The organism is Agrobacterium sp. fls2-241-TYG-188a (genome assembly GCF_030209845.1).
On record NZ_JARVRD010000009.1, the window covers coordinates 115344 to 172067 of the forward strand.

General features: G+C 58.7%; 59 protein-coding genes (2 of these 59 running past the window's edge). 34 read left to right on the top strand and 25 right to left on the bottom strand.

Going from position 1 to position 56724, the window contains the following annotated elements:
• From QRN85_RS22345 to trmB, 11 genes are all read left to right on the top strand, one after another.
• Positions 1-256 carry the 3' portion of a GNAT family N-acetyltransferase gene (locus tag QRN85_RS22345; RefSeq protein ID WP_062587394.1) on the top strand. The gene continues 239 nt to the left of window position 1, outside the view, so only the last 256 of its 495 coding nucleotides appear in the window; its start codon lies off the left edge, out of view; the stop codon is at positions 254-256.
• 62 nt (positions 257-318) lie between these two features.
• Positions 319-747: a Fur family transcriptional regulator gene (locus QRN85_RS22350; protein ID WP_062587395.1), complete on the top strand. Its 429-nt coding sequence runs from the start codon at positions 319-321 to the stop codon at positions 745-747.
• Positions 748-776: 29 nt separating this feature from the next.
• Positions 777-1577 carry a lyso-ornithine lipid O-acyltransferase gene (olsA, locus tag QRN85_RS22355; protein WP_284760154.1) on the top strand — a complete coding sequence of 267 codons (801 nt, stop codon included), beginning with the start codon at positions 777-779 and terminating at the stop codon, positions 1575-1577.
• Between the two features lie 50 nt (positions 1578-1627).
• Positions 1628-3028 carry a tRNA (N6-isopentenyl adenosine(37)-C2)-methylthiotransferase MiaB gene (gene miaB, locus QRN85_RS22360; protein ID WP_284760155.1) on the top strand — a complete coding sequence of 467 codons (1401 nt, stop codon included), beginning with the start codon at positions 1628-1630 and terminating at the stop codon, positions 3026-3028.
• A gap of 40 nt (positions 3029-3068) precedes the next feature.
• Positions 3069-4124: a PhoH family protein gene (locus QRN85_RS22365; RefSeq protein ID WP_062587398.1), complete on the top strand. Its 1056-nt coding sequence runs from the start codon at positions 3069-3071 to the stop codon at positions 4122-4124.
• Between the two features lie 7 nt (positions 4125-4131).
• A complete protein-coding gene (gene ybeY / locus QRN85_RS22370; protein WP_112963289.1) occupies positions 4132-4638 on the top strand; it encodes an rRNA maturation RNase YbeY in 507 nt (168 codons plus the stop codon).
• A gap of 17 nt (positions 4639-4655) precedes the next feature.
• The gene (locus QRN85_RS22375) at positions 4656-5792 is read left to right on the top strand and encodes a hemolysin family protein (protein WP_284760157.1); all 1137 of its coding nucleotides are present in this window, start codon (positions 4656-4658) and stop codon (positions 5790-5792) included.
• Positions 5793-5977: 185 nt separating this feature from the next.
• The gene (gene lnt / locus QRN85_RS22380; protein WP_284760158.1) at positions 5978-7567 is read left to right on the top strand and encodes an apolipoprotein N-acyltransferase; all 1590 of its coding nucleotides are present in this window, start codon (positions 5978-5980) and stop codon (positions 7565-7567) included.
• Positions 7568-7712: 145 nt separating this feature from the next.
• Entirely contained in the window at positions 7713-8132 is a 420-nt protein-coding gene (locus QRN85_RS22385) for a helix-turn-helix domain-containing protein (protein ID WP_062587407.1), read from the top strand.
• 173 nt (positions 8133-8305) lie between these two features.
• Positions 8306-9571 carry a methionine adenosyltransferase gene (gene metK / locus QRN85_RS22390; RefSeq protein ID WP_062587409.1) on the top strand — a complete coding sequence of 422 codons (1266 nt, stop codon included), beginning with the start codon at positions 8306-8308 and terminating at the stop codon, positions 9569-9571.
• Between the two features lie 206 nt (positions 9572-9777).
• The gene (trmB, locus tag QRN85_RS22395) at positions 9778-10476 is read left to right on the top strand and encodes a tRNA (guanosine(46)-N7)-methyltransferase TrmB (RefSeq protein ID WP_284760159.1); all 699 of its coding nucleotides are present in this window, start codon (positions 9778-9780) and stop codon (positions 10474-10476) included.
• Between the two features lie 3 nt (positions 10477-10479).
• Here trmB and QRN85_RS22400 read toward each other — a convergent pair whose 3' ends face one another.
• Together QRN85_RS22400 and QRN85_RS22405 are read right to left on the bottom strand one after the other, a co-directional pair.
• Positions 10480-11379 carry a ribokinase gene (locus QRN85_RS22400; RefSeq protein ID WP_113098490.1) on the bottom strand — a complete coding sequence of 300 codons (900 nt, stop codon included), beginning with the start codon at positions 11377-11379 and terminating at the stop codon, positions 10480-10482.
• Positions 11380-11440: 61 nt separating this feature from the next.
• Positions 11441-12640 carry a DNA recombination protein RmuC gene (locus QRN85_RS22405; protein ID WP_062587415.1) on the bottom strand — a complete coding sequence of 400 codons (1200 nt, stop codon included), beginning with the start codon at positions 12638-12640 and terminating at the stop codon, positions 11441-11443.
• Positions 12641-12787: 147 nt separating this feature from the next.
• Here QRN85_RS22405 and def point away from each other — a divergent pair, with 147 nt between their 5' ends.
• The 3 genes from def to truA are packed head-to-tail and all read left to right on the top strand — an operon-like array spanning position 12788 to position 15087.
• Positions 12788-13300: a peptide deformylase gene (gene def / locus QRN85_RS22410; protein ID WP_112963295.1), complete on the top strand. Its 513-nt coding sequence runs from the start codon at positions 12788-12790 to the stop codon at positions 13298-13300.
• A gap of 48 nt (positions 13301-13348) precedes the next feature.
• Positions 13349-14284 carry a methionyl-tRNA formyltransferase gene (gene fmt, locus QRN85_RS22415; RefSeq protein ID WP_284760161.1) on the top strand — a complete coding sequence of 312 codons (936 nt, stop codon included), beginning with the start codon at positions 13349-13351 and terminating at the stop codon, positions 14282-14284.
• Positions 14284-15087, top strand: a complete 804-nt coding sequence (truA, locus tag QRN85_RS22420) for a tRNA pseudouridine(38-40) synthase TruA (protein WP_284760163.1) — start codon at positions 14284-14286, stop codon at positions 15085-15087. The genes fmt and truA overlap by 1 nt, the downstream gene beginning before the upstream one ends.
• Positions 15088-15105: 18 nt before the next feature.
• Here the strand turns inward: truA and QRN85_RS22425 are convergent, their stop codons facing one another.
• The 3 genes from QRN85_RS22425 to dapD are packed head-to-tail and all read right to left on the bottom strand — an operon-like array spanning position 15106 to position 17754.
• Positions 15106-15702: a hypothetical protein gene (locus tag QRN85_RS22425; RefSeq protein WP_062587422.1), complete on the bottom strand. Its 597-nt coding sequence runs from the start codon at positions 15700-15702 to the stop codon at positions 15106-15108.
• Positions 15689-16882: a succinyl-diaminopimelate desuccinylase gene (gene dapE / locus QRN85_RS22430; protein WP_113092036.1), complete on the bottom strand. Its 1194-nt coding sequence runs from the start codon at positions 16880-16882 to the stop codon at positions 15689-15691. The genes QRN85_RS22425 and dapE overlap by 14 nt, the downstream gene beginning before the upstream one ends.
• A 17-nt stretch (positions 16883-16899) precedes the next feature.
• Entirely contained in the window at positions 16900-17754 is an 855-nt protein-coding gene (dapD, locus tag QRN85_RS22435) for a 2,3,4,5-tetrahydropyridine-2,6-dicarboxylate N-succinyltransferase (RefSeq protein WP_284760165.1), read from the bottom strand.
• Between the two features lie 137 nt (positions 17755-17891).
• Between dapD and QRN85_RS22440 the strand changes: the two genes are divergently transcribed.
• Positions 17892-18752: an LOG family protein gene (locus tag QRN85_RS22440; RefSeq protein WP_502870828.1), complete on the top strand. Its 861-nt coding sequence runs from the start codon at positions 17892-17894 to the stop codon at positions 18750-18752.
• An 82-nt stretch (positions 18753-18834) separates the two neighbouring features.
• On the opposite strand, the gene QRN85_RS22445 is transcribed toward QRN85_RS22440, so the two are convergent.
• Positions 18835-19779: a nucleoside hydrolase gene (locus QRN85_RS22445; RefSeq protein ID WP_062587428.1), complete on the bottom strand. Its 945-nt coding sequence runs from the start codon at positions 19777-19779 to the stop codon at positions 18835-18837.
• Positions 19780-19959: 180 nt separating this feature from the next.
• Between QRN85_RS22445 and QRN85_RS22450 the strand changes: the two genes are divergently transcribed.
• On the top strand, positions 19960-20385 hold the full coding sequence (locus tag QRN85_RS22450; protein ID WP_062587430.1) for an Hsp20 family protein: 426 nt from the start codon (positions 19960-19962) through the stop codon (positions 20383-20385).
• 57 nt (positions 20386-20442) lie between these two features.
• On the top strand, positions 20443-20700 hold the full coding sequence (locus tag QRN85_RS22455) for a BQ00720 family protein (RefSeq protein ID WP_062587710.1): 258 nt from the start codon (positions 20443-20445) through the stop codon (positions 20698-20700).
• Between the two features lie 98 nt (positions 20701-20798).
• Here QRN85_RS22455 and QRN85_RS22460 read toward each other — a convergent pair whose 3' ends face one another.
• Positions 20799-21434: a trimeric intracellular cation channel family protein gene (locus QRN85_RS22460; protein WP_122069693.1), complete on the bottom strand. Its 636-nt coding sequence runs from the start codon at positions 21432-21434 to the stop codon at positions 20799-20801.
• A 135-nt stretch (positions 21435-21569) separates the two neighbouring features.
• Here QRN85_RS22460 and QRN85_RS22465 point away from each other — a divergent pair, with 135 nt between their 5' ends.
• Positions 21570-22043 (top strand): hypothetical protein, encoded by a 474-nt coding sequence (locus QRN85_RS22465; RefSeq protein WP_162726635.1) that lies wholly within the window; start codon positions 21570-21572, stop codon positions 22041-22043.
• A 13-nt stretch (positions 22044-22056) separates the two neighbouring features.
• Here QRN85_RS22465 and QRN85_RS22470 read toward each other — a convergent pair whose 3' ends face one another.
• Positions 22057-22764 carry a YoaK family protein gene (locus QRN85_RS22470; protein WP_112963301.1) on the bottom strand — a complete coding sequence of 236 codons (708 nt, stop codon included), beginning with the start codon at positions 22762-22764 and terminating at the stop codon, positions 22057-22059.
• Between the two features lie 146 nt (positions 22765-22910).
• On the opposite strand from QRN85_RS22470, the gene hutC reads away from it, so the two are divergent.
• The 5 genes from hutC to QRN85_RS22495 all read left to right on the top strand — a co-directional run bounded on the left by hutC (position 22911) and on the right by QRN85_RS22495 (position 27453).
• Positions 22911-23645, top strand: a complete 735-nt coding sequence (gene hutC, locus QRN85_RS22475) for a histidine utilization transcriptional repressor HutC (RefSeq protein ID WP_113098560.1) — start codon at positions 22911-22913, stop codon at positions 23643-23645.
• 178 nt (positions 23646-23823) lie between these two features.
• A complete protein-coding gene (exbB, locus tag QRN85_RS22480; RefSeq protein ID WP_502870823.1) occupies positions 23824-24957 on the top strand; it encodes a tonB-system energizer ExbB in 1134 nt (377 codons plus the stop codon).
• Between the two features lie 2 nt (positions 24958-24959).
• Positions 24960-25454, top strand: a complete 495-nt coding sequence (gene exbD, locus QRN85_RS22485; RefSeq protein WP_122069595.1) for a TonB system transport protein ExbD — start codon at positions 24960-24962, stop codon at positions 25452-25454.
• On the top strand, positions 25451-26377 hold the full coding sequence (locus QRN85_RS22490; RefSeq protein WP_113098486.1) for an energy transducer TonB family protein: 927 nt from the start codon (positions 25451-25453) through the stop codon (positions 26375-26377). Before exbD ends, QRN85_RS22490 begins: the two co-directional genes overlap by 4 nt.
• An 86-nt stretch (positions 26378-26463) precedes the next feature.
• On the top strand, positions 26464-27453 hold the full coding sequence (locus QRN85_RS22495; RefSeq protein ID WP_284760171.1) for an Ldh family oxidoreductase: 990 nt from the start codon (positions 26464-26466) through the stop codon (positions 27451-27453).
• On the opposite strand, the gene phnN is transcribed toward QRN85_RS22495, so the two are convergent.
• The 9 genes from phnN to mepA form a co-directional block, all read right to left on the bottom strand.
• Entirely contained in the window at positions 27450-28055 is a 606-nt protein-coding gene (gene phnN, locus QRN85_RS22500) for a phosphonate metabolism protein/1,5-bisphosphokinase (PRPP-forming) PhnN (RefSeq protein WP_062587439.1), read from the bottom strand. The two genes, QRN85_RS22495 and phnN, sit on opposite strands and share 4 nt — an antisense overlap.
• The gene (locus QRN85_RS22505; protein WP_284760172.1) at positions 28052-29188 is read right to left on the bottom strand and encodes an alpha-D-ribose 1-methylphosphonate 5-triphosphate diphosphatase; all 1137 of its coding nucleotides are present in this window, start codon (positions 29186-29188) and stop codon (positions 28052-28054) included. The genes phnN and QRN85_RS22505 overlap by 4 nt, the downstream gene beginning before the upstream one ends.
• A gap of 5 nt (positions 29189-29193) precedes the next feature.
• Entirely contained in the window at positions 29194-29883 is a 690-nt protein-coding gene (locus tag QRN85_RS22510) for a DUF1045 domain-containing protein (RefSeq protein ID WP_284760173.1), read from the bottom strand.
• Positions 29884-30321: 438 nt separating this feature from the next.
• Entirely contained in the window at positions 30322-30957 is a 636-nt protein-coding gene (locus QRN85_RS22515; protein WP_062587445.1) for a 2,3-bisphosphoglycerate-dependent phosphoglycerate mutase, read from the bottom strand.
• A gap of 23 nt (positions 30958-30980) precedes the next feature.
• Positions 30981-31811 (bottom strand): 4-hydroxy-tetrahydrodipicolinate reductase, encoded by an 831-nt coding sequence (gene dapB / locus QRN85_RS22520; protein WP_284760174.1) that lies wholly within the window; start codon positions 31809-31811, stop codon positions 30981-30983.
• Positions 31812-31830: 19 nt separating this feature from the next.
• Positions 31831-33615, bottom strand: a complete 1785-nt coding sequence (locus QRN85_RS22525) for an ABC transporter ATP-binding protein (protein WP_112963308.1) — start codon at positions 33613-33615, stop codon at positions 31831-31833.
• A 97-nt stretch (positions 33616-33712) separates the two neighbouring features.
• Positions 33713-34729, bottom strand: a complete 1017-nt coding sequence (locus QRN85_RS22530; protein ID WP_284760176.1) for a glucokinase — start codon at positions 34727-34729, stop codon at positions 33713-33715.
• A gap of 30 nt (positions 34730-34759) precedes the next feature.
• A complete protein-coding gene (locus QRN85_RS22535; protein ID WP_112963310.1) occupies positions 34760-35134 on the bottom strand; it encodes a methylglyoxal synthase in 375 nt (124 codons plus the stop codon).
• Positions 35135-35233: 99 nt separating this feature from the next.
• A complete protein-coding gene (mepA, locus tag QRN85_RS22540; protein ID WP_284760178.1) occupies positions 35234-36295 on the bottom strand; it encodes a penicillin-insensitive murein endopeptidase in 1062 nt (353 codons plus the stop codon).
• 183 nt (positions 36296-36478) lie between these two features.
• On the opposite strand from mepA, the gene QRN85_RS22545 reads away from it, so the two are divergent.
• From QRN85_RS22545 to QRN85_RS22575, 7 genes are all read left to right on the top strand, one after another.
• Positions 36479-38323 (top strand): extracellular solute-binding protein, encoded by a 1845-nt coding sequence (locus QRN85_RS22545; RefSeq protein ID WP_284760300.1) that lies wholly within the window; start codon positions 36479-36481, stop codon positions 38321-38323.
• A gap of 145 nt (positions 38324-38468) precedes the next feature.
• Positions 38469-39557 (top strand): microcin C ABC transporter permease YejB, encoded by a 1089-nt coding sequence (locus QRN85_RS22550; protein ID WP_112963312.1) that lies wholly within the window; start codon positions 38469-38471, stop codon positions 39555-39557.
• Positions 39557-40702, top strand: a complete 1146-nt coding sequence (locus tag QRN85_RS22555) for an ABC transporter permease (protein ID WP_112963313.1) — start codon at positions 39557-39559, stop codon at positions 40700-40702. Before QRN85_RS22550 ends, QRN85_RS22555 begins: the two co-directional genes overlap by 1 nt.
• On the top strand, positions 40699-42348 hold the full coding sequence (locus QRN85_RS22560; RefSeq protein WP_162734052.1) for an ABC transporter ATP-binding protein: 1650 nt from the start codon (positions 40699-40701) through the stop codon (positions 42346-42348). Before QRN85_RS22555 ends, QRN85_RS22560 begins: the two co-directional genes overlap by 4 nt.
• Before the next feature lie 34 nt (positions 42349-42382).
• Positions 42383-43630: an NAD(P)/FAD-dependent oxidoreductase gene (locus tag QRN85_RS22565; RefSeq protein ID WP_284760181.1), complete on the top strand. Its 1248-nt coding sequence runs from the start codon at positions 42383-42385 to the stop codon at positions 43628-43630.
• Between the two features lie 175 nt (positions 43631-43805).
• Positions 43806-45167 (top strand): glutamine synthetase family protein, encoded by a 1362-nt coding sequence (locus tag QRN85_RS22570; RefSeq protein WP_062587463.1) that lies wholly within the window; start codon positions 43806-43808, stop codon positions 45165-45167.
• 1 nt (position 45168) lies between these two features.
• Entirely contained in the window at positions 45169-46470 is a 1302-nt protein-coding gene (locus QRN85_RS22575) for an NAD(P)/FAD-dependent oxidoreductase (protein ID WP_284760183.1), read from the top strand.
• A gap of 18 nt (positions 46471-46488) precedes the next feature.
• On the opposite strand, the gene QRN85_RS22580 is transcribed toward QRN85_RS22575, so the two are convergent.
• From QRN85_RS22580 to rirA, 7 genes are all read right to left on the bottom strand, one after another.
• Positions 46489-46971: a gluconokinase gene (locus QRN85_RS22580; protein WP_062587724.1), complete on the bottom strand. Its 483-nt coding sequence runs from the start codon at positions 46969-46971 to the stop codon at positions 46489-46491.
• Positions 46972-47076: 105 nt separating this feature from the next.
• Complete coding sequence (locus tag QRN85_RS22585; protein ID WP_284760184.1) at positions 47077-47817, bottom strand: ABC transporter permease; 741 nt, start codon at positions 47815-47817, stop codon at positions 47077-47079.
• Positions 47814-48752 (bottom strand): ABC transporter ATP-binding protein, encoded by a 939-nt coding sequence (locus QRN85_RS22590; RefSeq protein WP_112963317.1) that lies wholly within the window; start codon positions 48750-48752, stop codon positions 47814-47816. Before QRN85_RS22590 ends, QRN85_RS22585 begins: the two co-directional genes overlap by 4 nt.
• A complete protein-coding gene (locus QRN85_RS22595) occupies positions 48749-49939 on the bottom strand; it encodes an ABC transporter permease (protein WP_284760187.1) in 1191 nt (396 codons plus the stop codon). Before QRN85_RS22595 ends, QRN85_RS22590 begins: the two co-directional genes overlap by 4 nt.
• 8 nt (positions 49940-49947) lie before the next feature.
• Entirely contained in the window at positions 49948-50859 is a 912-nt protein-coding gene (gene osmF, locus QRN85_RS22600; protein ID WP_112963318.1) for a glycine betaine ABC transporter substrate-binding protein OsmF, read from the bottom strand.
• Positions 50860-51071: 212 nt separating this feature from the next.
• On the bottom strand, positions 51072-52109 hold the full coding sequence (locus tag QRN85_RS22605; RefSeq protein ID WP_284760189.1) for an AbrB family transcriptional regulator: 1038 nt from the start codon (positions 52107-52109) through the stop codon (positions 51072-51074).
• 133 nt (positions 52110-52242) lie between these two features.
• Positions 52243-52731, bottom strand: coding sequence for an iron-responsive transcriptional regulator RirA (rirA, locus tag QRN85_RS22610; RefSeq protein ID WP_113170395.1), 489 nt, complete (start codon positions 52729-52731; stop codon positions 52243-52245).
• A 174-nt stretch (positions 52732-52905) separates the two neighbouring features.
• Here rirA and QRN85_RS22615 point away from each other — a divergent pair, with 174 nt between their 5' ends.
• Positions 52906-53955 carry a Fe(3+) ABC transporter substrate-binding protein gene (locus tag QRN85_RS22615; RefSeq protein WP_284760191.1) on the top strand — a complete coding sequence of 350 codons (1050 nt, stop codon included), beginning with the start codon at positions 52906-52908 and terminating at the stop codon, positions 53953-53955.
• A gap of 60 nt (positions 53956-54015) precedes the next feature.
• On the opposite strand, the gene irrA is transcribed toward QRN85_RS22615, so the two are convergent.
• Entirely contained in the window at positions 54016-54435 is a 420-nt protein-coding gene (gene irrA, locus QRN85_RS22620) for an iron response transcriptional regulator IrrA (protein ID WP_284760193.1), read from the bottom strand.
• 304 nt (positions 54436-54739) lie between these two features.
• Here irrA and fabA point away from each other — a divergent pair, with 304 nt between their 5' ends.
• The 3 genes from fabA to fabI form a co-directional block, all read left to right on the top strand.
• Positions 54740-55255, top strand: a complete 516-nt coding sequence (fabA, locus tag QRN85_RS22625; protein WP_062587479.1) for a 3-hydroxyacyl-[acyl-carrier-protein] dehydratase FabA — start codon at positions 54740-54742, stop codon at positions 55253-55255.
• A gap of 78 nt (positions 55256-55333) precedes the next feature.
• Positions 55334-56557, top strand: coding sequence for a beta-ketoacyl-ACP synthase I (gene fabB, locus QRN85_RS22630; RefSeq protein ID WP_062587730.1), 1224 nt, complete (start codon positions 55334-55336; stop codon positions 56555-56557).
• 6 nt (positions 56558-56563) lie between these two features.
• Positions 56564-56724, top strand: the beginning of a protein-coding gene (fabI, locus tag QRN85_RS22635; RefSeq protein ID WP_062587480.1) for an enoyl-ACP reductase FabI. The gene runs 646 nt beyond the window's last position; only the first 161 of its 807 coding nucleotides appear in the window; it begins with the start codon at positions 56564-56566; its stop codon lies beyond the right edge, outside the window.

A 56724-nucleotide genomic window follows, 5' to 3' on the forward strand; every position in this document is an offset into this window, starting at 1 on the left:
CGAGATTCTGACAATCGCGGTCGGCGAAAAATTTGCCGGGTCCGGGCTGGGCTGGCGGCTGATGCTGGCGGCCATGCGCGAGGCGGATATGCGCGGCGCCGAAACCATGTTTCTGGAGGTCGATGGTGCGAATGCCTCGGCCATACGGCTCTACCGGAAGCTTGGTTTTGAAACGGTTGCGGAGCGGCAGGCCTATTACACCGACAAGAATGGTACGAAGTCGACGGCGCTTGTCATGCGGCGTGATCTTCGTTAGTTCCTGTAGGAATGCAACGCGCCGCGGCGCCTCGAAACGGAAGCATCTGAAAGCCTGACGACGTGATTGACCTTTCAAAAACCCTGGAAGAACTATGTGCCGAGCGCGGAATGCGGATGACCGATCAGCGTCGTGTGATCGCCCGCGTGCTCCAGGAATCTGCCGATCATCCCGATGTCGAGGAGCTTTACCGCCGGTCGTCCGCCGTTGATCCGCGCATCTCGATCTCGACCGTCTACAGGACCGTCAAGCTGTTCGAAGATGCCGGGATCATCGAGAGACACGATTTCCGCGATGGCCGGTCGCGCTACGAGACGATGCCGGAAGAGCACCATGATCACCTGATCGATCTCAAGCACGGCGTGGTGATCGAGTTTCACTCCCCGGAAATCGAGGCGTTGCAGGAAAAGATTGCCCGTGAGCACGGCTTCAAGCTGGTGGACCACAGGCTTGAACTCTACGGTGTTCCCCTCAAATCGGAAGACCACTGAGTGCAAGGTGCCACGGAGCGAATGAAGCGATGACGTGGCTGCGAATCTTCTATCTGGTTGTCATTTTGGCTTTGGTCACGCTGGTGCTGCTGCCGGCGCAGTTGATCTGTCTTGCTCTCGATTTACCCCTGAGACGCCGCTTGCCGAGACTGTGGCACCGGGTTGCGTGCCACGCGCTCGGCATCAAGGTGCATGTCCACGGCTCGGTCGAGGCGGCAAAGCCGCTGCTTCTGGTGGTCAATCACGTGTCCTGGAAGGATATCATGATCCTGGGCAGCGTCGTGGATGTGGCTTTCATCGCTAAGAACGAAGTTCGCAACTGGCCCGTATTCGGCCTTCTGGCCCGTTTGCAGAAAACCGTCTTCGTTGCCCGTGAGGACAAGCGCAAGGCCGGGGCGCAGGTCAATGAGATTGCGCAACGCCTGGCAGGTGGGGAAATCATCGTTCTGTTTCCCGAAGGCACGACGTCTGACGGCAACCGCCTTCTGCCCGTCAAATCATCGCTGTTCGGCGCTGCATCGAGTGCTGCCGACCAGGTGCCCGGACAGATGGTCAATGTCCAGCCGGTCGCCATCGCCTATACCGGCATTCAGGGCATGGCCATGGGGCGCTATCACCGCAGCGTTGCGGCATGGCCCGGCACCATCGAGCTTCTTCCCTCGCTGATGGGCTTGATGCGGGCCGGTAACATCGATGTCGACCTGTGTTTCGGCGAAACGATTCCCTTCCATCGCGGCGACAATCGCAAGGCATTGAGCATGAGCGCGACGACGGCCATACGCGACATGTTGAATTTCGCTTTGCGCGGCGGGTGGCGAAAGTCTCGCTGACAACGCATTTTTCTGTTTAATATGGCTCTCAAAATCATTAGATAGCGGCCATGACCCAGGAAACGATCGGCCTTGAGGCCCCAATTTCTCTTCGCGAAGGCGCAAACAGCCGCAAGGTCTTCATCAAGACCTATGGCTGTCAGATGAATGTCTACGACTCCGTGCGCATGAGCGATGCTCTGGCAAAGGATGGTTACGTCCAGACCGAAGACATGGGCGAGGCGGATCTGGTTCTTCTCAACACCTGTCACATCCGGGAAAAGGCCGCCGAAAAAGTCTATTCCGCGCTGGGCCGCCTGCGTGACATGAAGAAATCCCGTGAAGAGCAGGGACGTGAGTTCATGATCGGCGTGGCCGGTTGCGTGGCGCAGGCCGAAGGCGAGGAAATCCTGCGCCGTGCACCGGCCGTGGATGTCGTGATCGGACCGCAGACCTATCACCGTTTGCCCGAAGCCTTGAAGCGCGTGCGCGGCGGCGAGCGCGTGATCGAAACCGAATATGCCGTTGAAGACAAGTTCGACCATTTGCCGGTTGCCGAAAAGTCAAAGCTGCGCGCGCGTGGCGTGACCGCATTTCTGACGGTGCAGGAAGGTTGCGACAAGTTCTGCACCTTCTGCGTGGTGCCTTATACACGCGGTTCGGAAGTTTCCCGACCCGTCCACCAGATTGTCGATGAAGCCAAGAAACTGGCCGATGCCGGTGTGCGCGAGATCACGCTGCTGGGCCAGAATGTCAACGCCTGGCGCGGAACCGGCGCCAATGGCGAGCAGTGGGGCCTTGCCGATCTGCTCTACCGGCTGGCCGAAATCCCCGGTCTTGCCCGCCTGCGATACACGACCAGCCATCCGCGCGATATGGATGATCGCCTGATCGGCGCCCATCGTGATCTGCGCAATCTCATGCCCTATCTTCATCTGCCGGTGCAGTCGGGCTCGGATCGCATTCTCAAAGCCATGAACCGTCGCCATACGGGCGATGAATATATTAGGCTTATCGAAAAGATTCGTGCCGTCCGCCCTGATATTGCCATGTCCGGGGACTTTATTGTCGGTTTCCCCGGTGAGACGGATCAGGATTTCGAAGATACGCTCGCAATTGTGGAAAAGGTTAATTATGCGCAGGCCTTTTCGTTCAAATATTCGACACGCCCCGGCACGCCCGGTGCAGATTTGACCGATCAGGTTCCAGAAGACGTCAAGGCCGAAAGGCTGGAGCGACTACAGGCTTTGTTGTTGAAACAACAGCATGATTTTGCCGCATCGCTGGTCGGCAGGACCATGGATATTCTGCTCGAAAAGCCAGGTAGAATGCCGGGACAGCTGATTGGAAGATCTCCTTGGCTTCAATCTGTGAATGTTAATGCAAAAGACATGAAAATCGGCGACATTATTCATGTACGAATCACCGCAACGGGTCCAAACAGCTTGTTTGCCGAGGTGGCATCGAGCTAGAGTGAGGAACCCACACTGATTAGGACGGGAGCCTGACCGCTTGAACGCACACGAATTGGTATCACCCTCATCGCGCCAGCCACGCCCAGCCGCGACCGACGCCAATCACTTCGTCCTCACGTTCGAGAATAACAGGATAGCGGGAGAGCTATTCGGTCAGTTCGATCAAAACCTGAAATTGCTGGAACAGCGACTGAACATCGATGCGCGCCCGCGCGGCAACTCCGTTGCTATCACCGGTGAGCTGGTCGCGACCAACCAGGCACGCAGGGCGCTGGATTTCCTCTATCAACGCCTGCTCAAGGGCGGAAGCGTCGAGGAGTCCGATGTCGAAGGCGCCATCCGCATGGCGGTTGCTGCCGACGACCAGCTGACGCTGCCGACCATGGAGCGCAAGGCGAAGATTTCCATGGCCCAGATTTCCACCCGAAAGAAGACGATTGCGGCGCGCACGCCGACGCAGGACGTCTATATGCGGGCGCTGGAGCAATCGGAACTCGTCTTCGGTGTCGGCCCTGCCGGTACGGGCAAGACCTATCTGGCCGTGGCGCACGCCGCACAGCTTCTGGAACGCGGTGTGGTCGATCGCATCATCCTGTCGCGCCCGGCTGTGGAAGCGGGCGAGCGTCTGGGCTTCCTGCCCGGCGACATGAAGGAAAAGGTCGATCCCTATCTGCGCCCGCTCTATGACGCGCTCTACGACATGATGCCGGGTGACAAGGTGGAGCGTGCCATTCAGGCGGGCGTCATCGAAATCGCGCCACTGGCCTTCATGCGTGGCCGCACGCTCGCCAATGCCGCCGTCATTCTCGATGAGGCCCAGAACACCACGACGATGCAGATGAAGATGTTTCTGACACGTCTGGGTGAAAACGGCCGCATGATCGTGACGGGTGACCCGAGCCAGGTGGACTTGCCACGCGGCATGAAATCGGGCCTCGTTGAGGCGCTGCAAATCCTTCCCGATGTCGAGGGCGTGTCCATCGTCCGCTTCAAGGATGTGGATGTGGTTCGTCATCCCATGGTCGCTCGCATCGTTCGTGCCTATGAAGCGCAGACGGCAGTGCCGGATGAAAGCCTGCCAAGAGGCATGTGACAGACGAATGACCGCATTGGATATTCAGGTCAGCGTTGAAGCCGACCGCTGGCCTTCAGAAGATGAATTGCTGGCATTCAGCAGCCGGGTCCTTGATCCGGCTGTCGAGTTTCTGAAAACGGAAGAGAAGCAGCCCTTTCCAAAGGTGCCGACCGAGCTGTCGCTGGTCTTCACCAATGATGAAGCCATCAGGGAAATCAACGCCGAATGGCGCGACAAGGACAAGCCGACCAATGTCCTTTCCTTCCCGGCCTATCCAATCGAGCCCGGCGACATGCCGGGCCCCATGCTGGGCGACATCGTGATCGCGCGTGAAACGGTGGAGCGTGAAGCACTTGATCTGGAGAAGAGTTTCGAGGATCATTTGACGCATCTTCTGGTGCATGGCTTTCTGCACCTCATCGGTTACGACCACATCGAAACCGATGAAGCAGAAGAAATGGAAGGGCTTGAGACTCGCATTTTGGCCAAGCTTGGTCTATCTGATCCCTATGCGGGACAGGAACCGCTTTGATTTGACAGTTTGGGACAATGAACGAACATTCTGCAAGACCGCCCGCAGAGGGCAAGGACACAGGGGAACAATCCTCATCGGAGGAGGGCAGTAGTCCCTTACGTCAGGATTATCAGGCCAAGCCGCGGGCAAGCCTCTGGTCGCGCATAGCGCGGCTGTTGAAGCCCTCTCAGGGCGAGCGTCTCAGAGAAGACATTACCGACGCCCTGATGACCGACACCGAGATCGGTGCCGCGTTCACGCCCGAAGAGCGGGCAATGCTCAACAACATACTGCGTTTCCGGGAAGTCCGGGTCGAAGACATCATGATCCCGCGCGTCGATATTGACGGGCTCGATCAGGACATGACCATTGGCGAGGCGATGATCCTGTTTGAAGAAACGGGACGTTCGCGTATGCCCGTCTATGATGAGACGCTCGACAATCCCAAGGGCATGATCCACATCCGCGATCTTCTGTCCTTTATCGGCAGGCAGGCCAGAAACAAGCGCCGTGCCGGCTCGAGAGTGTCTCCGGGTGGCGAAGCCAAGGCAGCGAAATCGCCGCGGGCGAATTTTGATCTGGCACGGGTCGATCTGGAAAAGACGCTGGCAGAAGCGGGCATCATCCGCAAAATCCTGTTTGCGCCGCCGTCCATGCTTGCCTCAACGCTTCTGAAAACGATGCAGGCGCAACGCACCCAGCTGGCGCTCGTCATTGATGAGTATGGTGGCACCGACGGTCTGGTCAGCCACGAAGATATCGTTGAAATGGTGGTTGGCGACATCGACGACGAGCATGACAAGGATGAGACGATGTTCTCGCGCCTGTCTGCGGATGTGTTGATTGCCGATGCGCGCGCCGAGTTGACCGAACTTGCAGAAGCAATCGGACCGGATTTCGACGTGCGGGAGCATATCGAGGAACTCGATACCCTTGGCGGACTGATTTTCTTTGCTCTTGGCCGTATTCCCGTCAAGGGAGAGGTCGTCAGGGCTGTGTCCGGCTTCGAATTTCATATTCTCGATGCCGATTCCAGACGCATCAAGGGTGTTCGCATCGTGCGCAACCAGTCGTCTTCCGGTGAGGACGATCAGGCTCCGGCCGATGCCGCCAGCACGGTGATGATGACGCTTGCCGCCCCGGAAAACAGAACCGACAACGCTTCGGTCTAGGGCTGGGAGCCCTGGCCCAAAGCTGCGGAATAATGTCCGCAGCTTTGAGCTCGCGGAGGTGAGGTCTGCCGGGGGCGCTGCTCGATGCGGTGGACGTTCCCTTCATTTTAAAGTAAGTCCGATCAAAGAGACAGTGTCGCCTGCTATGTCACGTGTCGGACGGTGCCTTGTAAGGTGGAGACTGCATGGAGCGGCTGGCTGGCAAAATCATGTTGAGCAATGGTTTTGGCCGCGTAGCGATTGCCGTGCTTGCCGGTGCAATCGGAGCGCTTGCGCTGCCGCCTGTCGGTTTCTTCGCCGCGATGTTCGTCTCCTTCACGCTGCTGGTCTGGTTGATCGATGGCACCACCGGTGGCCCGAACGGCGGAGGCTGGTCTCGCGGCTGGAGAACCTTCCTTATCGGCTGGCTGTTCGGTCTGGGTTATTTCGTTGCCGGTCTGTGGTGGCTGGGCAATGCCCTGCTTCTGGAGGCGGATGAATTCGCCTGGGCCCTGCCGCTCGCCATGCTGGGTCTTCCCGCCTGCCTTGCCATTTTTTACGGGCTTGCGACCATGCTTGCCAATCTCCTCTGGTCGGATGGCTGGGGCAGAATTGCAGCCCTGTCTGCGTCTTTCGGCCTGATCGAGTGGCTGCGAAGCTTCGTCCTGTCCGGCTTTCCCTGGAATGCGGTCGGTTACGGCCTGATGCCGGTTCCCCTGATGATGCAGACGTCCAATCTCGTCGGCATTTTCGGCATGTCCGTCATAGCGGTCTTCCTGTTTTCCAGCCCCGCCCTGATCGGGACGAAAAAGGGCCTCATCCCCGGGCTTGCTCTGGCTGCCCTGATGCTGGCGTTTCACCTCGGCTACGGGGCCTATTGCCTGTCGCTGCCGCCCTCCGATGCCGCTGTCGCCACGACGGTCCGGATTGTCCAGCCCAGCATCGACCAGTCGAGGAAGATGCTGAACGAGGATCGGCTGGAGATTTTCCGGGAACATCTGCGTCTATCCGCACTGCCGCCGCAGCCGGGCCAGAAACGGCCCGATCTGATCGTCTGGCCGGAAACCTCCGTGCCCTTCATTCTGAGCCAGAACCCGGATGCCCTGCAAGACATCGCCAATACGCTTGAGGACGGACAGATCCTGCTCACCGGCGCTGTTCGCATGGAAAATGCCGGTGCCGGCCAGGCGCCGCGCTACTATAATTCCGTCTACGCCATCGATAGTCAGGGCCAGATCATCGGCGCGACCGACAAGGTTCATCTTGTCCCCTTCGGCGAATATGTCCCCTTCGAAGACTTGCTGCGGCACTGGGGGATCAACAATCTCGTCAGCCTGCCGGGTGGATTTTCCGCTGCGGCAAGCCGGGAAGCGATCACCCTTCCTTCGGGCCAGTCGCTGACGTCCTTCATCTGCTACGAGATCATTTTCCCCGGCGAAGTCCCTGCCGACATCGGAAACTCGGCTGCGATTGTCAACGTGACCAATGACGGATGGTTCGGCGATACGCCCGGCCCATATCAGCATTTCCAGCAGGCGAGGCTGAGGGCAGTCGAGACCGGGATGCCTGTGATTCGCGCGGCCAATACGGGTATTTCGGCGGTCATAGACCCTGTGGGGCGAATTGTCGCAGGGTTGGACTACGGTCAAGTCGGAATAATCGATTCCACCCTGGGTGGCCACGCCGCTGGCGTTGTTACCGCAGATATGCGACAGATACACTTTTGGTTGTTGTTTTTGGTATTGCTCGTTGTATCGTTGTTTTCGCGAATGGGTTTGATGAAACGGAAGAATTGACCAAAAACCCCTAAAATTGCATAGTGAACTTGTCAGGTTGCACAACGCTCATGATATATTCTGTTGCGCAACAATCTAACAGTTCAGGATCTGCACAGGCGTGTAGTCGACAACCCGAAGAAATTGAATGTCAGGATCCCCGTAAATGACAGAAAACAAGAAGAAGCCGAACCCGATTGACATTCACGTCGGGAGCCGTATCCGCCTCCGACGCACGATGTTGGGTATGAGCCAGGAAAAGCTGGGTGAAAGCCTGGGAATCACATTCCAGCAAATCCAGAAGTACGAAAAAGGCACAAACCGGGTCGGCGCGAGCCGTCTGCAGAACATTTCCGGAATTCTGAACGTTCCCGTCTCCTTCTTCTTCGAAGACGCACCTGGCGATCAGGCCGTGGGCGCCTCTGGAATGGCAGAAGCAAGCAGCTCGAACTACGTGGTTGATTTCCTGTCATCCTCCGAAGGGCTTCAGTTGAACCGCGCCTTCGTCAAGATCAGCGACCCAAAGGTTCGTCGCCGTATCGTCGACCTCGTCAAGGCGCTGGCCGCCGAAGGCGACGCCGAGTAAGCCTCGGTTTAACGCATTGTGAACCTTGATAACGGCCCTTCGGGGCCGTTTTTTATTGCGTAAGGATGGGTTAGGAATTCTCATATAAAGATATATTTATGTCGTTGTGTCCTTGTTTTTTGCGAGCAAAATGACTAACAAACCGGTAGACACTTCTTTGAGGGGAATCCCGAATGCGCGCCAATTACCTGTTCACCAGCGAGTCTGTAGCTGAAGGTCACCCTGACAAGGTTTGTGACCGCATTTCCGACGAAATCGTCGATCTCATCTATCGTGAAGCCGCCAAGACTGGCGTTGATCCGTGGACCGTGCGCATCGCATGTGAAACGCTTGCGACAACCAACCGTGTCGTCATTGCCGGTGAAGTGCGCGTGCCCGATACGCTGTTGAAGAAGGACAAGGAAGGCAACGTCCTCAAGGACGCCGCTGGCCACCCCATGATCAACCCCGCCAAGTTCAAGGCCGCCGCCCGCAAGGCGATCAGGGATATCGGCTACGAGCAGGACGGCTTCCATTGGAAGACGGCCAAGATCGACGTGCTGTTGCACCCGCAGTCTGCCGACATTGCGCAGGGCGTGGACAATGCGTCGGACAAGCAGGGCGACGAAGGCGCTGGCGACCAGGGCATCATGTTCGGTTATGCCTGCAAGGAAACGCCTGACCTGATGCCGGCTCCGATCTATTATTCCCACCGTATTCTTCAGCTTCTCGCCACAGCCCGCAAGAGCGGCGAAGGCGAAGCGGCAAAGCTCGGACCCGATGCAAAGAGCCAGGTGACCGTGCGTTACGTCGATGGCAAGGCTTCAGAAGCCGTGTCCATCGTGCTTTCCACGCAGCATCTGGACCCAAGCTGGGACTCCAAGAAGGTGCGTTCGGTTGTTGAACCCTACATCCGCGAGGCGCTGGGCGACCTCAAGATCGCCAATGATTGCCAGTGGTACATCAACCCGACCGGCAAGTTCGTGATCGGTGGTCCCGATGGCGATGCGGGCCTGACGGGCCGCAAGATCATCGTCGACACCTATGGTGGCGCAGCCCCGCATGGCGGCGGTGCATTCTCCGGCAAGGACACGACGAAGGTCGACCGTTCCGCAGCCTATGCAGCCCGCTACATCGCCAAGAACGTCGTGGCCGCTGGCCTGGCAGAACGCTGCACGATCCAGCTGTCCTACGCTATCGGCGTTGCGCAGCCACTGTCGGTCTATGTCGATCTGCACCAGACCGGAAAGCTGAGCGAAGACGAAGTCGAAGCCGCGATCCGCAAGGTCATGGACCTGTCTCCGTCCGGCATCCGCCGTCACCTCGACCTCAACAAGCCGATCTATGCCAAGACATCCTCCTACGGCCATTTCGGTCGCAAGGCCGGTCGCGACGGTTCCTTCTCCTGGGAGAAGCTGGATCTGGTCAAGCCGCTCAAGGATGCTTTGAAGGCTGCCTGAGCATCTGGCCGATAGCCCGATTGGTATTCGCTCGGTCCATGCCGGGATGAAAATTGGAGCAGGCATGCGCGTGCACCCGGACGCGCATTGCCATCCAAGGCTTGTCAATCAGCGTCGATTGAGAGATACGGTCTGAACGTTTTGAACCCGCACGGCGCGAAAAACAAGCGCCGTGCGGGTTATCCATTTGTCTGAGAGTGTTGGAAATGACGGAAGAGCGGCGTTCACGCGCAACGGAAGCGTTTTTTGGAAGGCGTAAGGGCAAGCCGCTGCGCAACCAGCAGGTCGATACCATCGAGACCCTTCTGCCGCTTTTGAAGGTGGATCTGGCGACGCAGCCGCCCAAAAACCTCGCCGCTCTCTTTCCCGCCGATGTGAAATCCATTCGCCTCGAAATCGGCTTTGGCGGCGGCGAGCATCTGGTTCACCGCGCGTCCGAAAATCCTGATACCGGCTTTATCGGCGTCGAGCCCTTCGTCAATTCCATGGCAAAGCTTCTTGGCAGCGTGCGTGAGCGCGAGCTGATGAACATCCGCCTTTACGATGATGATGCGACGCAGCTTCTGGACTGGCTGCCGGATGCCTGCATTGACCATATCGATCTGCTCTATCCCGATCCATGGCCGAAGAAGAAGCACTGGAAGCGGCGCTTCGTCTCTGACGTCAATCTGGCCCGCTTTCACCGTGTGCTGAAACCCGGCGGCAAATTCTGCTTCGCGTCAGATATCGACACCTACATCAACTGGACGCTGCAACATTGCGCCGCCCATGGCGGTTTCGAGTGGACAGCGCAGGTGTCTGCCGACTGGACGACGCCGTTCGATACATGGCCGGGCACGCGCTATGAGAACAAGGCGAAGCGCGAGGGTCGCAGCTCCGCCTATCTCACATTCATCCGAGGCTGAGCGTCAGATTTTCGCATCCACCTCTGATGCGACCGGAATGGATGGCTGTGCGCCTTCCCGCGTGCAGGCGAGCGATCCGGCGACGGCTGCGCGGCGAAGCGCCGCCTCGAAATCGAGACCTGCATCGAGGCTGGCGGCGAGATAGCCGCAGAATGTATCGCCCGCACCAACCGTATCGACCGGCTCGATCTTCAGGCCCTTGGCCCGGACCAGCTTGCCATTGCGGATGGCGATAACGCCTTCTGCTCCCAGCGTGACGATAAGCGTCTGGCCGGTCTCGTCATGAAGGGCGGCAAGTTCCTTCTCTCGCTCACCGGACGACAGGTCGCTCTTGCCGATCAGCAGTTCGAATTCGGTTTCGTTGGCAATCACGATATCCGCCATCCGTGACAGACGCTGAGCCTGCGACGTCAGCGGTGCCGTGTTGATGATGGTCGTCACACGCTTTGCCTTGGCGGCTTTCAAGGCAGCTTCGATGGCCTGTGCCGGTATTTCAAACTGCAGCATCAGAATGTCGCCAGCCGCCATTTCAGAGACGGCACGGTCGGCATCGCTCTCCGAGACCTCGCCATTGGCCGCGGGAATGACCGAAATCATGTTCTCGCCGCCCTCACCGATGAGGATGACGGCGGTGCCGGTGGGCTCGGCGACGGTCTTGACGAGTGCGAGATCGGCCCGCGCGTCCCGCAACAATGTGAGGGCGGGTGCTGCAAAAGCATCGTCGCCGATGGCGCCCGCCATCTTCACGGTAGCGCCGGCGCGCCGCGCAGCCAGCGCCTGGTTTGCGCCCTTGCCGCCTGCGGCGGTGGAGAAGGTCTTGCCCGTCACGGTCTCACCGGGCTTCGGCAGGCGGTCGGAAATGGCAACGAGGTCCATGTTGATGGAGCCGAAAACTGTGATCATGCGGGTTGTTCCGAAATAAGGATTAAGCGAGTTGGAATGAGCGCAGACTTTGCCGAGTGGATCACTCGTCGTCAACCACTCTCAGCTTCGCCACATTGGAGCGGCCCTCGGCCAGACGGCGCAGCTGCTCGGCCTCGATATGGGCGATCTCCTTCTGGGATGGCGAAAAATCAAGGCTCTCGATTTTCACGCCGCGTGCCAGAACCTTTTCCGAAGAGGTCAGCATCATATCCACGTCCTTCTGCGCCAGCCCGAAATGGGCTTGCAGCTTGCGGGTTCGCTCATCCAGACGGCGTACATCATCCATCAAAAGCGCGACTTCGCCCTGAATGAGATGCGCCTGCTCGCGCATTCTCTGGTCTTTGAGAACGGACTGAATGACCTGTACCGACAGCATCAGCAGGGAGGGGGACACGATGACGACGCGGGAGCGGTGCGCGCGCTGCACCAGCGGCTCGAAATGCTGGTGGATGTCGGCAAAGATGGATTCCGATGGCACGAAGATGAAGGCCGTATCCTGTGTCTCGCCGGAAATCAGATATTTTTCAGCCACATCGCGGATATGCACTTCCATGTCGCGACGGAACTGCTGTGTGGCCGCACGCTTGGCCTCGGGCGCATCGTCGGCCTTCAACGCATTCCATGCCTCGAGCGGAAATTTCGCGTCGATGACGAGCGGAGGCGCGTTGTTGGGCATCCTGATGGTGCAATCGGGCCGGAAGCCGTTGGAGAGCGTTGGCTGCAACTGATAGGATCCTGATGGCAGGGCATCGGCAATCAGGGCTTCCATGCGCGCCTGCCCGAACGCGCCCCGCGTCTGCTTGTTGGAGAGAATGGCCTGCAGCCCGATCACGTCCTTGGCGAGATCCTGAATATTGCCCTGCGCGGCATCGATGACCGCGAGCCTCTCCTGCAGCTTGCTGAGGTTCTCATGCGTGGAGCGCGTCTGTTCCGTCAGCGTTGAGCCGATCCGCTGCGACATGCCATCGAGCCGCTCGTTCAACGTCTGGCTCATTTCGTTCTGGCGCGCGCTCAAGGTTTCGGTCATCGCGGCGATACGACCGTGAAGCTCAGACTGCGTTCTCAAGAGTTCGGTAATCTCGTCGCGGGATTGATCGACCGGCGGCGGTTGGCGGCGCCAGGCGAAGATTGCGGCGACAAGACAGCCCGCCACGACGATGCCGAGCAAAGCACCGACCGATATCTGGAGGTTACCGAGACTGAAAGCTGTGGTACCAAATGCGGCAAGATCAATGTTCATGAGCAAATCTAACAGATTTCCGGTGATTCGTAAGATCAAACCAAGAACATTTATCGGGCCGAAATGAGTCCTGACCTGCCTGCAAAACAGAATCTCCGGGCCTCTATTTTTTGTTTCCTAGAAAGATGAGATGGGTTATGGGAAGCCATGACCATCAAACCGCTCATTATTCTGCCTGATCCTCTGTTGCGCGAGAAATCCAAGCCTGTCGAACAGGTGGATGCCGAGATCGTGCGTCTTGCCGACGATATGCTGGAAACAATGTATGATGCGCCCGGTATTGGCCTGGCTGCCATCCAGATCGGTGTTCCCCGCCGTATGCTTGTCATCGACATTTCCCGCGAAGACGAGGAAAGAAAGCCGGTTGTCTTCATCAATCCGGAAATCCTCAAAGTCTCCGATGATGTTTCGACATATGAAGAGGGCTGTCTTTCCATTCCCGACTACTATGCCGAGGTGGAACGACCTGCCGCACTGACCGTTGAATATATCGACCGGGACGGCAAGAAGCAGACAGTGGAAGCGGACGGCCTGCTGGCCACCTGCCTCCAGCATGAGATCGACCATCTCAATGGCGTCCTGTTCATCGATCATATTTCCCGGTTGAAGCGGGATATGGTCATCAAGAAATTCACCAAAGCGGCCCGCGCAAAAATCTAGGTCTCCGGCTGAAGGTTGGACGTGCGGCCGGCAGGGCAGGGGACGAACATGTCATTGCGCATCATTTTCATGGGCACACCGGAATTCTCCGTTCCCACCCTGCGCGCGCTTGTCGATGCGGGTCATGATATTGCCGCTGTCTATACGCAGCCACCAAGGCCCGGCGGACGTCGCGGACTGGATCTGCAGAAATCCCCCGTTCATCAGGCTGCCGAATTGCTCGGCCTTCCTGTTCTGACGCCCCCTAATTTCAAGGCTGAAGAGGACAGGGCGGAATTCAAGGCATTCAACGCGGATGTCGCGGTGGTTGTCGCCTATGGGCTGCTGCTGCCCGAAGCGATTTTGAGCGGAACGCGCCTTGGCTGTTACAACGGCCATGCATCACTCCTGCCGCGCTGGCGCGGCGCTGCTCCCATTCAACGCGCCATCATGGCAGGCGATACCGAAACCGGCATGATGGTGATGCAGATGGAAAAGGGGCTGGATACCGGCCCCGTTGCGCTGACCGCGCATGTCGCCATCGAGCCGAACATGACGGCTGGCGAATTGCATGACAGCCTGATGCTGGCAGGTGCGCGGCTGATGCGTGAAGCCATGCTGAAACTGGAAGATGGCGATCTGCCGCTGACACCCCAGGCGGAAGACGGCGTTCTCTACGCTGCCAAGATCGACAAGGCCGAAACGCGCATCCAGTTTTCCCGGTCAAGCCAGGATGTGCACAATCATATTCGTGGCCTCTCGCCCTTTCCGGGCGCTTGGTTCGAGATGGAGATTGGCGGCAAGCCGGAGCGGGTCAAAGTTCTGGCAACGGAGATAGCGAGCGGCATGGGTGAGGCCGGTTCCGTGCTGGATGATGCCCTCACCATCGCTTGCGCAAGCGGGGCGGTGCGGCTTCTGCGGCTGCAAAAGGCAGGCGGCAAGCCGATGCTGGCTGCAGATTTCCTGCGCGGCACGCCCGTCTCCGTCGGAACGAGGCTCGGCTGATGCCACGCTTTCGCATGACTGTCGAATATGATGGCTCGCCCTATTTCGGCTGGCAGAGGCAGAGCAATGGGCCATCGGTTCAGGGTGCGCTCGAAGCTGCCGTTTTGTCGCTGACGAAGGAAAGCGTCAGCTTTCGCGGTGCGGGCCGTACCGATTCCGGTGTCCATGCGAAAGGGCAGGTCACGCATGTCGATCTGTCGCGGGATTGGGAACCCTACAAGCTGCGCAATGCGCTGAATGCCCATCTTGCCATGGCGGGTGAGGCCATATCGGTTCTGGATGTCGACGCCGTCACGGAGGATTTCGACGCGCGTTTTTCCGCCTTGCGCCGTCACTATCTCTACCGGATCATCTGCCGCAAATCACGGCTGGCGCTGGAACACAAGCGGGCCTGGTGGGTATCGAAAGACCTCGATCATATCAGAATGCATGAGGCGGCCCAGGTGCTTGTCGGGCGGCATGATTTCACCACCTTCCGTTCCGTGCATTGCCAGGCCAACAGCCCCGTGAGGACGCTCGACCGTCTGGATGTGACCCGCGATGGCAACCTGATCGAGATACGCGCGACGGCGCAAAGCTTCCTGCACAACCAGATCCGGTCCTTTGCCGGCACGCTGAAGCTTGCGGGTGAGGGAGCGATGAGTGTCGATGACGTCGCAGCAGCGCTGGAAGCCCGCGACCGCAAGGCCTGCGGTCCGGTGGCGCCACCGGATGGGCTCTATTTCATGCAGGTGGATTATCCTGACGTAATACCGCAGCGTCTGCCAAGAACGGAGACGGCGGTTGCGGACGGCGATCTGTGATGATCGCCCGTGTAAGCCTCAGCTCGGATAGACGCCAAGGAACCGTTGCAGCAGTTCCGACAGGATCATGCCGGGAATGAGCAGCGTCATGACGACGGCTGCGACCAGCAACGGCTGATCGCGTATGAAGAACTTGACGATGCGCGAAAAGCTGAAGACCAGCATCAGCAACAGGGCAAACCACAGGATCGCAACGATGCCCTGCAAACGCGGCAGGAACAGCGCAATCAGGATCAATGTTGCATAGCCGTAGGAAAAAGGAAGCGACAGCCAGTTGGCGACCACGACCAGCGCGTTGAACTTCTGCTTTGCGCCATAGGCAAGCAACAGAATCCCGATCAGGATCAGCGGCACCATCCAGCAGATGGCCTCGACCATCGCAAGGCGCAGGAAAAAGATTCCGCCGGTTCCAAGACCTCGCGGCAGCGTCGCGACATAGGCTTCATGCCACCAGTACCAGGACAGCGCCATGGACGGCAGGCACCAGAGCGCGGCATAGAAGGAGCGGAACATGCCGCGTTCCGTCAGGTCAAGCAGGCGTCCGCCTGCGGGATCTCCCAGGAACAGCAGCCACAATCCCCGAAGATAGAGAGAGACTTCACTAGCTGACGGCATGGTCGAACCAACGCTCGATGAAGGTTTGATAGATGCGGGTCAGCGTTTCCAGGTCTTCAACGGCCACGCGCTCATCCACCATATGCATGGTCTGGCCGACAAGGCCGAATTCCACCACAGGGCAATAATCCTTGATGAAGCGCGCATCCGATGTGCCGCCCGTTGTGGACAGCTTCGGCTCTTTGCCAGTCACCGCAGCCACGGCGCCGGACAGGGACGATATCAGGGCATTGTTGCGCGTGAGGAAAACATGCGATGGCCGATCCGCCCAGACCAGATCATATCTGACGGGAGAACGGTCCGGCCGCAGGTCGCCTGTAGCGGCGGCTTCATCGAGACGGCGGATGATTTCCGCGCGCAGGGTCTCCGCCGTCCATGTGTCGTTGAAGCGAATGTTAAAGGCAGCGGTTGCTCTGGCGGGAATGACGTTGGTCGCCGCATTGCCGGTATCGACCGTCGTTACCTCCAGATTGGACGGCTGGAAGTTGTCCGTGCCATTGTCGAAGGCCGGGCTCATCAATGCATGGGTCAATTGCAGCAATCCGCGCACGGGATTGTCGGCAAGGTGCGGATAGGCCGCATGGCCCTGAACGCCGTGAACCGTGATGTGGCCCGAGAGCGATCCACGCCGGCCGATCTTGATCATGTCACCGAGCTGATCGGGATTGGTCGGTTCGCCAACCACGCAGGCATCCCAGGTCTCACCTTTGGCGGCGGCCCATTCAAGCAGCTTGGAGGTGCCGTTGATGGACGGGCCTTCCTCGTCGCCGGTAATCAGGAAGGACATCGAACCCTTCGGCTGCCCGTGTTTTTCGATATGGCGGGCAATGGCTGCGACGAAGCAGGCGATACCGCCCTTCATGTCGACGGCGCCGCGTCCGAACATGTCTCCGCCAGCGATCTCTGCCGCGAAAGGCGGGTGGCTCCAGGCCGCCTCATCTCCCACCGGCACCACGTCGGTATGGCCCGCAAACATGAGATGCGGACCTTCGCTGCCGATGCGGGCGTAAAGATTTTCGACGTCGGGCGTGCCTTCCTCCGTCGCCGTCATGCGCTCAACGGCAAAGCCGAGGGGAGTGAGCAGGCTCTGAAGCAGAGCAAGCGCGCCACCCTCTGCGGGCGTTACCGAGGGGCAACGAATGAGAGCGGCCAGATTGGCGACGGGATCGGTGGCATTCATGCGTCGGTCTACTTCCCTTAGTCGCGCAGCAACTCGTTGATGGCGGTCTTGGAGCGCGTCTTCTCATCGACGGTCTTGACGATGACGGCGCAGTAGAGGCTTGGGCCCATTTCGCCATTCGGGAAGGGCTTGCCCGGCATGGTGCCAGCGACAACCACGGAATAGGGCGGCACTTCGCCATAGGTAATGGAGCCGGTGGCGCGATCGACGATCTTGGTGGACTTGCCGATGAAGACGCCCATGCCGAGAACGGCACCTTCGCGAATGATGCAGCCTTCAACCACTTCGGAGCGTGCGCCGATGAAGCAATTGTCCTCGATGATGGTCGGGCCCGCCTGAAGCGGCTCAAGAACGCCACCAATGCCGACGCCGCCGGACAGGTGAACATGCTTGCCGATCTGTGCGCAGGAGCCAACGGTTGCCCAGGTATCGACCATGGTACCTTCACCCACATAGGCGCCGAGATTGACGAAGGATGGCATCAGTACGACATTCTTGCCGATGTAGGCCGAACGGCGAACGACAGCATTGGGCACGGCCCGGAAACCTGCGCCGCGGAACTGGTTTTCGCCCCAGTTCTCGAATTTGGAAGGCACCTTGTCCCACCATGTGGATTCACCCGGACCGCCGGTCACGATTTCCATGTCGTTGAGACGGAAGGACAGAAGCACGGCCTTTTTCAGCCATTGATTGACCTTCCAGCTACCATCGGCCTGCCGTTCGGCAACGCGTGCTTCGCCGGTATCGAGAAGGTTCAGAGATGTTTCGACGGCCTCCCGAATTTCACCCTTGGTCGAGAGATTGACGCTATCACGATTATCGAATGCGGTTTCGATGATGCTTTCAAGGGAGCCATGTTCCAGGTTGCTCATGAGAATTCCTTAAACTTCGATGACTATCGTCAATGCTGGGAAACATCCGCACCGCTGGCCGGACATGGCCAACTGCTCTAAGCGAGTGTTCGAAGGGCGTCAATGTGATTTGGCGCGGGCATATGAAAGGCATGACGATGGCGAAATTGAAAAACGGCAAATTGCGGCGCAAGGACGGTGTCTGGGATCCGTTGAAGCGCAGTTCCGACGACAAGCAGAGCGCTGAAGGCATCCCCAAGACGCCACAATCGGATTCGCCATCCTATCGTCTTGCCTTCAACGATCCCGATTTCCTTTGCCGCGAGGAATTGCGTCCGGTCAGGCTGCAGCTGGAGCTCCTGAAAACGGAAATGATGCTGGCCGAAAGGGGCATCAAATCGACCGTGGTCATGTTCGGCGGTGCCCGCATTCCCCAGCCCGGCGGCGAGGCTTGGGCGGCGCGCAATGAAACGCAGCGCAAGAACCTCGAAGCTGCATCCGTCTATTATGATGAGGCCCGCAAATTCGCCAAGCTCTGCGCAACCGAAGCACAGAAATACGACCACCGCGAATATGTCGTCGTGACCGGCGGTGGCCCGGGCGTCATGGAAGCGGGCAATCGCGGTGCATCGGAGGCGGGCGCGCCCTCAATCGGCCTTAACATCCTGCTGCCGCATGAGCAGGCGCCTAATCCCTATGTCACGCCGGAACTCAGCTTCAACTTCCACTATTTCGCCATCCGCAAGATGCATTTTCTCATGCGCGCAAAGGCCATCGTGGTCTTCCCCGGCGGGTTCGGCACAATGGATGAGCTGTTCGAAGCGCTGACGCTGATCCAGACCAAGCGCATGGCGCCCATTCCGCTGGTCCTGTTCGGAGAAGCCTTCTGGCGCTCCGTCATCAACTTCAAGGCGCTGGCCGATTTCGGAACCATTGCGCCTGAGGACATGGAGCTTCTGCATTTTGCCGAAACGGGTGATGATGCATGGAAGGTGATTGCCGATTTTTATGAGCTTTGAGTGAGGCGCTCCTTTGCCTCCCTCAACCAGCACATGATCGCAATGGACCCCGGCCCAAGGCCGGGGTGACGGAAGAGACCAATCAGATCCGCGCAAAACGCTCTGTCAGAAGCGCAAAGAAGCCATCGGCATTGACATCCCGCATCACGCGGGCATTCGGCTTGCGGCCCGTTACCTTCCACCAATCGACAACCGTCATGCCGATGGTGAGCTCAGAGTTCACCTCGATCTCGACATTGCAATCGCGACCATCGAACAGGTCCGGCTTGATGAGATAGGCAATGACGGTGGGGTCATGCAGCGGACCGCCATCCGAGCCGTATTTTTCGATGTCGAAACGCTCGAAGAATTCCAGCATCTCGGCCATGGCAATGGCCGGACGGGTGCCGATATCGCGAATGGCTGCCACGCGGGTCTTGGTGGTCAAGAGCTTGTGGGTCACGTCGAGCGGCATCATGACCAGCGGAATGCCGGAGCGGAACACGATATCTGCGGCCTGCGGATCGACATAGATGTTGAATTCGGCAGCGGGCGTGATGTTTCCGCCCTCGAAAAAGCCGCCGCCCATCAGCACCAGTTCCTTGACGCGCGGGGCAATATCGGGTGCCTTCTGCAGGGCGGTCGCGATATTGGTCAGGGCACCCAGCGTGCAGAGCGTGATCGTGCCTTCGGGTTCGCGACGCAGGGTTTCGATGATGAAGTCAACGGCGTGTTGGCCCTGAGCCGTCATTGTCGGCTCAGGCAGGACAGGGCCATCGAGACCAGTGCTGCCGTGCACATGTTCCGCCGTGATCGGATCACGCACCAGCGGGCGGGCGCAGCCTTCATAGACAGGGATTTCGGTGCGGCCGCACAGTTCCAGAACGATGCGGATATTGCGGCTTGTCAGCTTCAGCGGCACGTTGCCAGCGACCGCGCAAAGACCGAGGATCTCGATCTCTTCCGGACTGCCGAGCGCCAGCATGATGGCAGCCGCGTCATCCTGACCTGGGTCGGTGTCGATAATGATTTTTCGTCGCTCGGTCATGATTTTCCCGTTTCTGATGAACTGCCTTTTCAGGCTTGTTTTTAGAGCTTGTCAAGCTTGCGACCATGGCAACTTTTCGCACGTCGGCGTTCTTGCGCTGCAAAATTTGCGTTACCATATTCAGGAAAGCTGCCGCAAACGGGGCTGACGATCGTCGCTTGGATACAAGGACTGCGATATATGAGCCGCATGACACCCTTCACACACCCGCTGATGCTGGGTTTCGACGCCATGGAAAAAACGCTGGAGCGAATGGCCAAGGCGAATGATGGCTATCCTCCCTATAATATCGAGCGTCTTGCAGCCGAGGGTGACAGCCCTGAGCGCTTGCGCATTACCATCGCGGTCGCCGGTTTTTCCGAAGAGGATCTGGAAGTAACGACAGCCGACAACCAGCTGGTCATTCGTGGACGCCAGCAGGAACAGGATGCCCGTGACTATCTCTACAGGGGTATCGCTGCGCGGCAGTTTCAACGCGTCTTCGTTCTGGCTGATGGTATGCAGGTCAATGATGCGCGTCTGCGCAACGGCCTGCTGTCCATCGATCTGACGCGGCCAGAAATCTCCAACGTAGTGAAGAAAATTAACATTTCCGTCTCACACTAGGATTCTGCAGGCAAGTGCCGCATCGCGGCGCAGCGGCTGATGAATGTGGAGGCTGAGATGCTTTTAAAAGAAGCGCATGCGCGTTTGACCAAATCCCAGTTGGCTCATATCGGGGCAGGTGAAGTCGGATATATCCGGAAAATGCGCGCCGAAGAAGTGAACCGCTGTTTTCCCGAAGCGCCCAATATCGATCCGGGTCTTGATCTCTGGGCTCTGTTCGGCGCGGATGGCACGCCAATTCTTCTGACGGACAATCGGTCGAGCACCTTCTTCAAGGCCGCCGAAGACGAGCTGCGCACCATCAGCGTCCATTGATGGCGCTACCAGCGCAAGATGCCCGACACGCCGGGCGGCAGCGCTAAAACAATCGATGTTTTCACGAAAGGCGCCGAAGGGCGCCTTTTGCATTTTCATCACATGACATCTTCCGGCGGTCTTCCGGGGCGGGCACGATAGCGCGGGAAGGTCCAGCCGAAGATCAGCGCACCGCTTCTGATGGCAAATGCGGTCAGAACACCTGCTGCTGAAGCAATCAGAAGCGGCAGGCCGATGGCATGGGCGGCGGTAAAGACGCAGGCTCCCATCAGGGCGCAGCTGATATAGACCTCGGGCCTGAGGAGAACGGATGGTTCACCGGCAAGAATGTCGCGCAACACCCCTCCGAATGTGGCTGTCATCGTGCCGGTGACGATGGCGACGGTGGGCGAGCCCGTAACGGCAAGCCCCTTGGCTGCGCCCATGACGCAATAGGCCGAAAGGCCGATGGCATCGAGCCAGATCAGCAGGCGGTAGCGGGATTCGAGAAGGTGGGCCGTCAGATAGACCAGCCCTGCAATAGCAACGCACACCAGAATATAGGTTGGATTGACCACCCAGAAAACCGGCGCGCGCCCGAGAACGAGGTCACGCAGCGTGCCGCCGCCAATGCCGGTGACGGCTGCAAAGAACAGGAAGCCGATGAGGTCGAGCTGTTTACGCGACGCGGCAAGCGCGCCCGTTGCGGCAAATACCGCCACTCCGGCATAATCGAGAAAGGCCAGAAGGGTCACGAAAGGCACTCCTCGAAAGTTGCCGCGCGGTCAGTGCCGCGCAAGGGCCAGAACTTAATGTCCATCGCCGGTTCAATATATGTCGTTGCTCATGCTTCGGCATCCATAGCGGAAACAGTCCCAAAGGAAAATGCCGTGAAACGCCTTCTCATCACAACACTCCAGGCTCTGGTGTTTCTTGCCGTGCCTGTCGTCTCTCTGGCCCAGCAACAGCTGGTGACCGATCCTGAGATCTATGAGAAGGACCATTTCCGCTCCGAGTGCAAGGTCGCTGAATTCGGCGAAGGCTTCCTGACGCGGCTGGACATCAACAATGATGGCCTGATGGATGCGGTCACCAATCGCGGCGAACTGACCTGCGATGGCGAAAAGGCCCGCAGCTGCAACGAAGACGGCTGCCCCTTCAATTTTTATGTGCAGGTCAAGGAAGGCGGTTATCTCATGATCGCGACCGCCACGATCTACAGCTATGACTTCGTTCAGCGGTTCGGCAATATGGTCTTCGTCCTGAAAATGCATCCCCGCTATTGCGAACGCACCGACAGCGCGCCTTGCGAGATGACAGTCCGCGTTCGCGGGACCAACTTCGTGACGATTTCCAAGAAATAGCGTGGCAGAAGGGTCAGTTCACCCGTCTGATGGTGACGTTCTGATTGTACCTGCGCCGCAGTGAGCGGGGCATGAAACCGGTGGCAGCGGCGACGGCAAACACCGCTGCGCTGACGGCGGCAAGAGCGACCGCCGGGTAACTGCGTGCCACGATAGCGCCGCACACCGCACCCGTGATCATGCCGAGCCATGGCACGATCTGTATCGTCCAGTCGATTTTTCTTTCGCCGAGCATGAAGCGGCCAATTCCGCGTCCGAAACGGGAGAGCGCACCGGTGACGTAGGTCAGGCCGATCGGCAGTCCTTCGATATGCTCCACGGCAGCGTTGATCATGCCCATGGCAAAGACGACGATACAGAACTGGATGATGCTCATATCCGTCTGCTGCAGAAGGGCGGCGAGGCCGAGCAGAGCGCCAACTGCGCACAACACGTTGAAAATGCGCCGGTAACTCCTGTGGGCGATGACGATGCCGCCTGCATTTCCCGCGACAAAAGCAAAGATCGCCGCAAACAATGTTGCGGCGTGGGTATAATCGCCCGATTGGAGCGACAGGGCAGCGCGGGTGGTGTTTCCGGTCATGAAGGACACGAAATCTCCCGACATGGTGAGGCCAATGGCATCCGTCATTCCCGCGATAAAGGAGATGGCCGCTACCAGAGCAATGCCGGTCGCGGTGCGCCTTGCGCGAATGATCTTGCGCCGTTTCTGTCTCGTCATCGAAATCCCGCATTCTGGCTCAGCCTGTATACCGGATTGTAGGCCTGCCAGATTTCCGCCCCGTTAAGACCGAGGCTGCGGCGACGCCATATGGCTATGCGCTGTTGAGGGTGATATCACGCCCGGCAGGAAACAGGATGAGCACCATGGACAAAGCCCCGCGCGTTCAGGAGAAATCGCTGCATGAGCGTATTCTCGGAGACATCGAAGGCCGTATTCTGTCCGGCGAGTGGGCCCCGGGCCACCGCATTCCCTTCGAGCATGAACTGACGCAGGAATATGCGTGTTCGCGCATGACGGTGAACAAGGCGATGGGCGAACTCGTCAAAAGAGGCTTGATCGAACGCCGTCGCCGTTCCGGCAGTTTTGTCACCCAGCCGCACGCTCAATCCGCCGTGCTCGAGATTCATGATATCCAGCGCGAGGTTCAGGCGCTTGGCCTCAAATATCTCTACCGGCTGGACAATCGGCAACTGCGCAAGGCAACGGCGGACGACAGACGCCTGCTGGAGATCAAGCCGAATGCGCCTGTTCTTTCGCTTCTGTGCCGCCATTATGCAGCCGATGTTCCCTTTTGCCTGGAAGAACGCATCATCAATGTCGCGACCGTGCCGGAAGCCAGTGATGCTGATTTCTCCGAGGTCGGGCCGGGGTCTTGGCTGCTGAAGATGGTGCCGTGGAGCGCCGCCGAACATCGTATTCGCGCCGTTGCAGCAGACAAGAGCGTTGCTGAGGCGCTTGCCATACCGACCGGCTCGGCCTGTCTGGTCATCGAGCGGCGGACCTGGAACGGGCAGAACTACATTACCCATGTTACCGTGACATATCCCGGCGATCGCCACGAACTGGTGGCGCAATTCATGCCATCACAGCAGATGTGATCTCCTCCGTAAACTTTCTGCCTAAAAGAAGAGTTTACAGCACATGTTTTTTGCGGTGTATTAGTTGCCAATCTAACTCAACTTTGTTAGCGGCTGTCAACAAGCGCGATCCGATCAAGATTGCGAGCTTTGGCCGCAGAAGATCGGCACCTTGTTACGGACATCCGGGAATAGCATGATGGCAACTGAAAATCTCACCCTTTCGTTGAACAAGCTGAGTGTGCAAGGCAACCGGCGCAGGGGAAAAACAATTCTGCTGTCACTGGCTCTGAGCATGTACGCGGCAGGTGCCTTTGCCCAGGCAACGCCGGCTCCGCAAGGCCAGACCGCGCCCGCCACGCAGGAGGCTGCCCCGCAAGGCCAGGCCGCGCCCACTACGCAGCAGGTTGCCCCGGCTTCGCCCGTCCAGCCGCAGCAACCGGCGGCCGCACCTTCCGCAACCGACACGCAGACCCAGCCACCCGCTCCCGCAAGCAGCACGACGCCAGCAGAACAGCCGGCGCCCGTTGTCGAGAACCAGCAACCCGTTCAGCCAAGCCTTGCAACTGCAGAGGAGCAAGCATCCGGCAGCCCACAGCAACGGACGGATATACCCCATAACCTGTCCCCCTGGGGCATGTTCATGGCGGCCGACTGGGTGGTCAAGGGTGTCATGATCGGGCTCGCGTTTGCCTCGCTCATCACCTGGACCGTCTGGGTGGCAAAAACGATTGAGCTGGCTGGCGCGCGCATTCGTGCTGGCTCGACATTGAAGATCGTCCACAAGGCGAAAACATTGTCCGAAGCGACGGATGCCGTCGAGAAAAAGGGCGGACCTGCGGCTCTCATGCTGCGCATGGCGACCCACGAGATGCACCTGTCCGATGCTGTTGTCGACCATACCGACGGTGGCGGCATCAAGGAGCGTGTTTCCTCCGTTCTGTCGCGCATCGAGACCCATGCGGGCCGCCGCATGTCCCGTGGAACGGGTGCTCTTGCAACAATCGGTTCAACGGCACCCTTCGTCGGTCTGTTCGGTACGGTCTGGGGCATCATGAACTCCTTCATCAGCATTTCCGAATCGCAGACGACCAATCTGGCGGTTGTTGCTCCCGGCATCGCCGAAGCGCTGCTGGCAACCGCCATCGGTCTTGTCGCGGCCATTCCTGCCGTGGTCATCTATAACGTCTTTGCGCGGTCCATCACCGGCTACCGGCATCTGCTGGCCGATGTCGCGGCAGGCGTCGAGCGTCTTGTCAGCCGTGACCTCGATTTTCGCCGTATTCCGCCGGGAACATCCGTCAAGCCAGCCGTTTCGCTTGTGGGACGCTGATCATGGCGGGTGGAATTCGCGAAAGCGGTGGGGACGAACTGTCTGAAAACCACGAAATCAACGTCACGCCTTTCATCGATGTCATGCTGGTTTTGCTGATCATTTTCATGGTCGCTGCACCATTGGCGACCGTCGACGTGAACGTCGATCTGCCGGCCTCCTCCGCAAAGCCGGCGGAACGGCCGGATGAGCCGCTCTACCTGACGGTCAAGAACGACCTGTCGCTCAACATCGGCAATGACCCGGTGGCACGGGAGGCGCTGGGAGCACGTCTCGATGCGCAGACTGGCGGCAACAAGGATACACGCATTTTCCTGCGGGCCGACAAGGCCGTCGATTACGGGCATTTCATGGAAATCATGAACATGCTGCGTGATAACGGCTATCTCAAGATTGCGCTGGTCGGTCTTGAGAATGCAGCAGCGGCCAATCCGTCCGCGACGCCATCCTCAACCGTGCCCGCGACCGCCCCCGCCCCTGTCGGAGCGACGCCATGACCGAGGCCTCTTTTCCCCGTTCCGGTCGCTCCCGGTTGGGAGAAGTTGCACTCTGGACGGTGGCCGGTGTTCTTACGCTCTCCGTCCATGCGGGCGCCGCCTATTACCTGATGCAGGAGCCACCCGTGCCCGAAGCCGATGGTGGCCCGCCTGCCGCCATCATGATCGAGCTCGCCGCCCTTCCAGAGGCTGTCGAAACCGAGGAAACGGTGGAAACAACCGATCTGGAAGACGCTCAGGAGGTCAAGAGCGAGGTTCAGGAGAAGGTGGAAGAGGTTCCGCCGGAGGAAACGCCACAGCCAGAACCCGTGGTCGAAGAAACACCGCCGGAGCCCGAACCCTTGCCTGAACCACCGCAGGAGGTTGTCGAACCTCTGCCTGAGGAGGTGCCTGAACCGATCGAGGAAATCGATCCTATTCAGGAGCAGCAGATGGCGGCGCTTGAAAATGTCGAGGTTCCACTTCCTGTCCTGCGTCCACCTCCGCCTCCGGCTGAGAAAAAAGTGGAGAAGAAGGACGAGCCTGAAAAGAAAAAGGTAGAGCGTCCAAAGCAAACGGCACAGCCGCAATCGCCCTCGATGGAAAAGGCAAAGGTCGAAACGACGCAGTCGAACCGTACTGCTGCCGCACGCACCAGTTCGGGCTTTTTCTCGTCATCCATGACGCCAGCGAAATGGGAATCGAGACTGGTTTCGCATATCAGGCGCAAGAAGCCTCGCGAGATACGTGGAAACGATGCCAGGATCACCGTCGCATTTCGGGTCAGCGATAATGGATCCCTGAATTCCATCCGGCTTTTGAGGTCGACTGGAGACGCATCGCTCGACCAGCAGATCGTCGCGTGGATCGAGCGGGCCTCTCCGGTTCCTGCACCGCCTCCCGAGGCCAGCCGAAGCGTGACCCTGCCGATTGAGATCAAGTAGAATACGGGACTTCTAATTAAAAACCGTTTCTATTGAATGCTGCCCGCGCTATGGCTGGATTTTACCCATCATAGGTCAAATCAGGCATGAAATTCACGATTGAACAGGCAGAAGATTTCGTCGCGTCCATCTTCGAGAAAAACGGTGTCCTGCCGAAAAGTGCACGCTCCACGGCGCGTGCGCTGGTAGCGGCAGAGGCAGCCGGTCAGGGCGGCCACGGTTTTCGACGCATCGCGGCCTATATCAGCCAGTTGCATGTCGGCAAAATCGATGGAAAGGCGATGCCCTCTGCAAAGACCCTTCGCCCCGGCGTGCTGTGCGTCGACGCTGGTCACGGCTATGCTTATCCGGCTATCGATCTTGCAATCGAGCTCCTGCCTGCCATGGCGCGGGCCCAGGGTATTGCACTTGGCCTCATCAACCGCTCGCATCATGCCGGCGTGATGGCCCTGACGGTCGAGCGACTTGCCGAGCAAGGGCTGGTTGCCTTCATGGTCGCAAATGCCCCGGCCTCCATGGCCCCCTGGGGAGGCATCAAACCGCTCTACGGCACAAATCCGATTGCCTTTGCTGCGCCCGTGGCCGATGCCGACCCGCTGGTCATCGACCTTGCCCTGTCAAAGGTCGCGCGCGGCAAGATCATGGCGGCTCGCCAGAAGGGCGAGACTATTCCTGATGACTGGGCACTGGATGCGCAAGGCCGGCCCACCACCGACCCGAACGAGGCGATCAACGGCACCATGGTGCCTGCGGGTGACGCCAAGGGAGCGGCTCTGGCCTTGATGGTCGAGGTCATGGCGGCGGGCCTGACGGGCGGCAATTTCGGTTTTCAGGCGTCTTCCCTGCTGGATGACACGGGCACGGCTCCGTCGCTGGGGCATACGATCATCGCAATCGATCCCGATATTGCGGGCAATGACGCCTTTGCAACGCGCCTCCGCCTGATGGCGAATGAAATCGAAGGGCAGGAAAATGCGCGCCTGCCCGGACGCCGCAGTCAGGGTGTGCGGAAACATGCCCTGGAACATGGCATCGTCATGGATGATGACATATTGGCCGAGATTTCGAAGCTTTAACGGCTCTGGCTGGCAAGCTGATCGCGCAGGAAGTCTGCGAAGATCGCACCGGATAGCTCCAGAGCGCCGCTATTGTCGATTGTCGTGACATCAAATTCGCCGCAAACCTCCAGCGAACTACGCTGGAGGCGAAGCACGATGTCATCGAGGCTTTCGCGTCCTCGGGCTTCCAGTCGAGCGGTCAGCACATCAGGGGTTGCCACGACATTGACGACTTTCAGCTTCGCAAAAGCTTGCCGGAAGAGGGGAAGCGCGGACCGTGACCCATTGACGACGACGATGTCTCCGTCACGCAATCTTGCCTGCACCGTTGCCGGAATGGCGTAGCTGAGCCCGTGTGCCTGCCACGAAACGCAAAAGTCACCCTCAGCGAGACGACGGTCAAACTCCGCCTGGGTTACGGCTGCGTGGTCCTCGCCTCCGGCATCCCGGTGTCTGGTAATCACCCGCTGCGCAAAGTGAATGCGCTGCTGCTGACCAAGGCGGGCGGCAGCAAAGCCCATGAGCGTGTCCTTGCCGGCGCCGCTTGGGCCGACGACCACGATCATCACTCCGGATTTTTCGCTGTGCGGGTCGGCACGTCCAGGTGATAGCTCACTCATGCGACACGCCGCCCCTGCCGCCAGACCGAGCGGACGATGGGGACGTCGCTTGATCGGTGGACCCGTATGAGGTCGGCACGGAGACCGGGCGCTATACGGCCGCGATCCGAAAGGCCAACGGTGCGGGCCGGTGTTGCCGTGACCATGGCAAGCGCCTTGGGCAAGCTCATCGACTCGATCTGGTCGGCCAGCAGAAAGGGCGCGCAAAGCAGGCTGAACGGGACATAATCGGAAGACAGGACATCCAGAACGTCGCGTTCGGCAAGATCACGCGCGGCAATGTTGCCGGAGTGGGATTTGCCACGCACGATATTCGGTGCGCCCATCAGAACGCTCATTCCCGCCTCGTGGGATGCCTGCGCCGCCTCGATGCTTGTCGGGAACTCGGCGAGCTTGACGCCGTGGCCAATCGCCTCCTCGACATGGGCATGGGTCGCGTCGTCGTGGCTGGCAATGGTGATGCCCCGCTCAAGGCAGCGGGCGGAAAGATAATCACGGTTCTTGGCGGAGTATTTCGCAGACGCCTCGATGCGGCGGTCCACGAAGGCCTTGAAGACCTCATCGCTGAGACCGCGCTTCTTCTGGTAGAAGACGATATATTGATCCATTGTCTGGAACTGGCGCTGCCCCGGCGAATGGTCCATCAGCGATATCAGTTTGACATGCGGGTCGTTTTCGAAATCCTCGAAGTGATCCAGCACATCCGCAGCCGCCACTTCACAGCGAAGATGCAGCAGGTGGTCGGCGCGCAGGCGCCCGTCCGTCTGGGCCTGTTCGATGGCATCTGCCATGTCACGCATTTCCCCACGGGCAAAGCCGCCGTCTTCGTCCGAGCCCAGTCTCAAACAGTCGAAGACAGTCGTGATGCCCGAGGATGCGACTTGCGCATCATGTGCCTGAATGGCGGCAATCTTGTTCCAGGTCACGCCGGGGCGGGGCGCGTAGTGCTGCTCCAGATGGTCCGTGTGCAACTCAACGAGGCCAGCGATCAGATAGTCACCGGCAAAGTCCTCGCCAACCCGCATCGTGCCCTCGCTGATATCAGCGATAAGACCGTCCCGGATCAGCACCGATCCGTGTATGACATCGTCATCCAGGACGATGCGCGCATTCGACAATATTTGCTCGGTCATTCCAGTCATTCTTTCATATCGGTGGGACCGGGCGCAGCCAGTGGCAGCCAGGTATGGATCTTGAAATCGTCGCCCCGGGCAGGCTCGATGAACAGCGAAAGGCCGGAGATGGTCAGCGGTCGGTCTGTAAAATCCGAAAATTCGGTCGAAAGCACGTCGGCCATCTGGTTCCGCCGATCTTCTGCGACGGGTCCCGTCAACGTCATGTGGAAACGGAAGTCTTCCATTACATGGGGATAGCCCCAGCGGGAGAGGTTTTGCCGCTGTCGCTCCGTCAGGTTCTGCGGCTTGCGTCTGGCAATGTCATGCTCCGACAATGGCGCGCGAAACGGCTCAAAATAGTCGACAACCTCTGCTGCAAACTCCTGCAAGGGTTGGTGAGTGCCCTCTGGCACAAGCGCGAAGAATGGCCCAAGCGAACCGATGACGAGTTTTGGTATATCAAACACTTGCTGCTTCTCGCAGAACGCCTCGAATGCCGCGAGAAGCTCCCCTTCGCTTGTATTGTCGGAAAGTTCGAAGGGCGCCTTAAGGGTAGCGTGAAAACCATATCGGCGCGGATCTGCTGTGATCTCGGCATAGTCGCGATGATCCTGATAGTGATCGCAGGAAAACGCATCTCGACCCAGCCATCGCGCCGCCTTTCTGGTCAGGGCATCATCTTCGGCGGGCGTGAAATAAATCGCATAGCGCACTGTGTCGCACTTTCAGTCTTCAAGCGGGTCTCGATTACGGGCCAGATTCTCTGGCGCGGATCAAGCGAATTAACGCGCCCGCATGACGGAATGATGATCGCGCGGAAAAAAGCTGCGACGCGCTGTCGAAGTATTAACTCGGGAGATGCAAAGATAGCTGGCAGGGAAGTGAAGAACGGAAAATGAAACTTCCTGCTGCATCGTGCGTTGTCACTGCAGGAAAGTTAAAGTCTGAAGGAGCTAGAGCTCATGGAAATCGGAATTCTGATCACACTGTTTTTCACAGTATTTGCCGCTTCCAGCGTATTTTGTGCTTACTGGTTCGGCGAACACCGCAACTTCTGACCTGATAATCGGGCAGTCGTTACCTTCGGATGACGACGTTACTTCCCGAAAACATGCGCCGCCCCTTTGACGAAACGGCGCATATTGATCCGGTCAATGAGCGGCGGACATGTCGCCCAGAACTTCTTTAGAAGAAACCGTCGAGTCTGCATTCAGCTTGTAGACCATCGGCACACCGGTCGCGAGGTTGAGCTTCAGAATCTCTTCCTTGCTCAGCTTGTCCAGAACCATGACCAGTGAACGAAGCGAGTTGCCGTGAGCGGCAACAAGAACCTTTTCGCCGCGAAGAACGCGCGGCAGAATTTCAGTCAGGTAATAGGGCCACACGCGGGCACCTGTGTCGCGAAGGCTTTCGCCACCTGGAGGCGGGATGTCGTAAGAACGACGCCAGATATGCACCTGCTCCTCACCCCATTTTTCGCGGGCATCGTCCTTGTTGAGACCGGACAGATCGCCGTAGTCGCGTTCATTGAGCGCTTCGTTGCGGATCGTCGTCAGGTCAGACTGGCCGACATTGTCCAGAATCATCTGGCACGTCTTCTGCGCGCGAATGAGCGAGGAGGTAAAGGCAACATCGAACTTGATGCCGTAATCTGCCAGCGCCTTGCCGCCTGCATTGGCTTCCTGCACGCCAAGCTCTGTCAGGTCGGGGTCGCGCCAGCCGGTGAAGAGGTTTTTGAGGTTCCAGTCACTTTGGCCGTGACGGACGAGGACAAGGGTTCCACTCATATTATGTACTGCTCTCCAGTTGATTACTGATCTTTCGCCAGACCCAGAACGTCCAGCATGGAATAGAGGCCCGGCTTCTCGTCGCGAGCCCAGAGTGCTGCCGCGACGGCGCCGCGCGCAAAGATCGAGCGATCGGCCGCGTGGTGCGACAGCGTCACCTGTTCGCCTTCGCCAGCAAAAATCACCGAGTGATCGCCGACCACAGAACCGCCGCGCAGCGTGGCAAAGCCAATCGTGCCTTCTTCGCGCGCGCCTGTGTGCCCGTCGCGCACGCGAACGGACTTCGCGGCAAGCTCGATGCCTCGACCAGCCGCAGCCGCTTGCCCTAGAAGCAGAGCGGTGCCGGACGGCGCATCCACCTTGTGCTTGTGGTGCATTTCCAGAATTTCGATATCCCAGCCGATAGCGCCAAGGGCCGTTGCCGTCTGGCGCGTCAGAACGCTCAACAGATTGACGCCGAGGCTCATATTGCCGGATTTGACGATGCGCGCATGGCGGGAAGCGGCTTCGATCTTTTCGTCATCCGTAACGGAGCAACCGGTTGTCCCGACCACGTGCACGATACGGGCCTGCGCCGCGAGACCGGCAAAGACCACAGTCGAGGCAGGTGAGGTGAAATCGATGACGCCATCGGCGTGAAGGAAGGCGGTCAGCGCATCGCTGGTGACGGTAACGCCGGTTTTGCCGAGGCCTGCGAGCTCACCGGCATCGGTGCCGATAAAGCGCGAGCCTTCGCGCGCCAAAGCTGCATGTAGTTCGACGCCCGGGGTTTCGTCGATGATGCGGATCAGGGCCTGACCCATCTTGCCCGCTGCGCCGACCACCACCAGTTTCATCTTATTGTCGTCGCTCATCTTGTCCTACTTGTGCTCGTCAAAGTCCGCGAACGCCGGTCGCCTGCAAATTGTTGAGGCGAGCGTAAAGGCCATCTTCCTGCCGCGCAAGCGTCTCGTGGACACCTTCCTCGACAACATTGCCCTCATTCATAACGACAATCTTGTCTGCCTTGACAACGGTCGACAGCCGGTGCGCGATGACGATGACCGTGCGTCCCGTCATGGCGGTATCCAGCGCCTTCTGAACGACGGCTTCCGATTCGGTATCTAGCGCGGAGGTCGCCTCATCGAGCAGCAGGATCGGCGCATTGCGAACCAGAGCACGGGCAATGGACAGGCGTTGCCGTTGCCCGCCGGAAAGGGTCATGCCGTTTTCGCCCACGGGCGTATCGTAGCCCTGCGGTTGCGCGAGGATGAAATCATGCGCAAAGGCGAGCCGCGCAGCTTCCTCGATCTCGGCATCCGTGGCCTCCGGCCTGCCATAGCGGATGTTGTCCCGGATCGTTCCCTCGAACAGATAGGGCTGCTGGGAAACATAGGCGAGGTTCTGGCGCAGCGAGAGGGTGGTGATATCGGCAATGTTCTGGCCATCGATGAAGATGGCACCCGCAGTCGGATCGTAAAACCTTGGCACGAGGTTGATGATGGTCGATTTGCCTGCACCGGACGGGCCGACAAGTGCTGTGGTCTTGCCGCCTTCTGCAATGAAGCTGACGCCTTTCAGGATCGGGCCGCCATCCTTGTAGGAAAACTCCACATCGCGCAGTTCGACCGTCGCATTTGCCACCGTGAGCGGCTTTGCGTCGGGCTTCTGACGTTGCACCGGCTCCATGTCGAGAATGTCATAGATCATCTGCGCGTTGACGACGGCGCGCTCGAGCGAAATCTGAACGCGGGCAAGCCGTCGCGCCGGGTCATAGGCCAAAAGCAGGGCGGTTACGAATGCGAAGAATGCGCCGGGCGGCACATTGTCGTAAATCGCGCGGTAGGCCGCATAGGCCAGCACGCCCGACACCGCCAGACCGGCAATGGTTTCGGTCAGCGGGGCGCTTTTTTCCGTCAGCCTTGCAATGCGGTTGGCGCGCCACTCGGCAGCGTCGATGACCTTGTCGACGCGGGTCTCCAACTGCTTTTCCATCGTGAAGGCCTTGACGATGGCGATGCCCTGCAAGGTCTCCTGCATGGCACCCAGAACGCGGCTGTTGAGAACAACGGCATCACGGGTGGCGCTGCGCAGACGGCGCGAAATATAGCGCAATCCCAGAACAAGCGGCGGTACGATGAAGACGATGACAATCGAAAGAACCGGGTCCTTGATGATCATCACGGAAACCAGCGCGATGAATGTCAGAAGATCGCGCGCGACCGTGGTGACGGTCAGGTTCATGACATCCCTGATGCCGCCAATATTCTGGCTGACCTGAGCTGCCAGATGCGCCGAGCGGGACTCGCTGAGATAGCCGACCGAAAGGGTCATGAGATGCGAGTAGAGCCGCTTCTGGTATCGGGCGACGATATTATTGCCGATCTTCGACAGCGCCACGGACTGCCCATAGGTCGCAATACCGCGAATGAAGAATGCGGCAAAGATGGACGCGCAGATCAGCCAGACGAGATCCGCCCGCCGGTTGACGAAGGCTTCGTTGATGATCGAATCCATGATCCAGGCCGTAAAGGCCGTGGTGCCTGCCACAGTCAGAAGGCAGAAGATTGCGAAGGCATAGCCGGGAATATGGTCGCGGGCATTTTCGGCGAAAATGCGCTTCAGGACAGCGGTGATCGTATCGGTATCCACGGGATTCCGTTTTTTGGCGGTCGTCAAATCTTCATCCACCTTGCGTGTTTAAAGCGGACGAGCCGCTTTATTTAATCGGCTCCTATAGCCACTAAGGCGGGTTTTGGCCAGTACCGAGTTCCGCTTAGGCCTGCCAGCGCCGTCCCTCGAGCGTCAGGCCGAACTCTGCGGGTCTGCGGGCATAGCTCGAAAGACCGGCCAAGGCGGCCTGCGGATGGGTCACGACATGGGTTGGAATGCTGCGCATGAGGGCGCTGTGCGGAGCCTTGTCTTCGAAGGCGGCGCGGAACTCCGGCAGCTTCAAAGCCGGAATGATCTTCTGGGAGATGCCGCCCGCAAGATAAACGCCGCCCCGCGCCATGAAGATCAAGGCAAGATCACCCGCCACGCGTCCCAGATAGGTGCTGAACAGCGAGAGGGTTTCTGCGGCTTCGCGGTTATCGCCGCTCAGTCCGTTTGCTGTGATGTCGGCGGGATCGGAAAAGGCGGGCGTGGTGCCGTCTGCCTTGCAGATGGCGCGGTAGAGGTTCACAAGACCGCGTCCACAGAGGATCTGTTCACCGGCGACCCGGCCTTCGATGGTCTCGATATGCGGAAAAACCTGATAGTCGCGCGGCGTGCGCGGACCGATATCGACATGGCCACCTTCGCCCGGAACCGGAAACCACATGCCGCGAGCATGGACCAGTCCCGCAACCCCAAGACCGGTGCCTGGCCCCAGCACCACGCGTGATGCGACCATGTCCGGCCGCTTGGGGCCGATGGTCTCGCGATTGTCGTCTCCCAGCGACGCGATTGCCAGCGCCTGTGCCTCGAAATCGTTGATGACGATCACGTCCTGCAGCCTGAGATTGACCAGCATTTCCCTCGGCTTGACCACCCAGTGGCAGTTGGTCAACGGGATTTCATCCGTCTCGATTGGCCCGGCAACGGCCAGAATGGTCGATACGGGCACGAGCGATGTCTTGTCGAGAATGGCGAGCTGGATCGCCTCATCGATATTCTTGAAATCAGCCGTCTTGACGCTGGTCAGCTGGACGGGATCGGCATCTGCATCCGGAAGAATGCAGAACCGGGCATTGGTGCCGCCGATATCGCCAATGAGAATGGGAAAGGAAAGGGTGTCGTTCTGGTTGGGCATTGCTGCTCCTGGATCTCGGGATATCACTATTCAACAGAAGTCTGACAGCATCTCGGCGGTTGCGCGATTGAGAGCCATCGGAATGTCGTAGACGGTCGCAAGTCTCGTCAATGCCTTGACGTCCACATCATGCGGCAGCGAGGTCAGCGGATCGATAAAGAAGATCAGCATATGCACTTCGCCCGTGGCGATCATCGCGCCGATCTGCTGATCGCCACCCAGCGGGCCGCTTTTCAGCCTGATCACGCTCAGATCGGGGCAGGCTTCCTGTACGCGCCCACCGGTGGTGCCGGTCGCGACGATGCGAAACTGCGACAGGGCCTGCTGATGTTCGCGAGCGAAATCCGCCATGTCGTCCTTTTTCAGGTCATGTGCAATCAGTGCGATACAGCGTTGCCCGGCCATGTTTCTTCCTGCTGCCAGCGCCAATGGATGGCCAATTTTAAATCGATTTGAAGCCTTCTATATCAGGTCAGCGGGCTTTGAAAAGCCGCGTATTCCCTGTCAATTCAATGAAGGCCGGGAAGAGGGGCGGGGAATATCGGCGGGCGGCATCAGGGCATTCGGGGTGACGGAAGGCGCGTTGGTGTCCATCTCCGGCTGCGCAGCGGGCATCGCCGATGCCTCTCTGTTGCGAATGAGGGTGGCTCCGGCAGAGGCCGACTGCGCACTGGCAATGGCTGCACAGGCTCTGGGCAGATCCGAGACCATGACGGGACGCGGCGGCTTTGGCGGCTTGGCGTTGGGGTCTTTCTTCGGTGCTGCCCATGGTTCCTTGGAGAACCACCAGGCCAACGACTTGTCGCAGCCATCACCAGCGCCCACGGCTGCCTGCGGTTTGCAGTTGGGTGCGCCTGGAGGGCATTCGAGGCGAACGTGGAAATGTTCGTCATGTCCGTAGATGGGCCGGATCTTGCCCATATAGGTGCGATCGCCCTTCCATGTCTGGCAAAGCTTCTGCTTGATGGCGGGGTTGACGAAAATACGCTCCACCTGCGGATAGCTTGCCGCCAGCATGACCAGCTTGGCATTGAGGGGAGACCATTTGCGATCATCCACCGTCAGGAACTTGCTCTTGTCGAGCATGGAAATGAAGGGTGTGCTTTCGCGCTGATCGGCGCTCATGACGCGGTCCGGCATGGGACGCCACCAGATATCGGCATCAAGACCGATCTGGTGCGATGCATGGCCGGTCAGCATGGGGCCGCCGCGCGGCTGCGATATATCGCCGATCAGCAGGCCCGGCCAGCCGATCTTCTGGGCATCCTGCGCGAAACGCTCGATGAAGGCTATCATCTGCGGCTGGCCCCAGCGGCGATTGCGCGAAAGACGCATGGCCTGGAAACCCTGTCCTTCGGTCGGAAGCGCGACTGCCCCCGATTGGCAGCCTTTGGCGTAGGACCCATAGGACGCGGAAGGACCGGCAGATGGCAGCGCGATATTCCCGAAGACCTGCTTGGCCGGAGCGTCCTGCGCAAAAGCGGAATACCCATCCATGGCCAGTATGGACATCACCGATAGTGCCAGGAGTGATGCCTTGCCCACGCCTTTTGCCTGTTTTCCCATGTCGTCTGCCGCCTGGATGCTTGAAATGATTCTCTTGGAAATATTATGCTGGAATGCGATTTTGGTGAAAGCATGTTTGCCTCATATCTGCGGCATAAACTGCTTGTGAGCCAAAACCCCTATATTTTGCCAATCTTTGTCTTATGGTGCGCCGTAATGAAAACCAAAAAGGATCGTCGCTTCATGACATTGGCAAGGTTGAAATCCAGCTTGTTGGCTCTGGCTGCAGCATCTCTCGTGCTCGCACCCGTGTGGGCATCCGCTGCTGATGGCGACAACTGGCGCAGCGGGATTTCGACGGTCGGTGAGTTGAAGCATCCAGACGGTTTCGAGCGTTTCGACTATGTAAACCCGGACGCGCCCAAGGGCGGGACGCTGCGGATGTCGACGACCGGGACCTACGATACGGTCAACCCGCTTCTCGCCAAGGGTGAACTTGCGACAGGGCTTGGTCTGGTCTTCGACACGCTGATGAAACCTTCGGAAGAAGAGCTTTCGTCATCTTATGGTCTTTTGGCCGAGGCGGTCAGCTTTCCCGAGGATATTTCCAGGGCCAGTTTCCGGCTGCGAAAAGAAGCGAAGTGGGCAGACGGGCAACCGGTAACGCCGGAAGACGTCGTCTTCAGCTTCGAAAAATCCAAGGACCTGAATCCGCAGCTGGCAAGCTATTACACCCATGTCACCAAGGCGGAAGTCACCGGCGAGCGGGAAGTTACCTTCACCTTCGACGAGAAGAACAACAAGGAACTGCCGCAGATCGTGGGCCAGCTTCTCATCGTGCCGAAACACTGGTGGGAGGCCAAGGGCGCGGACGGCAAGCCTCGCGACATCTCGCGCGGGACGCTTGAGCCAGTCATGGGTTCAGGCCCCTACAAGATTGCCTCCATCGCACCCGGTTCGACCATAAGCTACGAGCGGCGCGACGACTATTGGGGCAAGGACGTCAACGTCAATGTCGGCTTGTATAATTTCAAAACCGTGACCTACACTTTCTACGCGGATCGAGACGTCGAGTTTCAGGCATTCAAGGCGGGAAATACGGATTTCTGGCACGAAAATTCCGCTTCGCGCTGGGCCACGGGATATGATTTTCCCGCGGTCAAGGACGGTCGCATAAAGCGGGAAGAACTTCCCAACATCTACCGCTCTGTCGGCATCATGCAGGCCTTCGTGCCCAATGGGCGCAGAGACAAGTTCAAGGACCCGAAGGTGCGTCTGGCCTTGAACTACGCCTTCGATTTCGAGGAAATGAACCGCACGCTGTTCTATAACCAGTATCAGCGCATCAACAGCTTCTTCATGGGTAGCGATCTGGCCTCTTCCGGCTTGCCGCAGGGCAAGGAGCTGGAAATTCTGAACGAGATCAAAGACCAGATTCCGCCGGAGGTGTTTACCAAGGAATATCGAAATCCGATGGGCGGCGATCCTGCAAAGCAGCGGGATAATCTCCGCGAGGCCGTCAGGCTGATGAAGGATGCTGGATATGAATTGTGCGGCAACCGCATGATCAATGTCTCGACAGGCAAGCCCTTCGAGTTCGAAATCCTTGTCGATTCCGCCGCCATGGAACGTGTCGCCGTGCCCTACAGCCAGAACCTGAAAAGAATCGGCATAGGCGCGACGGTGCGGCTGGTGGATACGTCGCAGTATACAAACCGCACCCGCTCCTTCGACTTCGACATGGTCGTCAATCTCTGGGCCCAGAGTTCGAACCCCGGCAACGAGCAGGCTGACTACTGGGGTTCCAAATCCGTTGACCGCCAGGGCTCCAAGAATTTTGCGGGTATCAAGAGCCCGGCCATCGATGTGCTCGTCAACAAGATCATTTTTGCCAAGGATCGCGACGATCAGGTGGCAGCGGTCAAGGCGCTGGACCGGGTGCTGCTGGCGGGCAACTACGTGATCCCGCAATTTTATCGCGGGGAAATGACGCTCGCCTATTGGAACACGCTGGTTCAGCCGAAAGAGCTTCCACGCTACGGCATCGGTTTCCCCGAGGCCTGGTGGTCTGCAAGTGCCGAAAAATGACCTTGGCCTTGCTTTATGAGCCAAGCCTTGATTCACATGAGCCATAACGAATCACGCCGCCTGCGGTATTGTCCGCAGGCCCGAAAGGAAACGGTTTGACGAAACCGATGATGACCGAACCTCTTGCCGTGCAGGGACGAGCCTGATGGGAGCCTATATTCTGCGGCGTCTTGCCCTTATGATTCCGACCATCATCGGCATCATGGGCATTTCTTTTCTCGTCATCCAGTTTGCGCCCGGTGGCCCGGTCGAGCAGGTTGTCGCGCAGCTTTCCGGCTCCGGTGACAGCGCCTCCGACCGGCTCTCCGGCGGCGGCGATCTGATGGGCGGTGGGCTTGATGAAAGCGGTTCGAAATATCGCGGCGCCCAGGGGCTCGACCCGGAGCTGATCGCCAAGCTGGAAAAGCAGTTCGGTTTCGACAAGCCGCCGCTGACCCGCTTTCTCGACATGATGTGGAACTACATCCGCTTCGATTTCGGCGACAGTTTCTTTCGCAATTCCTCCGTCATCGATCTCATCATCGACAAGCTGCCGGTCTCGATCTCCCTTGGTTTCTGGATTCTCATCATTTCCTATGCGATTTCCATCCCGCTCGGCATCAAGAAGGCGGTGTCCGACGGATCGACATTCGATGTCTGGACATCGGGCATCATCATCGTCGGTTATGCGGTGCCGAGCTTCCTCTTCGGCATCCTGCTGATCGTGGTTTTTGCGGGTGGATCGTTCTTTGACTGGTTCCCGTTGCGTGGTCTTGTGTCCGACAATTTTGCCGAGCTGACATGGTGGCAGAAGATCATCGACTATTTCTGGCACTTAGCGCTGCCGCTGACGGCGCTCATTCTGTCTGCCTTTGCGACCACGACATTGCTGACCAAGAACTCCTTCATCGATGAGATCAAGAAGCAATATGTGGTCACCGCGCGTGCAAAAGGTCTTTCGGAAAGCAAGGTGCTCTACGGCCACGTCTTCCGCAATGCCATGCTGATCGTCATTGCCGGTTTCCCCGGTGCCTTCATCTCGGCCTTCTTTACCGGATCGCTGCTGATCGAGAATATCTTCTCGCTGGATGGCCTCGGGCGGCTGGGTTATCTCTCCGTCGTCAACAGAGACTACCCGATCGTGTTTGGAACCCTATTCATCTTCTCGCTCATGGGTCTCGTCGTCAGCCTCATTTCCGACCTTATCTATACGTGGATCGATCCGCGCATCGACTTTGAACGGAGGGATGTGTGATGTCGACATCGTCACCCGCCGTTGAAGCTGCGCCCATGCCGCAAAAGCGTCCGTTCTTTTCTCCCACCAGCGTCCGGCGCTGGCAGAACTTCAAGGCAAACCGCCGGGGCTACTGGTCCTTCTGGCTTTTTCTGCTGCTGTTCGGGCTCAGCCTGTTTGCGGAGTTTATCGCCAATGACAAGCCGATCCTTGCCTCCTATAAGGGTGAGCTTCTGGTGCCGGTCATGGTGGATTATCCGGAAGAAAAGTTTGGCGGCTTCCTGGCGCAGACGGACTACAAGTCGTCCTTCATTCAGGATGAGATCAAGGCAAATGGCTGGATGATCTGGCCGCCGATCCGCTATTCCTATCAGACGGTCAATTCCAACATTCCGCATTCCGCGCCAACCGCGCCCTTCTGGCTGATGGATGCGCAGGAGCGTTGCTCCGGCTACCCGCAGGGAGCGGAAGACCCAGGCTGCACGCTTGGCAACCTCAACTGGCTGGGCACGGACAATCAGGCTCGCGACGTGGCGGCACGCGTCATCTACGGTTTCCGTATCTCCGTGCTGTTCGGGCTTGCGCTGACCATCGCCTCGGCAGTTGTCGGTGTCACCGCCGGCGCCGTGCAGGGCTATTTCGGTGGATGGACGGATCTTCTGATGCAGCGCTTCATCGAGATCTGGTCATCGATGCCGGTGCTTTACATCCTCCTCATCATCGCAGCCATTCTGCCGCCCGGCTTCTTCGTTCTTCTGGGCATCATGCTGCTGTTTTCCTGGGTGGGCTTCGTGGGTGTGGTGCGAGCGGAATTCCTGCGCGCCCGAAACTTCGAATATGTCAATGCCGCACGCGCGCTGGGGGTTGGCAACGGCACAATCATGTACCGGCATCTTTTGCCCAATGCGATGGTGGCGACGCTGACATTCCTGCCGTTTATCCTGTCGGGTTCGATCACGACCTTGACGTCGCTGGACTTCCTGGGCTTCGGAATGCCGCCCGGTTCACCGTCTCTGGGAGAGCTGATTGCGCAGGGCAAGAACAATCTTCAGGCGCCATGGCTCGGCCTTACCGCGTTTTTCACCATGTCGATCATGCTCTCTCTGCTGATCTTCGTCGGTGAAGCGGTGCGCGATGCCTTCGATCCGAGAAAGACATTCCGATGAGTGCCATGAAGGATACCAATACAGCTCCCCTTCTTGCGGTGCGCGACCTCTCCGTCGCCTTTCATCAGGGCGGCCAGCAAACCACTGCGGTCGATCATGTCTCCTTCGACATCATGCCGGGCGAGGTGGTGGCGCTGGTCGGCGAGTCGGGCTCCGGCAAGTCGGTTACGGCGAACTCCATCCTGAAACTTCTGCCCTATCCTGCCGCCAGCCATCCCTCTGGCCGGATCGTGTTCGATGGCAAGGATTTGCTCGACGCTTCGATAAGCGAACTGCGCTCCGTGCGCGGCAATGACATCACGATGATCTTTCAGGAGCCGATGACATCGCTCAATCCGCTGCACAGCATCGAGCGGCAGATTGGCGAGATCCTCGAATTGCACCAGGCCATCACGGGCGCAGAAGCGCGCAAGCGCATTCTGGAGCTGCTTTTGCAGGTCGGCATTCGCGAGCCGGAAAAGAGACTGAAAGCCTATCCGCACGAATTGTCCGGCGGGCAGCGACAGCGCGTCATGATCGCCATGGCATTGGCGAACAGGCCAAAGCTTCTGATTGCCGACGAACCGACCACGGCGCTGGATGTGACGGTGCAGGCGCAGATTCTCGAGCTTTTGAGCGACCTGAAAAACCAGCATGGCATGTCCATGCTGTTCATCACCCATGATCTCGGCATCGTGCGCAAATTCGCCGACCGCGTCTGCGTCATGACCAAGGGCAAGATCGTGGAAACAGGCACGGTGGAGCAGGTCTTCAACAGCCCGCAGCACGCCTATACCCGCCACCTTCTCGCAGCCGAACCAAAGGGCGAGCCGCCGCTTTCCGATACCAGCAAGCCTGTCGTGATGCAGGGCAACGATATCAAGGTCTGGTTTCCCATCAAGGCCGGCCTCATGCGCAAGGTGGTGGATCACGTCAAGGCGGTGGATGGCATCGACATCACCCTGCGGTCCGGACAGACGGTCGGCGTCGTTGGCGAATCCGGCTCGGGCAAGACGACGCTCGGCCTTGCCCTGTCCCGGCTGATTTCGTCCAAGGGACGCATCAGCTTCATCGGCCAATCCATCGACGCCTATTCCTACGCCATGATGAAGCCGTTGAGAAACCGGCTGCAGGTCGTGTTTCAGGACCCTTACGGTTCGCTCAGTCCGCGCATGTCGGTGGGTGAAATCATCGCCGAAGGCCTCAAGGTGCATGAAAGATCGCTGTCGGCAGACGAGCGCGACCGCCGCGTCGCGCAGGCGCTGGACGAGGTCGGTCTCGATCCGGCCACGCGCTGGCGCTATCCGCATGAATTTTCCGGAGGGCAGAGGCAGCGCATAGCAATTGCGCGCGCCATGGTGCTGAAGCCCCGGTTCGTGATGCTGGATGAACCGACCTCGGCGCTCGATATGAGCGTGCAGGCGCAGGTGGTCGACCTTTTGCGGGACCTGCAGGCCAAGCACGACCTGGCTTATCTCTTCATCAGTCACGACCTCAAGGTGGTCAAGGCGCTGGCCAATGAGGTGATTGTCATGCGTCACGGCAAGGTCGTGGAAAGCGGCCCGGCAAAGGCGATCTTCGATGCGCCGACGCAGGATTACACCAAAGCCCTGATGGCCGCAGCCTTCAACATAGAAGCGGTCAAGACGACGGCAATCAGTCAATAGAGTTTCCGAAGGTCTCAAAGCACTGGATTAAGCAATGGCAGCGGATGTGATCGTCCTGGGTGCAGGGATCGTCGGAGTGTCGGTGGCGCTGCAGCTGGCAAGGCGCGGCACGTCTGTCGTGCTGGTCGATCGCCGCGGTCCCGGCGAGGAGACGTCGTTCGGAAATGCCGGTCTCATTCAGCGGGAAGGCGTGGTTCCCTACAGCTTTCCCCAGGATCTGGCATTGCTTGCAAAATATGCGCTGAACAACCGGGTCGATGCCCATTATCATGCTGGTGCTCTTCCGGGGATTGCTCCCTTCCTGGCGCGCTACTGGTACCATTCGCGACAGGTACGGCATCAGGCCATTGCGCGCGCTTATGCCCCGTTGATCGAGAACTCCCTGTCCGAACACGATATTCTGGTGCGCGAGGCGGGTGCAGACGACCTCATCGCCAGGCAAGGCTGGATTGAGCTCTATCGCAGCCACGCCAAGCGTGATGCGAATTATGCCGCAGCGGAGAAAGTCGAGAAGGATCATGGACTTCACCACGTCAAGCTCGACGCCAAGGCCTTGGCCGCCGCAGAACCGAACCTGAGCTATCCCTTTACAGGGGCTCTGCAATGGACCGACCCATGGGGGGTGAAAGATCCACATGCCCTGACACTTGCCTATGTGCAATTGTTCGAAAGCCTTGGTGGCACCTTCGTCAAGGGCGATGCTTCGACGTTGAGCCAGACCGCGACCGGCTGGAAGGTCAAGACACAGGACGGAGAGATGGAAGCCGAGAGCGCGGTCGTGGCGCTGGGCCCCTGGTCGGACGTTTTGACATCGCGCCTGGGCTACCGTTTTCCGCTGGGCGTCAAGCGTGGCTACCATATGCATTACGCAGCGCAGAACGGCACGACGTTGAACAACTGGCTGCTCGATGCCGAGCGCGGCTATCTTCTGGCGCCCATGAACAAGGGGATCAGGCTGACAACGGGTGCGGAGTTTACCCACCGCGATGCCCCGAAATCACCTGTTCAGGTGGACCGTGCCGAGAGAGTTGCGCGCACCATCATTCCACTCGGTAACCGACTGGATGCGGAGCCGTGGATGGGTGCGCGGCCCTGTACGCCGGACATGATGCCGATCATCGGCAAGGCGCCCCGCCACTCCGGGCTATGGTTCTCCTTCGGACATGCCCATCACGGGCTGACGCTTGGGCCCATAACCGGGCGCATCCTGGCCGAGACCATGCTGGGTGAGGCACCGGTCATTTCCATCGATTCCTACAGGCCCGAGCGCTTCAATCCCTGATGGCGAAAAACAGGCTGGCCTTATCCGCCAAGCCAACGTAACATGGGGCGGGGAATATTGAGAACTGCGGGGCATGATGTCATCATGACGGCTCGATATCTGATCTATCAGCAGCAGGATGCTTTTCGTTAGCAGCACTTGTGCCGCACCCAAAACGAAACAAACATTCTGGTGAGTGATGGCCGATATTGAATACGCAAAGACCTTTTTCGAACAAAATCCCGATATCGAAATTCTCGAAGCCTTCGTCATTGACGTGAATGGCGTGCCGCGCGGCAAATGGATTCCGCGCGAAAGAGCCATCGACGTTCTGGAAAAAGGCATGGCCCTGCCGCGCTCCGTCTATGCGCTGGATATCTGGGGGCGAGACGTTAATGCCGCCGGTCTTGCCGAGGGTACCGGCGATCCCGATGGCCTGTGTTTTCCCGTGCCGGGCACATTGTCACGCGTCACGTGGCTTGGTCGCCCAACGGCGCAGGTGCTTCTGGCCATGCAGGACCCGAATGGGAACGGCTTTTATGCCGACCCGCGCAACGTGCTGGCCCAGGTCCTCAATGGATATACCAAGCGCGGCCTGACGCCTGTCGTCGCAACCGAACTGGAATTTTATCTGATCGATCCTGTGCGCTCGGCGCTGGACCCGGTGCGGCCGCCCCGCAGTCGCGAAGGGCGCTGGCACACCGGCCAGACCCAGGTCCTGTCGATTTCCGAACTGCAGGATTTCGAAGAGGTCTTTCACGACATCGCCACCGCCTGTCGGGCGCAGAACGTGGCTGCGGATACGACCCTTCGCGAAAACGGTCCGGGTCAGTATGAAATCAACCTCAACCATGTGCCGGATGCTCTTCAGGCCGCCGACTTTGCCGTGTTCCTCAAGCGCATCGTCAAGGGTGTTGCGCGCAGACACGATCTCGATGCGACCTTCATGGCAAAGCCCTACGGTATGCAGGCGGGCAATGGAATGCACGTCCATTTCTCCATTCTGGATCGGGACGGCAGGAACATCTATGTCGGCGACGACGGGCCGTCCGAGGCGCTGATGCATTCCGTTGGCGGACTGCTGGAAAACATGGGGGAAAGCATGGCGGTCTTTGCGCCCCATGCCAATTCCTACCGGCGCCTGCGCCCCAGCGAACATGCGCCGACCTATGCATCCTGGGGGGTAGATAACCGGTCTGCCGCCGTTCGCGTGATTACGGCAAGCAGGCCCGCAACCCGCATCGAACACCGTGTTGCTGGTGCTGATGCCAATCCCTATCTCGTGCTGGCGATGATCCTCAGTGCTGCGCTGGCGGGCATGAAGGAAAAGCGCCAACCGGGCGGTGCGATCTCCGGCGACAGCCATGCAATCAATCACGAGCCGTTGCCGACCAATTGGGATTATGCCTTGCAGCGGTTTACGCGGTCGAGCTTCGCCTACGCGACCTTCGGACAAAAATATCGTACGCTGTATTCAACGTGCAAGATGCAGGAGCTTTCCGAGTTTGCCTTGCGTGTAACCGATGTGGAATATGACGCCTATATCAGGACGGTGTGAGATGGCCAAGGTAACGAACTCTCCCAATCCCGGCCACACCTCCTCGTGGTATGCTGCCTCCGCTAACGACAAGAGGGTGCGACCATCGCTGGAAGGCGAGGAGACCGCCGACATATGCATCATTGGTGCCGGCTTTACCGGGCTGTCGGCCGCACTTGAGATGGCAGACCAGGGCTTTTCCGTCATTGTTCTTGAAGGCGAGCGCATCGGTTTCGGCGCTTCGGGCCGAAATGGCGGCCAGATCGTCAACGGCTATAGCCGCGATCTGGAAACGATTGCGGGCCGTTACGGGCGGGAAAAAGCGGTCCAACTGGGCGAGATGTCGCTGGAGGGCGGAGAGATCATCCGGCAGCGCGTTCGCAAATACGGGATCGATTGCGATCTGGTCGATGGCGGCTTCTTTGCCGCATTCACCTCGAAACAGATCAAGGAAATGGAAACCAACAAGAGCAACTGGGAAAAGCACGGCCATTCCGGGCTTGAGATGGTTTCAAAAGCCGAGGTCGGCAAATATGTGAAGTCTGACCGCTATGCGGGCGGCATGATCGACCGGTTCGGCGGCCATATCCACCCCCTCAACTACGTGCTTGGCGAAGCGTCCGCCATTGAAAGCCTCAATGGACGCATCTTCGAAAATTCGAGGGTCGTGTCCGTCGAAAAAGGCGCGCAGGTAACGGTTCGCACAGACCGTGGTTCGGTAAAGGCAAAATATCTTCTCGTCTGCGGTAACGCCTATCTTGGCGGTCTACTGCCGGAAATCGGAGAGCGGATGATGCCGGTTTCCAGCCAGGTCATGGCAACGGAGCCCTTGGACCAGGGATTGATCGAAGATCTTCTGCCGGCCAACTATTGCGTCGAGGATGCCAATTACATTCTCGACTACTACCGGCGCACATCCGACAACCGGCTGCTTTATGGCGGTGGTATCGGATATGGCGGCAGCGATCCCGCCGATCTGACCGGCGTCATTCGTCCCAACATGCTCAAGACATTTCCGCAGCTGAAAAACACCAGGATCGATTTTGCCTGGAGCGGTAATTTTGCGCTGACGCTGACACGTGTCCCGCACATTGGACGGCTGTCGGAGAATATCTACTTCTCCCATGGAGATAGCGGCCACGGTGTAACGACCACCCAGCTTCTGGGCAAGATACTGGGCGAGGCAGTGGCGGGGCACGCCGGTCGTTTCGACGTCTGGTCGTCGCTGCCCAACTACCCCTTCCCGGGCGGCAAGACATTTCGCGTGCCGCTGACCATGCTGGGCGCCTGGTGGTATGGTCTGCGCGACAGGCTTGGTGTCTGACACGCCCGGCGCTCAGCTTCAGAGCGCCGACAGCCCCTTGAAGGCATTGTCCACGATGGCTTGAGGCGTCGCATCGATGTTGACGGTCACAACGCCGTCCTCCCCGGATGGCGCTTCGAGCGTGGCCAACTGGGTCTTCAGCAGGGACAAAGGCATGAAGTGTCCGGTGCGCGCGCCCATGCGCTCGGTCAGAAGCGCTTCGCTACCTTCAAGATAGACGAATGCCAGTGGTCCGCCGCAGGCCTGGCGCAGCCGGTCACGGTAGATCTTCTTCAGTGCAGAGCAGGAAACGACAATGCCGCCTGCCTCGTAGCCCTTGCGCAGTTCTGCGCCAACGAGATCGAGCCACGGCCAGCGGTCGTCATCGTCAAGCGGCGTGCCTGCGGCCATTTTTGCAACATTGGCGGCCGGGTGCAGCTTGTCCCCCTCCATGAAAGGGATGCCAAGTCTGCCTGCGAGTTCTTCCCCGACGGTCGACTTGCCACAGCCGCTCACACCCATGACGATAATTGCTTTTTTCACGAAAAACTCCACATTTCCGGATCATCTTCCGTTGCATAGCGTATCAGCGTCATGATCGGAAATGGTTTTGCCGGGTTGTTCAACTTACAGGGCGACCCGACGGGCTGCCTTTGCCTCCAGCATCGACAGGGCGCTATGGATAACAACCGCCAGCCCCGCCACGATCAGCCCTCCCTGCAGAATGAAGGCGAGATTGTTGGACTGGAGCCCTGCAATGATGACTTCGCCAAGTGTGCGGGCCGCAACCGTTGAACCGATGGTGGCTGTCGAAAGGCTGATCACGGCCGATAGCCTGATACCCGCCAGAATGGACGGCAAGGCGAGCGGAAGCTCTATTCGCCAAAGTCTCTGCAGCCCGGTCATTCCAGCGCCACGCGCTGCCTCGCTCACAGGCGATGGAATGGTCGTGAGGCCCGTGACGGTGTTTTCGAAAATGGGCAGCAGAGCATATAAAAACAGCGCAATCAGCGTCGGCTTCTGGCCAAAGCCGATGATCGGGACGGCAAGTGCAAGCACGGCGACAGGTGGGAACGTCTGGCCGATATTCACGATGCTGCGTGAGAGGGGCAGGAACTCCGAACCAAAGGGTCTGGTGACGAGGATTGCCAGGCTCCCGGCAATCAGGATTGCGGCGCCAGTCGCCATGGCGACGATCGACAGATGCGACAGCGTCAGCGCCAGCAGGCTAGCCTGCGTGTAGATTGCGGGTGCGTTGGTCTGGACCAGCGGTTTGAAGAGCGGCTCGAACAGTTCGGGAAAACCGATAAAGGCGACGAGGGCTGCACAAAGCGCCGTCAGCAGAATGGGCGCTGTCGGGCTCTTCATACCTGTCCCGCCGCCCTGCTCAGCAAGGTGTCGCGCCGTATCAGCCCGGCTTTTTGACCGTCGGGCCGGATGACGGGAAGTGTCTCCCTGCCGGTCCACAACATCGCCGAGAGGGCATCGCGTTGGCTCATCGTCGTTTGCAGGGGCTCGCCCTCGGCATCGCCGGTTTCGACAATGTCTGCAACGGTGCCGACAGACAGGAGGCGCAAGGGTCTTTCCCGCTCGCCGATCATGGTTCGGACGAAATCCGATGCCGGTTTCAGCACCAGTTCGGCAGGCTTGCCATATTGGACAATCCTGCCCTGATCCATGACGGCAATGCGATCCGCAAGGTGGAAGGCTTCATCCATGTCGTGCGTGACCAGCACGATGGTAACACCGAGCTTTCGTTGAATGGCAAGAAGATCGTCCTGTGCCTTTGCGCGAATGATGGGGTCGAGCGCACCGAAGGGCTCATCCATCAAAAGAATATTGGGCTCTGCGGCGAGCGCTCTTGCGACGCCAACGCGCTGCTGCTGGCCGCCGGAAAGTTCGCCCGGGAAACGATTGGCGTAAAGGGAGGGATCGAGCTGGAAAAGCTCGAGCAGGGCGGAAACCTTCGACTGGACGCGCTGCGCATCCCATCCGACCAGCTCCGGCACGGTTGCGATGTTCTGGGCGACGGTTCGATGCGGGAAGAGCCCATGACCCTGGATCGCGTAACCAATGCTGCGCCGAAGCTTGTAGCCCTGCATGTCGAGGATATCCTGCCCGTCGATGCGGATCGTGCCGGAGGTTGGTTCGACAAGACGGTTGATCATGCGCAGAAGCGTCGTTTTGCCCGATCCCGATGTACCGACGATCACGGTGATGCTGCGCGCTTCCATCGTCAGCGATACATTGTCGACGACCCTGTTGCCGTCATAGTCCTTGACGAGATTTTCGACCTCGATCATGTGCTGCGTCCCCTTTTCAGGAATAGGCTGTCGATGAGCGCGTCCAGCAGGATCGCAGCTGTAAAGCCGAGGATAACCGTGGGAAGGGTGCCCAGAAGGACAAGATCCATCGCCGTCTGCCCGATGCCCTGAAAGACAAACACACCAAAGCCGCCGCCGCCTATGAGGGCGGCAATGGTTGCGAGGCCGATATTCTGGACAAGCACGATACGAATGCCGGTCAAGATGATGGGCAGCGCCAACGGAAAATCGATCTTCAGGAGCCTTTGCGCTGCGGTCATGCCAAGCCCGCGGGCGGCTTCCCTGACCGAGCCGGACACGCCGTCCAGCCCCACGACCGTGTTCGATACGATGGGCAGCAGCGAATAAAGGAAAAGCGCGACGAATGCCGGCGCCATCCCGATACCGCGAATACCGATCTCGGATGCGCCGGGAATGTTGGCAGCCATCCAGCCAAGAGGGGCGATCAGCAGGCCAAACAGGGCAATAGAGGGAATGGTCTGGACGATGTTGAGGCTGTTGAGCACGAAAGCCCGGAGCCGATTGATCTTGTAACACAGGACGCCCAGGGGCAGACCGACAGCGACCGCCGCGAGCAGTGACCCAAAGGCAAGCTGAAGGTGCCTTATCGCTTCCGTCCAGAAGATATCGCGACGGCTGCCATATTCCTTGATGATGGAAAGATCATCCCACCGCCCCGACGCAAGGACGATACCGGTGACAAGGAGCACCAGAATGAGGAGAATGACGCGCGTTGCCGGTTTGGGTTTCAATCGGGCGATAGCGTCGGTCGCCATCACGATCAGGCCAGCAAGCAGCAGCCAGAATCCGCTTGCAGGCGAGACGCGGGCGTAGCTGTTCCCATCAGGGGTCAAATGCGCTGCGGCAAGACCGATCAGATAGGCGAGTGTCGACAGGCCGACCAATGCTCCCAGCAGCCGCAGCCGCGCATCCGTTCGAAAAAACGCGATGGCAACGCAGCCTGCCAGCACCACGGAAAGGCAGGTGACGGCCAGACCGGGCATGGCGTTGACGAGGGAAATGCTTTCGCCCTGAACGATGCGGTTTGCCCGCAAGGTTGCAAAGGGCAGGGCCAGCGCCGCGTAAGTGATCAGCGCGGCGATGAGCAGCCCGACCTTGTCGGGCTGGAATGGAAAGGCTTTCGTGCTGCCCGCTAAGCGCTGCACCACCGACCCTACTGGACGAGGCCGTTTTTCGTCAGGAAGTCGAGTGCCACGGTCTTGGCCTGTTCTCCCCCAACCTGCACACGCCCGTTAAGCTCTTGCAGCGTCGCAAGATCCAGCTTTTCAAAGACGGGCTTCAGCAATTGCTCGATATTGGGATGCTTCTTCAGCACTTCTTCGCGAATGATCGGTGCCGGTTGATAGACCGGCTGAACATTCTTGTCGTCTTCGAGAACAACAAGACCCGAAGGCGCGATGCCACCATCGGTGCCATAGACCATGGCCGCATTGGCATTGTTGGTCTGGTTCGCGGCTGCTGCAATCGTTGCGGCCGTATCGCCGCCTGAGAGCGTAATCAGCTGATCGGATTTGAGCGTAAAGCCATAGGTTTTCTGAAAGGCTGGCAGGGCGGCTGCGGAGTTGACGAATTCCGATGACGCTGCAAGCACAAGCGAGCCGCCGCCAGAAACATATTTACCCAGATCGCTGAGCGTTTTCAGATTATTTTTCTCGGCAACATCCTTGCGGATCGCGATGCCCCAGGTGTTGTTGGCCGGAGACGGTGTCAACCAGACGATCTTGTTGGCGTCATAGTCGAGGGTCTTGGCTTCCTCATAGGCCTTTGCCGCGTCCTTCCAGAGCGGGTCGTCGGCCTTTTCGAAAAAGAAGGCGGCGTTGCCGGTATATTCCGGGTAGATGTCGATTTCGCCTGCGGTGATCGCTTTGCGGACAACCGGTGTGGCGCCCAGCTGAATCCGGTCCGTCGTCTCGATGTTGTTCTTCATCAGGACTGTCAGGATGATGCTGCCGAGGACGCTGCCCTCCGTATCGATCTTGGAGGATACGACGACCTGGGCCTGGGCAATGGACGCATAGAGTGCGAGTGCCAACCCGGCGCCGGTCAGCTTCATCAAACGCTTCATCAAACTCTCCAATCGGGTGGATGCGGACGCAAGGGCAGACCGGGCACAAATGCCCGGAATTACCGGTTCAGTTGGCGGTAACGAAATCGCGAGCGAGTTGGTTGCATCGCCATCGCAATTTATTCTCACATGTGAAAATGAGTTTTGTGGCCACTCAGGAACTGGATGCCAAAAAGGGTTCGGGGCGCATGAGTGGCACAGAAGCGCCCGACCTAATCCTGCTTTCGCCTAGCATCCCGGCCCATGACGAGCGGCATGAGAACGGAAAGAAACAGCAGGCGCAGCACGTGATGGGAGCCCACATAGGCGGTATCTGCGTGCATCATGACAGCCATTGCGGCCATGGTTTCAAGTCCACCGGGTGAAAAGGCGATCATGACCGCATTCATCGGCACGCCGGTCAGTTTCGAGACCAGGACGGCGATGACGGAGGCCAGCAGCATGACGGCAATCGTCACGACGCCCCCGGCCACGAAGGCTTTGCGCATATCGCGCAGCGACGCGCGGGAAAAGCGGGTGCCAATAAGGCTGCCCAGCACGATATAGGTGGGCTGGCTCAGCCAGCTGGGAACGCCCCCGCTCGTCATGCCGGTAATGTGGGTGGTAATGGAAACGGCAACCCCGCCCAAAAGCAGGGCGGCTGGAAAACGCCACCGGAGAAATATCCAGCCCACGGCAAGGGATGCAGCCACCGTCGCTGCCAGAATGGCCGGATGCATGGGCGCTGGCAGGATCGCAGGTTCAAGGCCGATCAGGTCGAGATATTCGACGATCAGGGGCACAGCCAGCGTCAAAGCCAGAACCCGCACGCTCTGGATGACGCTGACGGTCGCAAGATCGCTTCTCGTTTCCGCAGTCAGGCTGATGATGTAGCTGAGATGGCCGGGGGAAGCGCCAAGCATGGCCGTGGTGCGATCATAACCGAAGCCTCTCAAAATCCAGTAGGCGGCGTAGAGAAGCACGACAACCGTTGCCAGAACCGCCAGAAAGCTCAGCGGCCAGGTCTGCGCTGCCGCAATCACATCAGGGGTTACGCTCGTTCCCATCGATATGCCGACGATCACGAAGGCTGCATTGCGCAGCAGGGTTGGAATGGAGAGCCGAAGTCCCAGAAGCCCGGCAAAGGTTACCGCAAGAGCGGGACCGCACAGAAAGGGGGCGGGAACGGCAAGAGCAAATGCCACGGTCGCGCCGATACCGCCGATAAGGGCGGTCAGGGCATAACTCAGGAGGTCTGGTCTGGGAATCATCGGGATAGAATCGGGAGGCTCTGCGAAATTCAGCTTCCCAGTTGCCCCTGTTGAGACCTGAAGGTCAACCTTTAAGCCGCAAATAAAAGCCCGCGACAGGTATCGCGGGCTGTAGAACGTTATGATCTGGCGATCAGGCTGCTGGGGCTGTGGCGATTGACGCTGTCGGGCGACGCTTTGCCATCGTGTCTTCCAGGCCCAGCAGGAAGCTGATCTGGGGACGTGCCTTGACGAGATCGTCGATGGAATACTGTGTCAGAACATCGAAGAACGCATTCAGCGCCTTACGAAGCGCGGAATTGAGACCGCAGCTGTCAACGAGTGGACATTCCACAGCACCTTCTTCGAAACATTCCGCCATGGCGAAGCTGTCTTCGGTGACTTTGACCACATCGAAAAGGCTGATCTTGTCCGCGGGCTTACCGAGCTTGACGCCGCCGTTACGGCCACGAACGGTTTCCACAAGACCCGCCTTGTTGAGCGGCTGGAGGATCTTGAACAGGAACAGTTCAGACACGCCATAAGCCTTGGCAATTTCGGGAATGCGGCTCAGATTGCCATCATTGGCGGCGCAGTACATCAACATGCGGACGGCATAGTTGGTTTGTTTTGTCAGGCGCATGCTGGTCTCCGAACTCCATGAATGTGGAGTTATATAGTCGCTTTTTCACTTTAGAACAATTCCAGATTTAAAAAATTCCTAAACAGAATTTCACATCATCCGACTGCTCTGTTGACCGGTCATTCGATTCATGAACAAACAACTCAAGAATCTAATGTAGCGGAGGCATTTCCCATGGCAAGCGTGAAATCCTTAATTTGTGCGGCGGTAGCGACGGCAGCCTTGACGAGTGGCACAATGTCCACAGCTTTTGCGGGTGGGGAGGTCAATATCTACTCCTATCGCCAGCCAGAGTTGATCCAGCCTTTGCTGGATGCCTTTACGAAAGAGACGGGAATCGAAACCAATGTCCTGTTTCTCGACAAGGGTCTGGTGGAACGGCTTCAGGCGGAAGGAGAGAATTCTCCTGCCGACATATTGCTGACCGTCGATATTGCGCGGCTGGTGGAAGCCAAGGAGGGAAAGGTAACGCAGCCGGTTCTAAACGATCCCGTGATCGAAAAGGATATTCCGGCCAACTTGCGTGATCCCGAAGGTGAATGGTTCGGCCTGACCACACGGGGCAGGGTGGTCTACGCCTCCAAGGACCGCGTCTCCCAGAAGACTATCACCTATGAAGAGCTGGCCGAGCCGAAATGGAAGGGCAAGATCTGCATTCGTGACGGGCAGCATTCCTACAATATCGCGCTTTTTGCCTCGATGATTGCCCACCACGGCGTCGATTATACCCGCACCTGGCTGACGGCGCTCAAGAACAATCTTGCCCGCAGGCCAGACGGAACGGACCGCAGCCAGGCGAAATCCATCTATTCCGGTGAATGCGATATCGCGCTGGGCAATACCTATTATGTCGGGCTGATGCTGACCAACGAGCAGGAGCCGGAAGAAAAGGTCTGGGGCAATTCTGTCAGGGTCATCTTCCCCAATGCCGAGGATCGCGGCACGCACGTCAATATATCCGGCGTGGCGATGACGAAATATGCGCCCAACCGGGACAACGCACTGAAGCTGATGGAGTTTCTGGCCTCAGGCGAGGCTCAGGAAATCTATGCCCGTCAGGTCTTCGAATATCCGGTGCTGCCTGGCGCCCAGCCTTCTGAGGTCGTCAAGAATTTCGGCCCGATCAAGCCGGACACACTGTCATTGACCGAAATCGCCGCTCATCGCAGGCAGGCATCAGAACTGGTGGATGAGGTCGGGTTTAACGACGGCCCTTCGAACTGAGCCTTTGGCTCGGAAGAACGAGCAACAGCGCCACCTTGCTCGTGGCGCTGGCAGTCCTGGTCAGCCGCGTTTGCGGCGAAGACGGATGACGACGTCGACATGGGCAATCTCCATGCCTTCCGGCGGCTCCGGCAGGTTGCCGATCTGGAGATTGTTGACGGGTATGTCGAGAACCTCGTTTTCACCTTCCACAAAGAAATGGTGGTGATCCGAAACATTCGTGTCGAAATAGGTTTTCGCACCCTCAACGGCCAATACGCGGATAAGACCGGCTTCGGTGAACTGATGCAGCGTGTTGTAGACGGTTGCCAGAGAAATCGGCACGCCGGCGCTGACCGCCTCGTCATGCAACTCCTCGACGGTCAGATGCCGGTCCCCCTTGGCAAACAGGAGGTCGCCCAACGCCACCCGCTGCCGGGTGGGGCGAAGGCCGAAACGGCGCAACCTTGTTCCTATATCCAGTGTGGCGTCAAATGCCATGCAAAGCGGCCCCAAAAACCCATAAAATAAAGTCGATTGGGAATGCATATAACTTTTACGCGCAGTCCTTTCAATAGTTTCCGCTCTGTCGCTGCGCGGCAAATGGCTGCAAGGCGGTGGTTTTTGCAAATTTCCTCTGGTGAGGGCCTTACGCTTCCTGTATGCGGGCGCCATGTTTAGACAAGGTCTGCACCGCAAGGTCGAGTAACCAGATGTGCAAGCTGCCCTTGTGGCGCTTCATTTTGGACTTAACTTGCTCTACAGAAGTCGTTCAACAACTGGTCAACGGGGAAACGGAAGCAATATGGCAACGAGGCAATCCAGCTATAATTACGAGGAAATTCTGGCCTGCGGACGTGGCGAATTGTTCGGCCCGGGCAATGCACAGCTTCCTCTGCCTCCCATGCTCATGGTTCATCGCATCACCGAAATCTCGGAAACGGGCGGTGCTTTCGATAAAGGCTTTATCCGCGCGGAATATGATGTTTCCCCCGATGACTGGTATTTCCCCTGCCACTTTCAGGGCAACCCCATCATGCCGGGATGCCTTGGCCTTGACGGCATGTGGCAGCTGACCGGCTTCTTCCTTGGCTGGCTGGGTGAGCCCGGTCGCGGCATGGCGCTCTCTACGGGCGAAGTGAAGTTCAAAGGCATGGTTCGCCCGGAAACAAAGCTGTTGCAATACGGCATCGATTTCAAGCGCGTCATGCGCGGCCGCCTCGTTCTCGGCACCGCCGATGGCTGGCTGAAAGCCGATGGCGAAACAATTTATCAAGCGTCGGACCTGCGTGTCGGCCTGTCGAAAGAAAAGACCGCCTGATCCTTGACCTTTGCGATGGGCGGTTCACCCGCCATCCAGCAAAGACGTCAGTCGGCAAACAGAGAAAAGGTCAACTTCATGAGAAGAGTTGTAGTCACCGGCCTCGGTATTGTTTCATCGATCGGCAGCGATGCCGCAGAGGTTACGGCATCCTTGAGAGATGCGAAGTCGGGAATCTCGTTCTCACCTGATTTTGCCGAGCACGGCTTCAAGTGCCAGGTCTGGGGCAAGCCGTCGCTTGATCCGACCGATCTGGTCGATCGTCGCGCCATGCGGTTCCTCAGCCAGGGCGGCGCATGGAACCATGTTGCCATGAAGCAGGCGATTGCCGATTCCGGCCTGGAAGAAAGCGTCATCAGCGGCAATGAGCGCACCGGCATCATCATGGGCTCCGGTGGACCTTCCACCCGCACCATCGTCGAGGCATCCGATATCACGCTGAAGAACAACAGCCCCAAGCGCATTGGCCCCTTTGCCGTGCCGAAGGCCATGTCTTCAACGGCATCCGCCACGCTTGCCACCTGGTTCAAGATCCACGGCGTCAACTACTCGATCTCTTCTGCCTGCTCGACCTCCGCGCATTGCATCGGCAATGCTGCCGAAATGATCCAGTGGGGCAAGCAGGATGTGATGTTTGCTGGCGGCCACGAGGATCTCGACTGGTCGATGTCCAACCTGTTCGATGCCATGGGCGCGATGTCGTCCAAGTACAATGATACGCCGTCGCTGGCTTCGCGTGCCTATGATGCCAACCGCGATGGTTTCGTCATTGCAGGCGGTGCAGGTGTGCTGGTTCTCGAAGAACTCGAACATGCCAAGGCGCGCGGCGCCAAGATCTATGCTGAAATTGTTGGCTATGGCGCGACCTCCGACGGTTACGACATGGTTGCGCCATCCGGTGAGGGCGCCGTGCGTTGTATGCGTCAGGCTCTGGCCACGGTGAAGGGCGACGTCGACTACATCAACACCCACGGAACATCGACACCTGTTGGCGACAGCAAGGAAATCGGTGCGATCCGGGAAGTTTTCGGCGACAAGATCCCGCATATTCAATCCACCAAGTCGCTGACGGGTCACTCTCTGGGCGCTGCGGGCGTGCAGGAATCCATCTATGGCCTGTTGATGATGCAGGAGCGTTTCATCGGCGAAAGCGCGCATATCGAGACGCTTGATCCGGAATTCGAAGGCGTGAACATTGTTCGCAAGCGCATCGATAACGCGAAGATCGATACGGTTCTTTCGAACTCTTTCGGTTTTGGCGGCACCAACGCCACGCTCGTCTTCCAGCGCTACAACGGATAATCGCCCATGAATGGCATCATGCAGGGAAAGCGCGGCCTCATCATGGGCGTCGCCAACAACCATTCCATCGCCTGGGGCATTGCCAAGGCGTTGGCCGGGCAGGGCGCTGAACTGGCTTTCACTTTTCAGGGCGAAGCCTTGGGCAAGCGCGTCAAGCCGCTTGCCGC

Coding starts and splice junctions, on each gene's coding strand:
- ybeY (WP_112963289.1), top strand. CDS start 4,132: ATGACCGCATTGGATATTCAGGTCAGCGTTGAAGCCGACCGCTGGCCT.
- fmt (WP_284760161.1), top strand. CDS start 13,349: ATGTCATTGCGCATCATTTTCATGGGCACACCGGAATTCTCCGTTCCC.
- QRN85_RS22445 (WP_062587428.1), bottom strand. CDS start 19,779: ATGACCGAGCGACGAAAAATCATTATCGACACCGACCCAGGTCAGGAT.
- dapD (WP_284760165.1), bottom strand. CDS start 17,754: ATGAGCAACCTGGAACATGGCTCCCTTGAAAGCATCATCGAAACCGCA.
- QRN85_RS22555 (WP_112963313.1), top strand. CDS start 39,557: ATGTCGACATCGTCACCCGCCGTTGAAGCTGCGCCCATGCCGCAAAAG.
- QRN85_RS22425 (WP_062587422.1), bottom strand. CDS start 15,702: ATGCCGTCAGCTAGTGAAGTCTCTCTCTATCTTCGGGGATTGTGGCTG.
- dapB (WP_284760174.1), bottom strand. CDS start 31,811: ATGAGCGACGACAATAAGATGAAACTGGTGGTGGTCGGCGCAGCGGGC.
- irrA (WP_284760193.1), bottom strand. CDS start 54,435: ATGGCATTTGACGCCACACTGGATATAGGAACAAGGTTGCGCCGTTTC.
- miaB (WP_284760155.1), top strand. CDS start 1,628: ATGACCCAGGAAACGATCGGCCTTGAGGCCCCAATTTCTCTTCGCGAA.
- QRN85_RS22590 (WP_112963317.1), bottom strand. CDS start 48,752: ATGATCGAGGTCGAAAATCTCGTCAAGGACTATGACGGCAACAGGGTC.
- QRN85_RS22375 (WP_284760157.1), top strand. CDS start 4,656: ATGAACGAACATTCTGCAAGACCGCCCGCAGAGGGCAAGGACACAGGG.
- QRN85_RS22575 (WP_284760183.1), top strand. CDS start 45,169: ATGGCCAAGGTAACGAACTCTCCCAATCCCGGCCACACCTCCTCGTGG.
- QRN85_RS22495 (WP_284760171.1), top strand. CDS start 26,464: ATGAAATTCACGATTGAACAGGCAGAAGATTTCGTCGCGTCCATCTTC.
- QRN85_RS22455 (WP_062587710.1), top strand. CDS start 20,443: ATGCTTTTAAAAGAAGCGCATGCGCGTTTGACCAAATCCCAGTTGGCT.
- QRN85_RS22490 (WP_113098486.1), top strand. CDS start 25,451: ATGACCGAGGCCTCTTTTCCCCGTTCCGGTCGCTCCCGGTTGGGAGAA.
- QRN85_RS22565 (WP_284760181.1), top strand. CDS start 42,383: ATGGCAGCGGATGTGATCGTCCTGGGTGCAGGGATCGTCGGAGTGTCG.
- lnt (WP_284760158.1), top strand. CDS start 5,978: ATGGAGCGGCTGGCTGGCAAAATCATGTTGAGCAATGGTTTTGGCCGC.
- QRN85_RS22385 (WP_062587407.1), top strand. CDS start 7,713: ATGACAGAAAACAAGAAGAAGCCGAACCCGATTGACATTCACGTCGGG.
- QRN85_RS22560 (WP_162734052.1), top strand. CDS start 40,699: ATGAGTGCCATGAAGGATACCAATACAGCTCCCCTTCTTGCGGTGCGC.
- QRN85_RS22505 (WP_284760172.1), bottom strand. CDS start 29,188: ATGACCGAGCAAATATTGTCGAATGCGCGCATCGTCCTGGATGACGAT.
- exbB (WP_502870823.1), top strand. CDS start 23,824: ATGGCAACTGAAAATCTCACCCTTTCGTTGAACAAGCTGAGTGTGCAA.
- QRN85_RS22405 (WP_062587415.1), bottom strand. CDS start 12,640: ATGAACATTGATCTTGCCGCATTTGGTACCACAGCTTTCAGTCTCGGT.
- metK (WP_062587409.1), top strand. CDS start 8,306: ATGCGCGCCAATTACCTGTTCACCAGCGAGTCTGTAGCTGAAGGTCAC.
- QRN85_RS22580 (WP_062587724.1), bottom strand. CDS start 46,971: ATGGGTGTGAGCGGCTGTGGCAAGTCGACCGTCGGGGAAGAACTCGCA.
- QRN85_RS22585 (WP_284760184.1), bottom strand. CDS start 47,817: ATGAAGAGCCCGACAGCGCCCATTCTGCTGACGGCGCTTTGTGCAGCC.
- fabB (WP_062587730.1), top strand. CDS start 55,334: ATGAGAAGAGTTGTAGTCACCGGCCTCGGTATTGTTTCATCGATCGGC.
- QRN85_RS22605 (WP_284760189.1), bottom strand. CDS start 52,109: ATGATTCCCAGACCAGACCTCCTGAGTTATGCCCTGACCGCCCTTATC.
- trmB (WP_284760159.1), top strand. CDS start 9,778: ATGACGGAAGAGCGGCGTTCACGCGCAACGGAAGCGTTTTTTGGAAGG.
- QRN85_RS22550 (WP_112963312.1), top strand. CDS start 38,469: ATGGGAGCCTATATTCTGCGGCGTCTTGCCCTTATGATTCCGACCATC.
- QRN85_RS22545 (WP_284760300.1), top strand. CDS start 36,479: ATGACATTGGCAAGGTTGAAATCCAGCTTGTTGGCTCTGGCTGCAGCA.
- osmF (WP_112963318.1), bottom strand. CDS start 50,859: ATGAAGCGTTTGATGAAGCTGACCGGCGCCGGGTTGGCACTCGCACTC.
- dapE (WP_113092036.1), bottom strand. CDS start 16,882: ATGAATGCCACCGATCCCGTCGCCAATCTGGCCGCTCTCATTCGTTGC.
- exbD (WP_122069595.1), top strand. CDS start 24,960: ATGGCGGGTGGAATTCGCGAAAGCGGTGGGGACGAACTGTCTGAAAAC.
- QRN85_RS22530 (WP_284760176.1), bottom strand. CDS start 34,729: ATGCCCAACCAGAACGACACCCTTTCCTTTCCCATTCTCATTGGCGAT.
- hutC (WP_113098560.1), top strand. CDS start 22,911: ATGGACAAAGCCCCGCGCGTTCAGGAGAAATCGCTGCATGAGCGTATT.
- def (WP_112963295.1), top strand. CDS start 12,788: ATGACCATCAAACCGCTCATTATTCTGCCTGATCCTCTGTTGCGCGAG.
- rirA (WP_113170395.1), bottom strand. CDS start 52,731: ATGCGCCTGACAAAACAAACCAACTATGCCGTCCGCATGTTGATGTAC.
- mepA (WP_284760178.1), bottom strand. CDS start 36,295: ATGGGAAAACAGGCAAAAGGCGTGGGCAAGGCATCACTCCTGGCACTA.
- QRN85_RS22515 (WP_062587445.1), bottom strand. CDS start 30,957: ATGAGTGGAACCCTTGTCCTCGTCCGTCACGGCCAAAGTGACTGGAAC.
- fabA (WP_062587479.1), top strand. CDS start 54,740: ATGGCAACGAGGCAATCCAGCTATAATTACGAGGAAATTCTGGCCTGC.
- QRN85_RS22535 (WP_112963310.1), bottom strand. CDS start 35,134: ATGGCCGGGCAACGCTGTATCGCACTGATTGCACATGACCTGAAAAAG.
- phnN (WP_062587439.1), bottom strand. CDS start 28,055: ATGAGTGAGCTATCACCTGGACGTGCCGACCCGCACAGCGAAAAATCC.
- olsA (WP_284760154.1), top strand. CDS start 777: ATGACGTGGCTGCGAATCTTCTATCTGGTTGTCATTTTGGCTTTGGTC.
- QRN85_RS22470 (WP_112963301.1), bottom strand. CDS start 22,764: ATGACGAGACAGAAACGGCGCAAGATCATTCGCGCAAGGCGCACCGCG.
- QRN85_RS22615 (WP_284760191.1), top strand. CDS start 52,906: ATGGCAAGCGTGAAATCCTTAATTTGTGCGGCGGTAGCGACGGCAGCC.
- QRN85_RS22450 (WP_062587430.1), top strand. CDS start 19,960: ATGAGCCGCATGACACCCTTCACACACCCGCTGATGCTGGGTTTCGAC.
- QRN85_RS22400 (WP_113098490.1), bottom strand. CDS start 11,379: ATGATCACAGTTTTCGGCTCCATCAACATGGACCTCGTTGCCATTTCC.
- QRN85_RS22440 (WP_502870828.1), top strand. CDS start 17,892: ATGGCGAAATTGAAAAACGGCAAATTGCGGCGCAAGGACGGTGTCTGG.
- truA (WP_284760163.1), top strand. CDS start 14,284: ATGCCACGCTTTCGCATGACTGTCGAATATGATGGCTCGCCCTATTTC.